At 36.0% G+C, this 57,671-nt stretch carries 41 protein-coding genes and 1 pseudogene (2 of these 42 running past the window's edge); 22 read left to right on the top strand and 20 right to left on the bottom strand.

Annotated elements, in window-relative coordinates; all coding sequences use genetic code 11:
* The 3 genes from BMW63_RS00915 to BMW63_RS00905 form a co-directional block, all read left to right on the top strand.
* On the top strand, positions 1–156 hold the final stretch of the coding sequence (locus BMW63_RS00915; RefSeq protein ID WP_175460248.1) for an energy transducer TonB. Its footprint begins 285 nt before the window's first position; the window shows 156 of its 441 coding nt (coding positions 286–441); the start codon falls outside the window, past its left edge; it ends in the stop codon at positions 154–156.
* A gap of 226 nt (positions 157–382) precedes the next feature.
* The gene (locus tag BMW63_RS00910) at positions 383–787 is read left to right on the top strand and encodes an OsmC family protein (protein WP_074720305.1); all 405 of its coding nucleotides are present in this window, start codon (positions 383–385) and stop codon (positions 785–787) included.
* 127 nt (positions 788–914) lie between these two features.
* On the top strand, positions 915–2,135 hold the full coding sequence (locus tag BMW63_RS00905) for a multidrug effflux MFS transporter (RefSeq protein WP_074720303.1): 1,221 nt from the start codon (positions 915–917) through the stop codon (positions 2,133–2,135).
* 193 nt (positions 2,136–2,328) lie between these two features.
* Here the strand turns inward: BMW63_RS00905 and BMW63_RS00900 are convergent, their stop codons facing one another.
* The gene (locus tag BMW63_RS00900) at positions 2,329–2,961 is read right to left on the bottom strand and encodes an SDR family oxidoreductase (RefSeq protein WP_074720301.1); all 633 of its coding nucleotides are present in this window, start codon (positions 2,959–2,961) and stop codon (positions 2,329–2,331) included.
* Between the two features lie 198 nt (positions 2,962–3,159).
* Between BMW63_RS00900 and BMW63_RS00895 the strand changes: the two genes are divergently transcribed.
* The 4 genes from BMW63_RS00895 (at position 3,160) to BMW63_RS00880 (ending at position 5,702) form a co-directional block, all read left to right on the top strand.
* On the top strand, positions 3,160–3,723 hold the full coding sequence (locus BMW63_RS00895; protein WP_074720299.1) for a TetR/AcrR family transcriptional regulator: 564 nt from the start codon (positions 3,160–3,162) through the stop codon (positions 3,721–3,723).
* 76 nt (positions 3,724–3,799) lie between these two features.
* Positions 3,800–4,348, top strand: coding sequence for a carboxymuconolactone decarboxylase family protein (locus BMW63_RS00890; protein ID WP_074720297.1), 549 nt, complete (start codon positions 3,800–3,802; stop codon positions 4,346–4,348).
* Positions 4,349–4,541: 193 nt separating this feature from the next.
* On the top strand, positions 4,542–4,850 hold the full coding sequence (locus BMW63_RS00885) for an EthD family reductase (protein WP_074720295.1): 309 nt from the start codon (positions 4,542–4,544) through the stop codon (positions 4,848–4,850).
* A gap of 321 nt (positions 4,851–5,171) precedes the next feature.
* A complete protein-coding gene (locus BMW63_RS00880; RefSeq protein ID WP_074720293.1) occupies positions 5,172–5,702 on the top strand; it encodes a DUF1572 family protein in 531 nt (176 codons plus the stop codon).
* A 275-nt stretch (positions 5,703–5,977) separates the two neighbouring features.
* Here BMW63_RS00880 and BMW63_RS18060 read toward each other — a convergent pair whose 3' ends face one another.
* Positions 5,978–6,133 (bottom strand): hypothetical protein, encoded by a 156-nt coding sequence (locus BMW63_RS18060; protein ID WP_175460247.1) that lies wholly within the window; start codon positions 6,131–6,133, stop codon positions 5,978–5,980.
* 111 nt (positions 6,134–6,244) lie between these two features.
* Positions 6,245–7,180, bottom strand: coding sequence for an HU domain-containing protein (locus BMW63_RS00875; RefSeq protein ID WP_074720291.1), 936 nt, complete (start codon positions 7,178–7,180; stop codon positions 6,245–6,247).
* A 103-nt stretch (positions 7,181–7,283) separates the two neighbouring features.
* On the opposite strand from BMW63_RS00875, the gene dprA reads away from it, so the two are divergent.
* Complete coding sequence (gene dprA / locus BMW63_RS00870; protein ID WP_074720289.1) at positions 7,284–8,384, top strand: DNA-processing protein DprA; 1,101 nt, start codon at positions 7,284–7,286, stop codon at positions 8,382–8,384.
* 569 nt (positions 8,385–8,953) lie between these two features.
* Here dprA and BMW63_RS00865 read toward each other — a convergent pair.
* The 11 genes and pseudogenes from BMW63_RS00865 to BMW63_RS18510 form a co-directional block, all read right to left on the bottom strand.
* Positions 8,954–9,544, bottom strand: a complete 591-nt coding sequence (locus BMW63_RS00865; protein WP_074720287.1) for a hypothetical protein — start codon at positions 9,542–9,544, stop codon at positions 8,954–8,956.
* 97 nt (positions 9,545–9,641) lie between these two features.
* Positions 9,642–10,136, bottom strand: a pseudogene (locus tag BMW63_RS00860) (transposase).
* Positions 10,137–10,387: 251 nt separating this feature from the next.
* Positions 10,388–10,780: a hypothetical protein gene (locus tag BMW63_RS00855; RefSeq protein ID WP_074720284.1), complete on the bottom strand. Its 393-nt coding sequence runs from the start codon at positions 10,778–10,780 to the stop codon at positions 10,388–10,390.
* Positions 10,781–11,074: 294 nt separating this feature from the next.
* Positions 11,075–11,875 (bottom strand): hypothetical protein, encoded by an 801-nt coding sequence (locus tag BMW63_RS00850; RefSeq protein ID WP_074720282.1) that lies wholly within the window; start codon positions 11,873–11,875, stop codon positions 11,075–11,077.
* A gap of 352 nt (positions 11,876–12,227) precedes the next feature.
* On the bottom strand, positions 12,228–13,205 hold the full coding sequence (locus BMW63_RS00845) for a DUF6438 domain-containing protein (RefSeq protein WP_074720280.1): 978 nt from the start codon (positions 13,203–13,205) through the stop codon (positions 12,228–12,230).
* A gap of 2 nt (positions 13,206–13,207) precedes the next feature.
* Positions 13,208–13,432, bottom strand: coding sequence for a hypothetical protein (locus tag BMW63_RS00840; RefSeq protein ID WP_074720278.1), 225 nt, complete (start codon positions 13,430–13,432; stop codon positions 13,208–13,210).
* Positions 13,429–14,100, bottom strand: a complete 672-nt coding sequence (locus BMW63_RS00835) for a hypothetical protein (protein WP_139174180.1) — start codon at positions 14,098–14,100, stop codon at positions 13,429–13,431. Before BMW63_RS00835 ends, BMW63_RS00840 begins: the two co-directional genes overlap by 4 nt.
* A 10-nt stretch (positions 14,101–14,110) precedes the next feature.
* On the bottom strand, positions 14,111–15,550 hold the full coding sequence (locus BMW63_RS00830) for a hypothetical protein (protein WP_074720274.1): 1,440 nt from the start codon (positions 15,548–15,550) through the stop codon (positions 14,111–14,113).
* 325 nt (positions 15,551–15,875) lie between these two features.
* On the bottom strand, positions 15,876–16,853 hold the full coding sequence (gene trpS, locus BMW63_RS00825; RefSeq protein WP_074720272.1) for a tryptophan--tRNA ligase: 978 nt from the start codon (positions 16,851–16,853) through the stop codon (positions 15,876–15,878).
* A gap of 145 nt (positions 16,854–16,998) precedes the next feature.
* On the bottom strand, positions 16,999–17,199 hold the full coding sequence (locus tag BMW63_RS18515; RefSeq protein WP_262488702.1) for a GxxExxY protein: 201 nt from the start codon (positions 17,197–17,199) through the stop codon (positions 16,999–17,001).
* Positions 17,183–17,350, bottom strand: coding sequence for a GxxExxY protein (locus tag BMW63_RS18510; protein ID WP_262488701.1), 168 nt, complete (start codon positions 17,348–17,350; stop codon positions 17,183–17,185). Before BMW63_RS18510 ends, BMW63_RS18515 begins: the two co-directional genes overlap by 17 nt.
* 89 nt (positions 17,351–17,439) lie before the next feature.
* On the opposite strand from BMW63_RS18510, the gene BMW63_RS00815 reads away from it, so the two are divergent.
* Positions 17,440–18,222: a lysophospholipid acyltransferase family protein gene (locus tag BMW63_RS00815; protein WP_074720270.1), complete on the top strand. Its 783-nt coding sequence runs from the start codon at positions 17,440–17,442 to the stop codon at positions 18,220–18,222.
* Positions 18,223–18,257: 35 nt separating this feature from the next.
* Here BMW63_RS00815 and recA read toward each other — a convergent pair whose 3' ends face one another.
* The 4 genes from recA to BMW63_RS00795 form a co-directional block, all read right to left on the bottom strand.
* Positions 18,258–19,265 carry a recombinase RecA gene (gene recA, locus BMW63_RS00810; protein ID WP_139174183.1) on the bottom strand — a complete coding sequence of 336 codons (1,008 nt, stop codon included), beginning with the start codon at positions 19,263–19,265 and terminating at the stop codon, positions 18,258–18,260.
* A gap of 214 nt (positions 19,266–19,479) precedes the next feature.
* Complete coding sequence (locus BMW63_RS00805) at positions 19,480–19,989, bottom strand: acyl-CoA thioesterase (protein ID WP_074720266.1); 510 nt, start codon at positions 19,987–19,989, stop codon at positions 19,480–19,482.
* Positions 19,990–20,034: 45 nt separating this feature from the next.
* Entirely contained in the window at positions 20,035–20,418 is a 384-nt protein-coding gene (locus BMW63_RS00800; RefSeq protein WP_074720264.1) for a DoxX family membrane protein, read from the bottom strand.
* Positions 20,419–20,422: 4 nt separating this feature from the next.
* The gene (locus tag BMW63_RS00795) at positions 20,423–21,571 is read right to left on the bottom strand and encodes a DNA polymerase III subunit (protein ID WP_074720262.1); all 1,149 of its coding nucleotides are present in this window, start codon (positions 21,569–21,571) and stop codon (positions 20,423–20,425) included.
* 351 nt (positions 21,572–21,922) lie between these two features.
* Here BMW63_RS00795 and BMW63_RS00790 point away from each other — a divergent pair, with 351 nt between their 5' ends.
* From BMW63_RS00790 to BMW63_RS00745, 10 genes are all read left to right on the top strand, one after another.
* Positions 21,923–22,366, top strand: a complete 444-nt coding sequence (locus tag BMW63_RS00790) for a hypothetical protein (protein WP_074720260.1) — start codon at positions 21,923–21,925, stop codon at positions 22,364–22,366.
* Positions 22,367–22,518: 152 nt separating this feature from the next.
* Complete coding sequence (locus BMW63_RS00785; RefSeq protein WP_074720258.1) at positions 22,519–23,808, top strand: hypothetical protein; 1,290 nt, start codon at positions 22,519–22,521, stop codon at positions 23,806–23,808.
* A gap of 131 nt (positions 23,809–23,939) precedes the next feature.
* The gene (locus BMW63_RS00780; RefSeq protein WP_245744827.1) at positions 23,940–25,370 is read left to right on the top strand and encodes a T9SS type B sorting domain-containing protein; all 1,431 of its coding nucleotides are present in this window, start codon (positions 23,940–23,942) and stop codon (positions 25,368–25,370) included.
* A 1-nt stretch (position 25,371) separates the two neighbouring features.
* A complete protein-coding gene (locus BMW63_RS00775) occupies positions 25,372–29,013 on the top strand; it encodes a PorP/SprF family type IX secretion system membrane protein (protein WP_074720254.1) in 3,642 nt (1,213 codons plus the stop codon).
* Between the two features lie 265 nt (positions 29,014–29,278).
* Positions 29,279–46,945, top strand: coding sequence for a T9SS type B sorting domain-containing protein (locus BMW63_RS00770; protein WP_074720252.1), 17,667 nt, complete (start codon positions 29,279–29,281; stop codon positions 46,943–46,945).
* A 44-nt stretch (positions 46,946–46,989) separates the two neighbouring features.
* Entirely contained in the window at positions 46,990–47,952 is a 963-nt protein-coding gene (locus BMW63_RS00765; protein ID WP_074720250.1) for a PorP/SprF family type IX secretion system membrane protein, read from the top strand.
* Between the two features lie 224 nt (positions 47,953–48,176).
* On the top strand, positions 48,177–49,364 hold the full coding sequence (locus BMW63_RS00760; protein WP_074721111.1) for a phosphoglycerate kinase: 1,188 nt from the start codon (positions 48,177–48,179) through the stop codon (positions 49,362–49,364).
* A 108-nt stretch (positions 49,365–49,472) separates the two neighbouring features.
* Positions 49,473–51,503 carry a LysM peptidoglycan-binding domain-containing protein gene (locus BMW63_RS00755; protein ID WP_074720248.1) on the top strand — a complete coding sequence of 677 codons (2,031 nt, stop codon included), beginning with the start codon at positions 49,473–49,475 and terminating at the stop codon, positions 51,501–51,503.
* Between the two features lie 301 nt (positions 51,504–51,804).
* Positions 51,805–52,788 carry a DUF4837 family protein gene (locus BMW63_RS00750; RefSeq protein WP_074720246.1) on the top strand — a complete coding sequence of 328 codons (984 nt, stop codon included), beginning with the start codon at positions 51,805–51,807 and terminating at the stop codon, positions 52,786–52,788.
* 49 nt (positions 52,789–52,837) lie between these two features.
* Positions 52,838–53,284: a GNAT family N-acetyltransferase gene (locus BMW63_RS00745; RefSeq protein ID WP_074720244.1), complete on the top strand. Its 447-nt coding sequence runs from the start codon at positions 52,838–52,840 to the stop codon at positions 53,282–53,284.
* A 125-nt stretch (positions 53,285–53,409) separates the two neighbouring features.
* Here BMW63_RS00745 and BMW63_RS00740 read toward each other — a convergent pair whose 3' ends face one another.
* Both BMW63_RS00740 and BMW63_RS00735 read right to left on the bottom strand, forming a co-directional pair.
* Positions 53,410–55,047 (bottom strand): S41 family peptidase, encoded by a 1,638-nt coding sequence (locus BMW63_RS00740; RefSeq protein WP_074720242.1) that lies wholly within the window; start codon positions 55,045–55,047, stop codon positions 53,410–53,412.
* 96 nt (positions 55,048–55,143) lie between these two features.
* Positions 55,144–55,557 carry a ribonuclease P protein component gene (locus tag BMW63_RS00735; protein WP_074720240.1) on the bottom strand — a complete coding sequence of 138 codons (414 nt, stop codon included), beginning with the start codon at positions 55,555–55,557 and terminating at the stop codon, positions 55,144–55,146.
* A 121-nt stretch (positions 55,558–55,678) separates the two neighbouring features.
* Here BMW63_RS00735 and BMW63_RS00730 point away from each other — a divergent pair, with 121 nt between their 5' ends.
* The 3 genes from BMW63_RS00730 to BMW63_RS00720 all read left to right on the top strand — a co-directional run.
* The gene (locus BMW63_RS00730) at positions 55,679–56,413 is read left to right on the top strand and encodes a lysophospholipid acyltransferase family protein (RefSeq protein WP_074720238.1); all 735 of its coding nucleotides are present in this window, start codon (positions 55,679–55,681) and stop codon (positions 56,411–56,413) included.
* A gap of 10 nt (positions 56,414–56,423) precedes the next feature.
* Entirely contained in the window at positions 56,424–57,416 is a 993-nt protein-coding gene (locus BMW63_RS00725; RefSeq protein WP_074720236.1) for an acyl-ACP desaturase, read from the top strand.
* Positions 57,417–57,534: 118 nt separating this feature from the next.
* A protein-coding gene (locus BMW63_RS00720; protein WP_074720234.1) for an HD domain-containing protein crosses the window boundary here: on the top strand, positions 57,535–57,671 show its 5' portion. 517 nt of this gene lie beyond the right edge of the window; only the first 137 of its 654 coding nucleotides appear in the window; the start codon lies at positions 57,535–57,537; its stop codon lies off the right edge, out of view.

Here is a 57,671-nt window from a genome sequence, read left to right as displayed (position 1 = left end):
GGCAATATTTCTAATATTTCGATAATAAAAGATTTGGGCTACGGTAGTGGAAAAGAAGCAGAGAGAGTTTTAATGATGATGCCCAAGTGGACACCTGCAATGGTAAATGGTAAGCCCGTTAGATGTTTATATGCAATCCCAGTTCAGCTGCCCTAGTAACTTTATACACAGCCGAGCCCGCAGACATTTACCTAACTGGATTGTTAATGCGGATGTGCGATCCAAATGATTTTATGGTTTATTTTAAAACACGAATTTGTATCTAAATTTTTTGGATGCAGCAGTTGAGATTATATTCAACAATCTAGTTCATATATTCTAGTGACCATTCATCATGTAATAATCGTATATTTGAAATAACAATTTCAAATCCATTCACCCTATGAACTATTCTGTCAAAGCCAGTATTTCCTCTAATACAAATGCAGCTGTACATATCAAGGAATCCGAGATTAGTTTTGGGATTTCTCCTGATACAGAAGCGAGTTTACCCAATCCAGCAGAGTTGTTTTTAGGATCCTTTTCGGCTTGTATTCTTAAAAATGTGGCTCGGTTTTCGGTGATGATGAATTTTGAATATTCAAAAGCCGAATTAACCGTAAATGCGGTCCGACTAGAAAAGCCACCAAGAATGGATGAAATACAATATGAATTGCTCATCTACAGTCAAGACGAAAGCTTAAATATTGATTTGTTGCAAAAGAATATTGAAAAATTTGGAACCATCTTCAACACGGTTAAAGCCTGCTGTTCAGTCAGCGGTACTGTTAAAAAAACAGCTGAGTAAAAAGAGGAACCGAACTACTATAAATTCAGTTTTCAACTAACTATTAGCTACTAAAAAGGCAAAACTTAAAAGTCTTAGAATTCCATAAAACAGTGGCGAAACCAATTCAATACTGTATTTTTGCCTGATGCAAAAAAATATCCAGACTTCTCAATTTGAATTTGTTGCACTTATGGCGTCCTTGATGTCGGTGGTGGCATTAGCAATCGATGCCTTATTGCCGGCTTTGGAGATTATTGGAATTAGCATTGGTACTACTGCAGTCGTGGATAATCAATTGCTTATCACAATGATTTTTCTGGGTCTTGGATTCGGCCCTTTAATTTTTGGTCCGCTTTCAGATAGTTTAGGGAGAAAACCAGTTGTTTACATGGGTTTTGCCTTGTTCATTTGTGCTAGTTTCATTTGTGTAAACGCCACAAGTTTAGAAATGATGGTGGTGGGTAGAATACTGCAAGGAATAGGCTTATCTGCTCCTAGAACGATTAGTATTGCTATTATTCGCGATATGTACAGCGGAGATTATATGGCGCGTATTATGTCGTTTGTAACGGTTGTTTTTATATTGGTTCCTGTAATTGCGCCGGCTTTGGGTAAATTCGTGCTGGATTATTACAACTGGCATGGAATTTTTTATATTCAAGTAGTGATTAGCCTTTTGGTTTCTTTCTGGTTTTGGAAACGACAACCGGAGACATTATCCCTAGAGAACAAAAAAGGTTTTTCTGCCACCGGTTTTATAGGCGAATTTAAGGAGCTATTCAAATTTAAAAAAACCGTTGGTTTCACGATTATCTCGGGATTTATTACCGGATCTTTTATGGTGTATCTTAGTAGTTCCCAGCAAATATTCCAGAATCAATACCATCTTGAGGAAGAGTTTCCATATATTTTTGCCGGATTAGCGATTGCAATTGGTGCCGCTGTTTTTTCTAATGGCGTTCTAGTAATAAAATACGGAATGGAGAAATTAATTACTGTTGCATTAGTTTCTTTCTTCGTGGTTTCGGCAACTTACGTTGCTTTATTTTATAACTCGCCAAATCCAGATGTGCGCATTTTGATACTGTTTTTCGGCTTGCAATTTTTTAGTATTGGTTTCCTTTTCGGAAACATACGCGCCATGGCAATGGAGCCAGTAGGGCATATTGCTGGGACAGCCGCAGCGGTTACGGGTTGTATTTCTACAATTATGGCGGTACCCATCAGTATCTTCATTGGCCGATTTATTGCTGACACGGCTTTGCCACTGTTTGTTGGGTTTTCAATATGCGCCGCATTAGCAATTGGTTTGCTTATTTATCTAAAAAACAACGAAAAACGAACAGTTAAAGCCCTTTCTGATTAGCGTGCTACTGACAAAGAGTGTAGTGGCTTACTTAGAATTAGCAATTGTTAAATTTTTATTAGAAGTAATACATTTTCATAGTACAAATAAAAAAACCGAAACGACTTTAATCAATAAAGTTCTTTCGGTTTTTTTGGGTTGAATCAATAATTGTATTCTATTATAAAGCTAAACTGCGTAATAGATATTCTTATTAACTGATTTTATTCAATGCATTCTGAATCGAAGTAGCTCCTTTGATAATTTCGAAAGTTGCATTAGGAGCCGTTTTATCTTCTAAACTTTGCACTAATGTTTGCGCAACATCGGCTCTACTAATTTCGCCATGTTTATTCAAATTTTGCGCTAGCTCAATCATTTCTACTTGCGATTCATTTGTCAAAGTCCCTGGTCTAATAATGCTATAATTTAAACCGCTGCTTTTTAAGTATTCGTCAGCGTTATGCTTTGCTTTCAAATACTCTTGTAGTTGGGTAGCTTCTTCTGGTTTGTCGGCTCCCATAGAACTCAACATTACAAATTTTTTGACATTTGCTTTTTTAGCCGCATCTATTAATTTTTTTGCTCCTTCTTGATCGACACCTAAAACATTTTTTCCACCAGAACCTGCTGCAAATATTACCCTATCTATTGGATTAGTAAAAACGGAAGTAACATCAGCTTCTAAATCTCCCAAGACAGTTTGAATATTTTGGTTTTTAAAGTAGGCTTGTTGCTCTTCTTTTCTAACCATAGCGATTGGGTTAAAATGTTGTGATTTATTTAAGAGGGCTATTATTTTTTTTCCGGTAGTGCCATTAGCACCAGCTACTAATATATTTTCCATATCTAAAAGTACAAAAATTAGTTGCACTAAAGGCTACTGAAAGAAGTGTTTAACATCAGTTTAATACTTTTTAACGCTCTTTTTAGAAATTGCATTCACAATTTATTAAGCAGCTTAGTAGTAGCAAAAGTTAAAAATTGTCTAATAATTTTTTTATTTCAAAGCAAGTGCTTAGTTTTGTGTCGTATTAAAATAGAGATGGCAAGAAGTAAACAATATAACGAACAAGAAGTAATAGAAAAAGCAATGTCTTTGTTCTGGCGCAATGGGTATGAAAATACCTCGGTTCGTATGTTAGAGAAAGAAATGGGCATCAACCAGTTTTCTATTTATGCTGCTTTTGGTAACAAACAGGGACTCTTTTTAGAAAGTTTAAAATGCTACAAAAGGAAAGTAAACAGTATGTTCGAAAAGTTTAAAAACGGAACTAACGGAATTAACGACATCAAAGAATTTTTCTATGATTCGGTTCAAACCCCCATAGAGGTTGGCAATTATAAAGGATGCTTTCTAACCAATACCTACAATGAATTTGCCGAAGCGGAAGATCAGATTATCAATGTGCAAATGACTGAATTTATGGAAGGGATCAAGCAACTATTCATAGAAAAATTACGAACAGATCAATCCAAAGGCGAACAAACAGTATTAAAGCAGGCTAACTATTTGTTGTTGGCAAAACATGGTCTTGCCGCAGCATCAAGAGTAAACAGTAAGCAAGAAATTGAAGATTATATAGAGCTAACGTTCAAAAACATCTAGCTTTTTTTTGATCTAAAACTAAGCAGTTGCTTAGATATATATTAATACAAATAATAATAAATTAAAATTCATAATTATGACAACATTAAAAGTGCACAATATCGAATCAGCACCTCAAGAAAGCAAAGCATTATTAGAAAACTCACAAAAGGCATACGGAATGATTCCGGGGCTTCACGGCGTTTTAGCAGGTGCTCCTGGGATACTTAAAGCATATCAAACATTACACGAATTATTTGTTGACTCGTCTTTCAACGAAGAAGAATTGACTGTAGTATGGCAAACCATCAACGTAGAGCATGAGTGTCATTACTGTGTTCCGGCACATACGGGCATCGCTGCAATGATGAAGGTTGACGACACAATTACGCAGGCTTTACGTGACCGCACGCCACTTGCAAATTCTAAATTAGAAGCGTTGCGTGACATGACCTTAGTTATTGTTCGCAATAGGGGTCAGGTTTCTTCAGCGGAATTGCAGACATTTTATGAAGCAAGTTATGGTGAAAGACAAGTTTTAGAGATCATTTTAGGGTTGTCTCAAAAAGTGATTAGTAACTACTCAAACCATATCGCTAATACCCCAGTTGATGCGGCTTTTCAAAAATTTACTTGGAAAAAATAACTAAAAAATTACTGGAGTCACCAGCAGTATTTTGTATATTTGGGCAGCTTTTCCGCCCTCCGTTCCCGCTTTTTTTGTTTCGCTACGCTGCACAAAAAAGAGCTCCACTCAGCTCGGGCTGCGGGCTTGTAGAAATGGCACGATCCGTATACAAAATACGGGTAGTTACTAATTAATAATTAAAACGAATATCATGATAAAAGTAAGCGTAATGTATCCAAACGGTCCAGAGACCACTTTTGATGTCGATTATTATAAAAATTCTCATCTTCCCATGATAGCAGCGGCTGTAGGAGATGCCTTAAAAGGGATAGAATTAAACATAGGTCTAGGCGGCAGAATACCAGGCGAACTAGCACCTTATGTAGCTATTGCACATTTAACATTTGATTCAGTGGCGTCTTTTCAATCTTCTTTTGGGCCTCATGCGGCAACATTTGCGGAAGATATTCCTAATTACACTAATGTAGTTGGGGAACTTCAAATTAGTGAGATTGTTTAATAATCAAATTTAAACACCACCAAAAACAGAATTGCAATACAGTTCTTAAAATATAGCAACTCGTAAAAGAGTTGCTTTTTTTATGCAGATGTATTACGAAAATAAGATGCTTGATATAAGTTTGTGGTGCTCGATTGAACCGCGGTTACCTTAAACAGGTAATTTATAAGGGTTGTAGGCGCTGCTGAGTCCGTTTCTTTTATAATCGACAGTAGTAATATTATAAGACATTTATTATACTTATATAATAATTAATGCGTGATTTTGTTTTACCTTTAAACATATTTATTGCAATCAAAATCTAAAGTAACCAAAGTACATATGACAAAAGGATATCTTGAAAGTGCTAAAGCACAATTCAAACATTATAAATCAATTGGAGAAAAGACATTCGATCAACTTAAAGACGACGATTTTTTTTGGCAGTATAATGAAGAATCAAATAGTGTTGCGATAATAGTAAACCATATTTGGGGGAACATGATGTCTAGATGGACTGATTTCCTTACTACTGATGGAGAAAAAGAATGGAGAAAGCGAGATGAAGAATTTGAAATAGCTATTACTACAAAAGAAGAATTGTTAACTAAATGGAATCAAGGTTGGGACTGTCTTTTTATCGCATTAGATTCAATAACCGAAGAAGACTTAAACACAACAACAGTTTATATTAGAAATGAAGGGCATTCTATACTAGAAGCAATTAACAGACAATTAGCACATTATCCTTATCACATTGGACAAATTGTTTTTATTGGCAAAATGGCAAGCATGAATTGGAGTGCTTTAACAATCCCAAAAGGAAATTCTATGGCACATAATACAGAAATGTTTACTAAACCAAAACAATAGCAGGACGTAAACGGTGATTTTAAAGAACAATTCAACTTTTGCCAGCTCGTATGTGTTTAAATAAGAGTTTGCGCGGCTAATCATGTAAAAACAGCGTTAATTGACGCGTTTTACTTTGTGAAGGCGCAACGAAGAGTAAAAAGACGTTCTGAGCATTCAAATTTTGCAGCATTTGCAGGCTGACAAGTAATACGGCTGATTGTGAACTAATACCCATTATCTACAAAACAGCCCAATTGTCACATCTAGCGGAGTCGAGAACCACTATGTCATGTCTACTCCGTACGATGTGATAATAATTTGTTAGTACTATTCTGTACTTGTGTTTGATATAAACCACTTTGGGCTATAAATTTAAGATTTGGAAGGATATTCGTGTCGTTAATCAAATGCTTAGCCCAGATAGAAGCGGCATCCTCTTGTGGTCTCATTTTTTTGAGACCACAAGAGATATAGCGAATAGCTGGAAATTGCTCCTAAAAAAATACCCCCAAATAGCGTACTGCTTTTTGGGGGTAATCTAAACCGTAGTGGTTTTTAGATTATAGGGACTCAATCAAAAGCCAGGCTTCTGGATTGTCGTTTTTCTGAATTTCTTTCTTGGCTTTATCAGCTTCGGCAAATGTGGCATAACTACCATAAAGGACAGGGTAAAGACCGTATTTATTAATACCAATGCGTCTGGCTTTGTATCCTTGGTTAGAAAGACGTTTGAATATTTTATCAGCATTTGCTTCTTCTCTGAAAGCACCTGCCATAATATGATAGGACATCTTACTTTCTTTTATCGAAAGGGTTACCGCTGGCATTGGGCTTTTTATAAAGAAAGTCGCTTCTTGAATTTTAGTGTTTACTTGTTTCTGAACCGCTGTTTCAACTAAAACTGTTTCGGAATTGATTTGGTTTTGATAGACAGAATAACCAACAGTTGCCGTTAATCCTAATCCTAAAACAAAAATCGCGGCATATTGTAAATACGAACGACCGCTTCTTTCTTCTGTATCTAAAGTGATTACGGTATTTTCTTCTAGGGCTTCGATTTTTTGTTCGAAGATTTCTCTTTTTACAACCGGAGAAACAAAGGCGCTTAAACCAAATGAACTAGTCAAATAATTAGTTTGGTCTAAAGGTTTGAAAACAATATTGTTATCTGCATTAAGGCTGATATCTCCAATATTTTTTATCGAAAAACTACCGTTTGTCTCCAATGCTTTTTTCCAGTTCACTACTTGATACTGAATAGCACTCACGGCATAATCATAAGAAGTTTTTTCTGCTTGGGCAATATGGTTGGCTAACAGGCCATCGTTATTTTTCAGATTGGCATTGAAAGAAATCATTTTTTTTGGAGGAAAAAATGAATTTGCGCTTTCAACCCACTTAGCCGATTGGATTTCAGTCAAAAATGCACCGAATCCAGGAACGGTAACACATTGATAACGATATAAAAGCTGAGTGATGTAAGGTTCGATGTTCATACATACAAAGTTATACAAGGAAAATAGTTATCAAAATTTTATTCACAATTTTTATTAACAATCTGCGTAATTTTTTTATACATTTCAACTACAAATAATTAGCATGACAGAACAAGATTTATTTTATCTATTGGCCTTGCAAAGAGTGGAGGGTGTAGGCGATATTATGGCCAAAAAGTTGCTCACTCATTGCGGCAGTGCTGAGGCCGTTTTTAAAACGAAGGCCAGCCAACTTGGCGCTATTGATGGTGTGGGTTCGATGTTACTTAGAAACCTAAAGAACCAGACTGTTTTTGACAAAGCCAATGCAGAACTAGAATTCATACGAACGAACGCAATCAATGTGGCTCATTTTCAAGGTGATAATTATCCGGAGCGGTTAAAACATTGTATCGACGGCCCATTGTTATTATTTATCTCAGGTGCTATTGATTTAAAGAACCGCAAAATAATTAGTATTGTAGGGACGCGGCAAATCACGTCTTACGGTACGGAATTCTGTCGGAAACTGATTGAGGATTTGGCTCCGCTAGATCCTGTGATCGTTAGTGGTTTTGCCTATGGTGTTGATATTGTGGCGCATCAGCTAGCGATGGAACACAACTTACAGACGATAGGCGTGGTGGCGCATGGTTTAAACCAAATTTATCCCAAAACTCATAAAAAGTATGTCGCCAAGGTCGAGCAGAACGGCGGATTCATGACGGAGTTCTGGAGTTCATCGAATCCCGACAAGGAAAACTTTGTGCGTAGAAATAGAATCGTAGCGGGAATGAGTGAAGCTACCATTGTTATAGAGTCTGCAGATCGTGGCGGTTCATTGATCACGGCTAACATAGCCAACGATTACAACCGAGATGTTTTTGCAGTTCCCGGTCGCGTAACAGACAAATACTCTCAAGGCTGCAACAACCTTATCAAAACTCAAAAAGCAAACGTACTCACCAGCGCCGCTGATCTGGTTTATATCCTGAACTGGGATATCCAAAAGGAATCGAAGCCAGTACAAAAACAATTGTTTGTCACGCTAGACGACGACGAGCAAAAAGTATATGATTACCTATTAAAAACAGGAAAAGAAGTGATGGATATCATTGCATTGCGATGTGATTTTCCTATTTACAGGATTTCAGGTATGCTGTTGAATATGGAATTGAAGGGCGTGATTAGGCCCTTGCCGGGGAAATTGTTTGAGGCGATATAGAATGATTGATTATTTTAATATTTAATATTTAAAGCTTCCAGCCTTTTGAAGGCTGGAAGCTTTAAATAAGTATTAATGTTAATTATGGGACAGACTTCCTCTGGTGCTCGTTTGCAACGAGTACTGCTTTTAGAAACAACAACAATTTTACAGCTTATTTTGTTTTAATGAACCGCGTTACATAAATTTAGTCTATTTAATTACAAGGTTTTCCTTTTGAGTTTAAAACCCAGAAGGTCTGAAATGAGCATGAATTAATTCATGTTTCTGATCGCGCGGATTTGCAATCCGTGCGTACTACTAAATGTAACTCAAATAATTCTAAAACACTTCATTTAAAATAACTTGAAAGTTTCAAAAAATGAATCTTCTTTTTTTATAAAAAGCTACAATTTCTTAAATAATAAAACTCAATGACATGTTATGTTTGCTCTACTTTGTGGGCACGGAATGCAATTCCGCGCGATCGCACTTAGAGATATATCCACACGTATAGGTAGTCCACTCATAACTAAATCAGTATAAACTTGAGTTGCCAATCCTGGTGCAACTGGTTTTCTCGCTGTAGCTTAATTATAAATCCCATCAAAATATTCATTGGTGATCACCCATTTACCCTCTTTTTTCTTCAAAATATATACCCCGCTATCAGATGAGCCTCCAAGAATAAGAGAATAGGAATAAAAAGATAAAAGTGCATATTTATTATTTGAAGACAATAAAGGGCGTGTAATCTTGTATCCTTGACTATGATCCATTAAATATTTATCAATTTCAATTTCTTGAAATTTTTTATTGTATTCCATAATGGGAATATTCAAAGAATCGAAATCTGTTTTTTTCCAATAATAAGTAATAGTGTCATTTTTATATTTAGCTTTCAAATTGAATATACCTTTTTCATTAATTGGCCAATGATTCTTTTCTTTTAAATGATTATTTAAGTAATATTCTATATTCTTTTCGTTATATGCTTTTTCATAAATAGTTATAGCTTCATTTTTAGGAAGTGATTTGTCAATTAAAAAAATCATTTTTACGTCTTTTTCATTCTTATATTTCTCGTTTACGAAATCTTTAACGATTTCGTTCTCTAGTTTAATAGTAGAACATGATATTAATATAAAACTGAGTAGTGAAAGTGAAAGGTAAGTTTTCATAATTGTATTATTTATTTACAAGGTCCCGATCGCTCGGATATGTATTTCATGAAGCTGATAGCGCAGAATTGTATTCTGTGCCCACTCCAATTGGCAACTAAAACAAATCTAACAAAACAATTTCTAATTCATATTCTAATCCTGCGTAATTTCTCGCGGAACTAAAATAATAATCTTCTGGAAGAGTTACAATTTTGTCTTTTACAGGATTGGTACGAATGTAATTTACTTTTTGCTTAATAAACCAATTGCTTTCCACAATTTCTGCGTGATAACCATCTTGCCATACTTTGTTTTTTTGCTCTTTTTTGAGGTGTTCGCATGATTTTTGAAAATAATCCAACATCCATTCTCTACGACTCTCTGACTCTTCTTGTATCGTTTTTACGATTTGTTTGGAGATGAATTTCTTAAAATCACGCATAATATCAGACAGAACAAAGCCATCCGTTCCTTTACACAACAAAAGCAAATGACTTGACATTAAACAATAAGCATAAATTTCTAAACCTTTCTATGCTTTACAATGTTTTAATGCGTTGGTGATAACATATTTTTGATTCAATCTTGTAAAAACGTCTATCGACCCCACAGTTGTTATGCTTATAAAATAGGCTTTGTTTGTAGTTGTGGCTTTGTATTTTGTTGACCTGTTTTTGTTTTAAAAATACTAAAAAAAAGCTACAACTTTTTACAGAATGTAGCTCTTTGACTTGTTTTGTTTGCTCAACTTTGTGGGCACAGAATGCAATTCTGCGCTATCGGGTCATACATTTCATGTTCGTCAATATCTTTTTGTAAATCCATTTATCGATAAGGAGCATCCTTTAGATTGGTGTGGTTTTATTCAATTCTAACAGCTGCCACAACTTGAATATATTCTGATTTATTTCTTTTTGTCAAAAAAATAATATAATTGTTTAAAAAAAAGGCTAGTTTATAATCGTCTAACTGTGGTTCCTTATTTTTATCATAGTATTTAGAGGATCGTATAAATTTTTTAAGACATAGGTTTTTTTTTGGTTTTAGATTATTTAGGACTTTTACTTCTTTAAAGAAAAAATTACCGTAACTAGCGCCACTTCCATCTTTTATATAAAACTCGTTTGGCATTTCAACAAGTGTTCTAATGTATTTATTGTTATAATTAAAAAAGAGTGTGTCTTTTTGTTTTTCTTGAGCCTGTAAATTAGGGCCTATAAATAGAAATAGTAAAAGGAGAATTGCTGTTTTCATATTTAAAGTTTTAAAATTTTATAATCTAAACTAGGTAAGGAAATTTCAATACCTAGTTTGGATTTTTTTTACTATTTAGTTGGAGGAGGTAGGGCAAGGTACTGTTTTACTTAAATTAGGAACTCTATTAGCGAGTGCTTCTATAGCAGCTTTTTTTTCTGCAGGTAAACCTACCCAGGCTTTAACATTGTTGTTCTTTAGGCCTGATTTTTATTAATTTTTGTTTTTATGAACACTTCGCAGAGCTGGGGAACACTTCGTAAAACGAAGTGTCTCTATGATACTGTTACTATTTTATTCAATTGCAAAACTTGGATAAACTTTAATGTATTCGTTCTTTGTGGGAGTGTTTTTTACCAAAAACAAAACATAATTAGATAAAAAATCTGATAAGTTTTGATCTTGTAATTTTTGGGTCTTACTTTTATCGTAAAACCTTGAATTGTGAACAAATTCTTCAAAGTCAGAGATTTGAATTGTATTATCTGTTTCTTCTTGTTTTGTAACTATCTTTTTAAGAAAAAAAGTACCGTAACTAGAACCACTACTATCTTTAGTAATGTATTCACCAGGATAGTATTCTGACTCATACAAGTAGCTATTATCTAATTTAAAATAAAGCGTATCTTTTATAGGGTTGTTAATAATTTTTTCATCTTGACGTATTGGATAGTAAGATTGATACTGTAGATGTCTAGGTTGAATAAATTCATCCCCATTAACAAAGAAAATCACAAACTTGTCTGTTAAACTATCCTTTAGTTTCCATTTATCAATTATTTTATTGTGATTTCCATCACAATAAAATTTTCTATTCTCAATATATTCTTTTATCGAAAGAATTTTTCTAGGCTTTAAGCCTTTTGTTAAATGACCATTGCCTACAAAATAAATATACCCATTTGTTTTAGTTTGTAATTTTTGTTGTCGGGCTACTTTGACGTATTCGGTATAAGTACGATTGCTTAGATTGGGAGTAATGGTAGGCGAAATAGTATACTGCTTATCTATTTTAAAAAACAGGGTGTCTTTTGCTTGCGCATAAGAACTTATAGATGCTATCGTCAAAATTATTGTTATTATAGGTAGTTTCATGTTTATTATTTTTTATTAGTCAGAACATGGAGCTGGTTTTGAAAGTTTTATCTCTCTATCGGCGAGTTGGTTTATCGCTGACTTTTGTTCAGAGGACAAGGCTGTCCAAGCAGGCACGTTTGCATCTTTTAGACCTCCCCAAGCAAAAGCTTTATAAAAGTCATCACTCGGTTCTTCTCCATAGTAATCGCTGTGCTTTTTGTTTATATGTTATTGTTTGCTCATTGTTGTGGGTACGAAGTCAGAGACATTCGCACAGCAGCCCTTAGATTTTTAAGAACACTTCTCAGAGCTGGGGCTTTGCCTGCAATCGTGCTATTTGGAACATTACGTAGAGCGAGTTGACTATTATTTATTTCCAATTAGTTTCAGTTGCAATTTTTATTAATTTTGAATACGTAGCATTTAATCCATACGAACCGTCAGAACCGTAATCCGTAATTTCTTTTATCGAACCATCTTTAAATTTAATTGTTAAAATAGTAGTAATATAATCTGTGTGATCTATTTCATACATATTAGATAAATTTTTAACATCAATATATTTCAACAATTTTTCTAGTTCATTAAATTTTTTTATTGGAATTTTTTTACTTGATTTACCTACATAGATATTTTCATAAAGTGGGTTCATAAAAATTTTTTCTGGACAATTGTAATAAGCATTTTCTTGACTGTCAATTTCTAATGTGAAATAGTATCTCATATTAAATTTTATGGACTCGATGTCATAATCCCTTTTTTTAATTGGATTTTTTTCTACAAAAGAGTCAAATCTATAGGTCAAAGTATCAATAAAATGAATCGTACTATCGTTTTTAGTTCTTTCTATCTGTGTTCTAAAATCGTATAGTAATAATTCAGTTTTTTTGTCAATTTTTATAGGTTTAACCAATTTGCAATAATTAAGTTCGTTAGAAATAAGTACAAGATCAAAATTTGAGTTTCCTTTATCAACTATAGCATATTGTGAATATTGATAAGGCCAATAGGCTATAAAAATCAAATCAGTTTTCCCATCATTATTTAAATCAGTTTTTTCCCAATTTTGAATATTCCAGCCTTTAATTACTTCACATCTGATTAAATCTTTAGTAACGGTATCTATCGATTTAATTTGCAATTGCCCGAATGTTTTTTTATTTAATTCTAGATTTAATGATTTTACATATGCAACCACTTCTTTAGTGGTCTTTAGATCATCTATATTATTCTTAAATCGATTTGTGTTTATACTTGTTTTTTCTGTAATAGCATCGTTGGTCTGTTTTAAACGAATGCAGTTTGTAAAACAGAGTAAAAGCAAATTATAAATTAGAATTTTTCTCATAACTAATTACATGGATTACCAATTGGGTTTTGTACACTAGGAGTTCCTTGTCCAACAGCACGATTAAGAGATTCTGCTTGGTATCTATTTTCTATTCTTGCCCTTTCAGCACTACCTAGAGGAATTTTTTTGTTATAAATAGGAGTTTTAACCAGACCACCCCAAGCCATATCGGTATAAACACCGTGGTTAGAGGTTTTTTTCTCGAATACTAAAGCTATTTTCAATTATACCAATCAGGATAGCCTACATGAGTTTGAACCCATTTACCCGCTTTGTTTTTTTTCAATATTACAATGTATGAACTACCTCCTAAACCACCAAACAGACTGGCTTCAGCAACAGTAAAAATGAGATATTCTTTATTTTGATAATAGATAGGCTCTGAAAAATAATAACAGTCATAAAGCGGATGTGAGATATACTTGTTAATAAATGCAGTTGAACCTTGACGTAATTTTTCGAATATTATGTTTTTGTAATTAAAATCATCAGGTTCCCAGCAACATTTACCTCCATCTGATGTAGCTTTTTCTATTTCTCCAATAGTCTTCTTACTATACTTTTTTTTTGCTTTTTCCCATTCATCTTCTTTATAAAATGTCTTGTCTTCTTTTACACCTGTTTTAGTTATTGAGTCGGTAGACACAATTTGATTAATTCGGATCATTCTTAAGGTCATATCAGTATTGATTTTACTACTCATAACCATAATTTTTTTAGAATAATCCTTAATTTTTGTGTCAAAAAAATCATTTAAGGCATCATATTTATCTCTAATGGTGTCATTAATCGCAGTAATTGGATTGTTCTTTTCGACTATATTTTTGTTATGTATAGAGGTGCAACTTATCATAAGAATCGTAATAATGACGGAATACTTTAAGTGTTTCATTTATTTTTATTTAATTACACGGTTTTCCAGTAACATTTGTCCCATAATAGCTAGTTCCAATCTGTTCGGCAATAATTGTATTTTCCAATCTTTTTCTGTCTGTGCTTCCTCCAGGATATTTTTTATTATACGCATCGGTACCCTGCAATCCACTCCACGCCAAATCTATAAATACTTGCTTATCTGAGATAAAAATTGGGAAGTTAATTTTTTTTTGGTATTCTTCTAATGCGGATGCTATTGCGTTAACATATCTGTTTGCCATATCTTCATGTTGTGAAACAACAGGATCAATATTTAGCTTTTCTACATAAAGTTTAAATAATTCTGTAAAATCATTAAAGGGAGCATTAGTTGGGTAGGTGTCATAATCATCTACTACGCTTAGCATTTGAGCGTGTATCATTTCGTGTAATAAAGCTGTTGCTTTATACAGCTGCGTAGCGTTAGAATAAGAATCTTGTGTAACTGTAATTAAATAGTTGTTTTTCGAAATTTTTTTTGTTTCCGCAAAATCCTGTGCATATTGCATAACTCCCATTTTCATATTAACAGTATAAACACTGTTTGCTCCTAGTTTCTTTAAAATAACTGCAATATCATTGTTTGTAGTAGTTTTTAATTTTTCCATGATTGCTTTTGGGCAAGGATCAAGTTCAGTATCGTCAATATTATCTTCGATTGCATTTGCTATGTCTTCAGCTGTTGGTGCTGCGATGCCACCACCGTCTCCATTATGGTAACTATAAAATTCTAATCTTTGAGTAAGTGTATCATCATTATTATAATTACCATCACAAGGGAAAGGCATAATAGTAGTGGTACTTGTTGTGGTAGTACTCACATAATTAATCAATATAATTTCACCCCCAACTGTCCAAACTTCATAACGATCAATAATTTGATGAGTAGTTACTGCATAATTTTCAGAGCACTGAGGCATTTTACTGGTAGCATCAGATTTGGTCAGAAAGGCATTAATACTTTCCGCCAAAACATTCAGATTGTTATTCTCTGTAATATTTCTGGCTTTCCCTTTATAGATCGACATTGATCCTAAATTTTCACCGTTTAACCGAAATACATTTAATGTTCCCGTAAAATCACTAAGTTTTGTAATGGTTTCGGGATAAATAGTACTGCCTTTATTAGTATACACTTCTAGAAAATACGAATGCAAATTTCCTTGCGACTCAATTGCAACCAACTGATATTTTAATGTGCTCTGTAGAAAATTAGATTTCAGTGTACTTGCTGTTTTCTCGTGAGCTGCAATCTCTGAAATTTTAAAACCACCCTTCTCTGTGTCATTTATACTTTCCCAGTTTATTGTTACATTTTCGGCTATATTTACGTTAGAAAATTTATTTAATTCTAACTCTTTTTTTAATTGACTTAGATCGACACTTGTTTTTTTATTTGCAAGCTCTTCATTATTACAGGAAAGCATAAATAGTGACAATAAAAAACAAACAAGATATTTTAAATTTGCTAATGTAGCTTTGTGGTTTGTGGTTTGTGGTTTGTGGTTTGTTTCATAGTTTGGTTTATAAAGTTAGTACTATTCATTCAAATAGACTTTACCAAATGTATAGAAAAAAAGTAATAAATAAAATACCCACATTTAGTGATATTTTAAAAAAAATCTTCTTCAGGGTCTTAAACCCTGAAGGGGATGAGTGGAATGAATGGTGACTAAAAAGGCATAGCTTATTATTGGGGATTTTAATAATTTGCGAATCTGCGGTTCATTTTTACAAGTCTAGAATTAAATGTTATTGTACTTCAAATCCTAATTTTGCTCTTACTCTCGCCAGAACACCATTGGCAACAGCCGTAGCTTTTCCGGCACCTATTTTAAGTAAAGCGTCTACTTCAGGAAGGTTGTTTATATAGTAATTGTATTTTTCTCTTTCGGTTTTGAATTTTTCGCATATCAGTTCAAACAAAGCTTGTTTGGCGTGACCATAACCATAGTTTCCACCTTCATAATTAGCACGCATCGCAGCTAGTTGCTCGGCAGTGGCTAACAACGAATAAATGGCAAACGCATTACAAGTCTCTGGATTTTTCGGATCCTCTAGTGGTGTGCTGTCGGTTTCGATGCTCATTACTTGTTTGCGCAACGCCTTGTCGTCTAAGAATATATTAATGATATTGTTAGCCGATTTACTCATTTTTCCGCCATTTGTTCCAGGAATCAGCATGCTGTCTTTCTGAATTTTAGCTTCCGGAATTACGAAGGTTTCGCCCATCTGGTGGTTGAATCTTGAAGCTACATCACGGGTGATTTCTACATGTTGTAATTGATCTTTCCCTACGGGAACTAGTTCAGCGTCATATAATAAAATATCGGCAGCCATTAACATTGGATACGAAAACAATCCTGCGTTTACATCTTCTAATCTATCGGCTTTATCTTTAAACGAATGCGCTAGGGTCAAACGTTGAAAAGGAAAAAAACAACTCAGATACCAAGATAACTCCGCTGTTTGCGGCACATCTGATTGTCTGTAAAAAACTACTTTATTGACGTCTAATCCACAAGCTAGCCAAGCTGCTGCCGTGCTGTAGGTATTCGTTCTTAGTAATTTTCCGTTTTTTATTTGCGTAATCGAATGCAAGTCGGCAATGAAAAGAAACGATTCGTTTTTAGGATCATTTGATAATTGTATTGCCGGTATAATTGCGCCCAGTAAGTTTCCTAAATGTGGAGTTCCTGTACTTTGAACGCCTGTAAGTATTTTTGCCATTGTAATTTTTTCTTGATTGCAAAGTTCGTGAAGTTTTTCTCAATGTTAACAACGATTATTCTTTTTTTACCGCAAAGTCAGCAAAGGTTTTCGCAAAGTTAAAAGTTAGTTGTTTTTTTATAAATTATTAACAACTCTTCTTATTCTATTTTTTTAAAAGCACTTCATTAAAGCTAATTAGTAGTCCAAGTTTATAATTTCCTAATTTTAAATAAGTCAAAGTTTGAGCTAAATGGATATCATTTAAAGATTCTACACTTTTAAGTTCGATATTTAATTTCTTTTCTACTAATAAATCAACTCTATAACCACAATCTAATATTACTTCCTCAAATTTTATTGGCATGGAGTTCTCTTTTTTCAATATAAAGTCCGAACTGATTTATTTTGTAAAACAAACATTCTTTAGTTGCATTTTCTAGAAGTCCAGGGCCTAGCGCTTTAAGAACATCGATTGCTAAACCAATTACAATTTTTGAAATTTCATTTTCGGTCATCTTTAAAACTTTGCATTCTTTGCGGTTAATAACACACTAACTTTAATTCTTTTATCAAAAGTAACATTCGATTCATTACTTTTGACGCCATGAAAGGAATAAAAATAATTTTCTGGACTTTATGGCGGATGTGGTTTTATGTTTTATTTACTATCCCAATAGTGATAATGTTGCCGTTTTTATTAGTGTCTATCGTTTCTGAAAAAGGCTATCCGTACTATTTTAAAATGTCTCGAATTTGGGCCAAATTCATACTCTTCGGAATGGGGTTTTACTATAAAATTGAAAAAAACCAAACCTTAGAACCGAATAAAAGTTATATGATTGTGGCTAATCACACTTCTATGACCGATATTATGCTGATGCTCGCCACGGTTAAAAACCCTTTTGTTTTTGTTGGAAAAGTAGAGTTGGGCAAGATTCCGTTATTTGGATTTTTCTACAAACGAACTTGTATTTTAGTAGACAGAGGTTGCTCTAAAAGCCGTTTGACTGTTTTTAATGAGGCTCAGAAAAGATTAGACCGCGGTTTAAGTGTTTGTATTTTTCCTGAAGGCGGCGTTCCTGATGATGAATCTCTACTTTTGGATACTTTTAAAGACGGTGCATTCCGACTCGCAATTGAACATCAAATCCCAATAGTTCCTATTACTTTTGCCGATAATAAAAAGAGACTTTCTTATACTTTTTTTAGCGGTGGCCCAGGATTAATGCGCGTTAAAATACACGAACAAATTGAAACCTCTGGAAAAACAGGTTCAGACAGAAGACATATCAGAGAGGAAGTTCGGGATGTCATTTATAATCAGTTAGTGCAGTTTGAGAAAGAATCAAAAGAGAAGAAACCGATTTTTGCAAAAAGTAAAGTATAAAAAAAGAGTTGGCCATGGCCAACTCTTTTTTAGTTTTATGCGTCTGCTAATTCTTTTATTCTGGCTTTAATCTTTAATTCAAGTTCATCTGCTAATTCCGGATTGTCTTTTATTAACGATTTTACAGCATCACGTCCTTGTCCTAATTTGGTTTCACCATAACTGAACCAAGAACCTGCTTTTTTGATAATTTCAAACTCTACAGCAAGATCTAAAATCTCCCCTGTTTTTGAAATTCCTTCGCCATACATGATGTCAAATTCGGCAATTTTAAAAGGGGGTGCTACTTTGTTCTTCACCACTTTTACTTTGGTTCTGTTACCCAGAACGCTGTCTCCGTCTTTAATTTGTGTAGAACGACGGATATCTAAACGTACCGAAGCGTAGAATTTCAATGCATTTCCACCAGTAGTCGTTTCCGGATTTCCAAACATTACTCCAATTTTCTCTCTCAATTGATTGATAAAGAATACAGTACAATTAGTTTTACTGATTGTTCCAGTTAATTTTCTTAATGCTTGAGACATCAAACGAGCATGAAGTCCCATTTTAGAATCTCCCATTTCACCTTCGATCTCACTTTTTGGAGTCAAAGCAGCAACAGAGTCAATAACAACAATATCAATTGCTCCTGAACGAATCAGATTTTCAGCTATTTCTAATGCTTGTTCTCCATTATCGGGTTGAGAAATAATCAGATTTTCAATATCTACGCCTAATTTCTCAGCATAATTTCTGTCGAATGCATGCTCTGCATCAATAAATGCCGCAATTCCACCCGCTTTTTGAGCTTCTGCAATGGCATGAAGTGTCAAAGTAGTCTTTCCAGAAGATTCTGGGCCGTATATTTCGATTATTCTTCCTCTTGGATATCCACCAACTCCTAATGCTAAATCGATACCTAAAGACCCTGAAGAAATAGTTTCTACTTCTACAATGGCTTTATCGCCCATTTTCATTACAGTTCCTTTTCCGTAGGTTTTATCCAGTTTGTCAAGCGTAAGTTGTAGCGCTTTTAATTTTGCTTCTTTCTCTGTACTCATCTTCTCTTTCTCTTTTACCTTTTCTTTCATCTATTTGTATTGTTTTTCTATCTGTAACAAACTAACAGGATGTATTATTATCCTGAAAATTTCATTTAAAAGTAATTGTATGTTTTCGTAAAAATACTTCTTTTTATGATGCGAATTTTCTCTTTCAACATTTTTTTTAAACTCTTGATTTTGCCAAAAAATTAGAGCGTTAATTTCTCTTTTTTTACATGAACAAGGCCTTCAATTCTGTAGCTTCCTCTGGTTTCATTTTTCCGGCCAAAACTAAACTGAGTTGTTTGCGTCTTAGCGCGGCATCAAAACGTTCTTTTTCTAGTTCCGTTTCTGGGATTATTTGAGGTACTTCTACCGGTCTTCCCGTATCATCTACTGCAACAAAAGTGTAAATGGCCTCATTGGCTTTCGTTTTATTACCAGACTCTCTGTCTTCTACCCAGATGTCGATAAAAATCTCCATCGAACTTTTGAAAGCTCTTGAAACTTTAGCCTCAACAGTAACTACACTTCCTAACGGAATGGCTCTATTGAAAGCCACGCTATTTACAGATGCTGTCACTACGATTCTTCTTGAATGTCTTCTTGCTGCAATACTCGCAGCACGATCCATACGTGCTAGTAATTCACCGCCAAAAAGATTATTCAAAGGATTTGTTTCGCTCGGTAACACTAAATCGGTTAATGTTGTCAAGGATTCGGAAGGATGTTTTGGTGTCATTTTATTTGTCAATGTAATTACTGTTTTCTTTTTTTTTTATGTATTCTAATTTAACCAGTACACGGCCATTACTGCCGGTATAAAATAGATAACAATGGTTCTTGCTCCATCGTAATCTTTTGCCAATCGTTGCCCAAAAAGCAACATAAGTAAAGTTATGCAAGAAAATACTGCGCCGTAAAAACCAAACTCTCTACCGTTGTTTATCAATAACTCGATACAACCTACAATGCACAAAATACCAGATATTAATTCTAAGACTAGCACATTGGCTAAAGCCAAAGGCACTTGATTTCGTAAAGGTGTTTTAGCAAAATGACCTTTTAACCAGTCGACATTGTCTTTCCAATAAAACAGTTTATCGTAACCAGATTGAAGAAAAGAGATCGCTAAAAAAACTAAAATTAAAATAGAGGCAACGTTGTTCATAAGGTTATTTTTTGTGGATTAGACGTGTTAGTTTGATTGATAAATCAGTTAAAATAATTTTTGCATTTCCGTTGCGTTCCACGTGATACATGGCGTCGGATAGTTCTTTGAAAATATCGTGAATGTTATTGCCGTTTACAAAAGGAGCAAAATTTTCTAGTTTGAATTTATCGACTTTAGGTTCAAAATAAACTAACGACTTGGTCTCATAATTCAGCATTAGCGCCTGACGGAACATTTCGATACAAAATTGAAGAAATTTCTTTTGGGTTTCTCGTCCCAAGCCGGCAATTTTTTCACTCCAAAGAATCAAATCTTGAATCGCCGCAGCATTTCCTTTTGCTTTAAATGCTGCCCGAACCCAGGTAACAAACCATTGCTCAAAGGGGTGCTCTTCATCATCAGCATGGAGTAAATGCAAGGCAATGTTGTAGTTTCCTTGTGCCTGATGTGCGATTTTCGCCGCCAGTTTTGGGTCGGCTTGTTCTTTTGCTATCAAGGCTTCGGCAATAATAGGCTCGCTTAAACCGTTAAAATGTAAAATCTGGCAACGAGAACGTATCGTTTGAATTAAATCTTCTTCGTTTTCAGTGATTAAAATAAAAACGGTCTTTTCTGGCGGTTCTTCCAGCAGCTTTAATAATTTATTGGAAGCAGAAATGTTTAGTTTGTCTGCCATCCAGATGATCATAATTTTATAACCGCCTTCATATGATTTTAACGACAATGCTTTTAGAATTTCCTGTGCATCATCTACTCTTATTTCGCCTTGCTTGTTTTGAACACCTAATATGGCATACCAGTCAAATAAACCGCCGTAGGGGTTTTTAGTTATGAACTGTCGCCAATCAGTAATGAAATCAATACTTTTAGGATTTTTCTTTACTTCTTCGGTCGTTACGGTAGGATAGGCAAAGTGTAAATCAGGATGCGATATTTTTTGAAACTTTAAATTACATGCTTGATTGGCACCATTATTCTCTCCGTTTTGATTGCCGCATAAAATGTACTGTGCGTAGGCAATGGCCATGGGTAAAGTGCCGCTCCCTTCAGGACCGACAAACAATTGTGCATGTGGGATTCTACCCAAATCGGCACTTCGTGTCAGATGATTTTTTATGTGTACTTGCCCTAAAATTTCAGAAAATTGCATTAAGCAAAGATATAAGAAAATGGGATAGTCAAAAATTTTCATAAAGAAACTTTAAAATGTTGTTAGCTCATTTTTTATCGCAATTTCATTTTGCAAAGTCCATACAATTTTTTTGTTAAAAAGCTGTAATACAAGTAGCTATTATTGTAACAATAAATTTTTAAACGCAACTAATATAATTTAATGTTAAAAAACGATTAAATCCTTTGAAATGTGCGTTTTACAAGTTTAAAAACTTTTTTTAAGGAATTTTCGTTAAACAAAAATTTTACAAAACATAATAATAAAGTTGCAAATTAACTTAATTTGTATATTTTTGTTTTTCTTAACTAATGTTTAAATTATTTAATTATGAAAAGGAAGATTGTTTTTTTAAGTTTATTTTTAATTTTATCGATAAGCGGTGTATCTGCTCAAAGCAAAGATTTGCCTCAAAGTATTATTAGTAAGACAGCGGTAATAAGAGGTTATCACGTTCAGCAAGAGTTAAAAGAAATGAATAAAGGAGAATTATTAGAATTATATATTGAACGTATAAAAGTTTTGGTTAAAATACTGCCTCACATTGCTTTAGCTACTAAGCCAGGAGTAACTCTAACGGACTTAGGAATACCTAATAACGCAGACAATAAAAAAGCACTAGCTAGTCAGGATGAAAGCTGCACGAAGTTTCTTGAATCTACAGTTGAGTTTCAAAGAACAATGGTACCTTATTCTGATACAAGAAATTTAATAAATGCTATTCTGTTTTATGAAAATATAATGAAATCATTACATGAGTTTGACTCTAACTAATGATTAAAATTCGGTTTCATTAAATAATTGGTTTTTATAAGAGTAGCGTGCTGATTTCGAATAATAGTTAAAAACACATATTTAATTTATGCTGAAATAAGCCGCAAAAGCTGGAAAGAGTTTTTGGATTATTAATTTTATCTTTTAATGCCATGAAAAAATTACCCCAAATTTTAGTGATTTTCCTTTTAGGAGTTTGCAGTGTGAACGCACAGCAAGAAAAAGGAATTATAGGTTCTAGTAACTGGTTAAATTACTGGACAGAATTTAGACCCAATAAAGTTGAGTATAGCGAAGCCAATCAGATATTGGCAGGTTCTATTTCTGTAAATACAAAGCTGTACAAGAAGAATGTTTATGTGTTACAAGGAAGCGTATTCGTAACTAATAATGCTGTTCTTACCATTGAACCAGGAACTGTAATACTAGGAGACTATGATTCTAAAGCATCGCTCACCATCACAAGAGGTGCTAGCATTATTGCAGAAGGTTTAGAGACAGACCCGATCGTTTTTACCTCTAATAGAGGAGTAAGAAAAGCGGGAGATTGGGGAGGAATAATCATATTAGGAGATGCTCCTATTAATAAATTTGGAAATGTTTCGTCTGTAAATTTTGATTTGGATAATTCCTTGACTTCTTATGGAGGTACAAATCCAAGTAGCAATTCAGGTATTTTGAAATATGTAAGAATTGAATTTGCTGGGAAAAGTATAAAAGACGCAGGTGTTTTTAATGGGTTGCTATTAGGTGGTGTAGGGAACAAAACAGTGTTCGAAAACATAATGGTAAGTTATTGTGCCGGTGATTCTTTTGAAGTATTTGGAGGAGAAGTTGTTCTGAATAAGTTAGTTTCTTTTAAATCAAGTAGTATTGATTATAAGTTTAATTATGGAACTCAATGTCGCATTGATAACTCCATTGCAATACGAAACTCATACATATCAAGTAATACGGGTTCCAGATGTATGGATATTGCCTCTTATGATAAAAAATCAGAAGTTGATTTTACTAAAAAACAAACCTTGGTTACAGCAACTAATCTAACATTCGTTAATGATAGTGATAATTTAAGCGTTGATATTCAAAAGGGTTTAGTGAAAGAAGCGGTACATATAGGAGACAACGCCTCTATTGTTTTCAAGAGAAGTGTTATTTCTGGGTTTAATCCTGCGGTTTTGTTAGACAATAATATCGTTATTAATAACGCAAATTTGATTAAGATTAAATTTGAAGATATGTATTTCAATTTTTGTAATGGAAATATCTTTACGGAATTCAACTCTAATAATGATGATTTAGAGAGTTGGTATGGTAGTAGCGCATTTTTTAATGTGTTTGCCAAAAGCGATAATAAGGAAACTTTTATCGATTTCGCTAATGAGAAAAAACCAGATTTTAGATTACAACTTTCTAAAATTACGGCCTCTAATAATCATTAATTGAAAACCCTACTGTAAAATTATTTGATTTATGACGTGGAGGTTTATACTAATGACATATAATATGTTTTTAATTAGACCAAATAATGTATAGAAAAACACCCCTTTTCTTTAAAAAATTTTTTTGTTTTTTGTTTTTGGTTTTACCTTTAACAGCCAGTTTATATGCTCAAATGACTATTGGAAAACCTACTTTCCTTAGTTATATTTGTGCAAATTCTGGATTTAATAGTTTTGAAGTTCAATTTACTTTTAATGCCGCAGGAGTAACTCCTACTAATCAATTTATAGTGGAGTTATCAGATCCGGTGGGTAATTTCTCTGCGACGCCTACAGTACTTTACACTTCTGTTGCGGGAGCAGTTAGCAGCTCTCCAGCAACTCTTGCGTTTGCGGTGCCTACCACTACAGCGGGTGAAGGTTATAAACTTAGAATACGAAGTACTTCAGCAGCTTTTACAAGTCCTGTATCTAATTCTTTTGCAGCCTATTATAAAATACAAGACACTCCGTTTTCGATTAATAACTTTGTAGGAAACGCCACCTATTGTATTGGGGGAAGTTACGTTTTAACGATTGATAATCCAGGAACCGGAACTAATGATTCCCCATTAAAGTATCCCTCTTTAACCTATAATTGGTTTAAAGATAACGGATCGACACTACCACCAACTAAACTCGCTTCCGCAGCAGCCGGTAGCTATACGGTTAGTACCCCAGGAATTTATTATGTAGAAACGAATTATGGTACTTGTACATCAAATTCATATTCAAATCGAGTTACTGTTTCGGCATCTTCAACCTCTGGTACAGCTACGATTATATCAAGTAAAGGAAATCCTTTTTGTGCGGCACAAGGCGCAACAATATTAAGCGCTACTGCAGGTAACAATTACCAATGGTCAAATGAAAATGGCGTTATGGCGGGTGCTAATAGCCAAACTTTTAGTGCTACTGTTGCTGGAAAATATGCTGTAAAGGTTGATTTTGGAGGTTGTCAGGCGAATGCTTCGATTGATTTGCAAAATGTTAAATTTGCGAGTAGTATCAACGTTAGCGATGTGAATACAATTGCGCCTGGAGAATCTTTAGAGACAGTCGTGACAACTGATGCACTCAATCCTACGTTTGCATGGTATTTAAATGATGTTGTTATTCCTGGTGCAATAGGAAACACCTATAGCGTTACTAGTAAAGGAAGTTACAAGGTGGTGATTACTCAAACCTCGGGATGTGTTAGTTCTAGTGAGTTGCCATTTATAGTGAACTTATCTTTTGATCCCAATCCGTTTCCAGACGTAGCAGATATACCTAACATAGTAAGCCCTAATAACGACGGTGTAAATGATACTTGGGTTTTACCGCAAGAATATGTGAGTGGCACAAATACCGAAATAATGGTAATCAGTGCTCAAGGAGAAATTGTATTTCAAACCAATGATTATCAAAATAATTGGCCTGATAATCAGGTTGATTTTAAAAATGTAACCCCAGTTTTTTATTATATTATTACAACACAAGATAAAAAAGTAAAAAAAGGCTCAATAACCGTGTTTAAATAAAATGAGAAAAATTCTACTTTTCATAGCCCTTTTTTATGGCACAACTCAATTACTCTATTCTCAAGACCAAGAGAATGGAGTTGTTTCGTTTTCATTACCCATAAGGAATTCCTTGAAGTTTAATAAATTTTTAATCAACCCTACTTTTAGTTTTGTTAGGGAACAAAACACCTATGTTAGTTTTTATAATAAAAGACAATGGATTCAATTTGATAATGCACCTTTAACTTATTTGGCTAGTTATTCTGGGAGGTTTGGTGAGAATGAAGGAATGGCTATTGGTTTGTTTCAGCAAAATTATGGTGTTTTAACTACTTTTGGAGCTGTTGGAAATTTTGCTCACAATGTTGTTCTTCAAGAAGACAGTAACCTGACTTTCGGTGTGAATGTGGGTTTTTATAAAAGCGGCCTAAATAGCGGTAAGGTAATATCGAATTACCCTGATCCAGCTTTAGACAACGTACCCTCTAATTCTTTATTAACGGTTAACCCAGGTATAAATTACGGAACCGCTTTTCTAGATTTTGGTATTTCTGCAAATAACCTTTTTTTATATAATCTTAAAACGTCCAAATTAGTTGAAGAGGATCCCGAAAAAAGCATTGAAGGGCACATTATGTATACGGGATATTTAGATACGTATGGTTTTTTTGACAAGAGTAAATTTTCAAGTTTAGTTAAAAGCGAATTTAAAAAAGACAAAACTGTTATTTCGGGCTTAGTGATGTTTACTGTTCCCAAAGGAATTTGGGCACAGGCAGGTTATAATACCTTGTACGGAATGTCTGCTGGGGTAGGGATGAACATAACTTCAAGAATAGCGGTTGAGTATAATTTTGAAAAAGGAACTGGAAATTTTTCTAATTTTGGATCTTCACATGAAATCGTATTTGCATATAAATTCAAAAGTAATAATTTCTACTATGGCGATGATGAAGAAGAAGGTTCGCTTATTGCTGCAGCGGAGAGAAAACCAGTTAATGTAAAACCAAAAGAATCTACAATTCTTTCTCCGATTGATGCTCAAAAATTAAAAGAACTCAAAGAGGCTTTAATTGTTCAAAAGGAAGAAAGACGATTATTCAAATTGCAAGAAATTGCAGATGCGAAGGCGAAAGCAGATGCGGCAGCACAGGCTAAATTGGCGGCAGATGCCAAAGCAAAAGCAGATGCGCAAGCGCAAGCTAAATTACAGCCCAATGCATCGGCGCAAGCTAAATTAGCAGCTGATGCCAAAGCAAAAGCAGATGCAGCAGCTCAGACTAAACTAGCAGCAGATGCCAAGGCAAAAGCTGATGCAGCAGCACAGGTTAAATTAGCAGCAGATGCCAAAGCGAAAGCCGATGCCACAACACAAGCTAAATTAGCAGCAGATGCCAAAGCGAAAGCCGATGCCGCAACACAAGCTAAATTAGCAGCAGATGCCAAAGCGAAAGCCGATGCCACAACACAAGCTAAATTAGCAGCTGATAGCAAAGCAAAAGCCGATGCCGCAACACAAGCGAAATTAGCAGCAGATGCCAAGGCAAAAGCCGATGCAGCAGCACAGGTTAAATTAGCGGCAGATGCCAAAGCGAAAGCCGATGCAGAAACACAGACCAAACTTATTGATGACGCCAAAGCGAAAGCTGATGCAGCAGCACAAGCTAAACTAGCAGCTGATGCCAAAGCAAAAGCCGATGCAGAAGCATTGACGAAACTTATTGATGACGCCAAAGCAAAAGCAGATGCAGCAGCACAAGAGAAACTAGCAGCTGATGCCAAAGCAAAAGCCGATGCAGCAGCACAAGATAAATTAGCAGCAGATGCTAAAGCAAAAGCCGATGCAGCAGCACAAGATAAATTAGCGGCAGACGCCAAAGCAAAAGACGATGCAGCAGCACAGACGAAACTTATTGATGACGCCAAAGCAAAAGCCGATGCAGCAGCGCAAGCCAAATTAGCGGCAGATGCCAAAGCGAAAGCAGATGCAGAAGCACAGACGAAACTTATTGATGACGCCAAAGCAAAAGCGGAGTCAGAAGCACAAGCGAAATTAGCAGCAGACGCAAAAGCAAAAGCAGATGCCGATGCTAAACTTGCAGATGCCAAAGCGAAAGCGGATGCAGCAGCACAAGCGAAATTAGCGGCGGATGCAAAAGCAAAAGCAGATGCAGAAGCTAAACTTGCCGATGCTAAAGCGAAAGCGGATGCAGCAGCACAAGTGAAATTAGCGGCGGATGCAAAAGCAAAAGCAGATGCTGAAGCTAAACTTGCAGATACCAAAGCGAAAGCGGATGCAGCAGCACAAGCGAAATTAGCGGCGGATGCAAAAGCAAAAGCAGATGCTGAAGCTAAACTTGCAGATGCCAAAGCGAAAGCGGATGCAGCAGCACAAGCGAAATTAGTGGCGGATGCAAAAGCAAAAGCAGATGCTGAAGCTAAACTTGCAGATACCAAAGCGAAAGCGGATGCAGCAGCACAAGCGAAATTAGCGGCGGATGCCAAAGCAAAAGCAGATGCGGACGCTAAACTTGCAGATGCCAAAGCAAAAGCGGATGCAGCAGCACAAGCGAAATTAGCGGCGGATGCAAAAGCAAAAGCAGATGCGGACGCTAAACTTGCAGATGCCAAAGCGAAAGCGGATGCAGCAGCACAAGCGAAATTAGCAGCAGACGCCAAAGCGAAAGCAGATGTTGAAGCTAAACTAGCGGATGCAGCGGCACAAGCAAAATTAGAAGCGGATGCCAAAGCAAAAGCCGACGCAGAAGCGCAGGCTAAAGCAAGCATAGTTCCGAAAGACACCAATGCGAAAGCGATGGATAATTTGGCTCAAATAATGGAGAATTCAAATGAGATGCAAAAACAATTGTTGTCTCAGTTGAATGAAAAGGTAGCTAATAAAGAAAAAGAGCTTAAGGATCTAAAAAAGGAGAATGATTTAAGTGAACAAGGAATCGTCAGTGCTCCAAAAGAATTCAAAAGCACTGCAGGCGAGAATGATGCACTGGAATCTCTAAAAATACAAATTGCTGATGCAAATAAAAGTCAGAATGACCTCTTAAATAAGTTCAAAGTCTTGTATGACGAACGAGTTAAGAAAGTATCCGATAAAAATGATGCGCTTACACAAAGTTATTTGAGTACTATTACATCTTTAAAAAGTGCACAATTAAAAGCAGAGCAGACAAATGTAAATTTAATTGCCTCTTTAGAAAAGATTAAAGTGGAAGCAGAAATTGAGAGGAAACGTAGAATAAAACGTGCTGCTTTTGTGAATGATGACGGAAGGTATTTAGAAGACGTTGCTGCTTTAAAACGTATTAAAGAAACAACAAAAGTAAGTGCAGTGCCGGTCAAATCAGAAGATTTTGATTATGGAGAGGAGCAAGCCAATATGCAAATTAAGAAGAATATTAAAAATGTTGAAGGAGGCTATTATTTAATACTTGCTGCACATAAAGAGGTAGCAAAAAGAGATGCTTTCTTAACAAAAGCCGTGTCAGCGGGACTATCAAATGTTAATTTCTTTTATGACGTAAATTCAGGCAACTATTTTATTTATGGCGATAAATATGATAATTTGCAGGAAGCGCAGAACGCCCTAGGATCAAAAGGCAAGAAGCCGTATAATGGTAAAATGGTAATTATTAAGGTAGAATAGGAATAGATAAAGCATCGTGGAATTAAATCCCACGATGCTTAGGTCTTTATGGGTCAGGATTAAAATGATGCTCATCCGTTCGTCGTGAAGAACTTGATTTGACCAAAAGAAACAATGAAGATAGTTGTCGGGAGTGGAAAGGAAATTACAGCCCACAGGCAAACAGGAAATTTGATTTCCCAAACAAGTTTAAAGTACAACCCTGTTGGGTTATCGCAATATATATAATTTTAAAGCCGTAAGGTTTGATTAAAATGCCACATTTATGAAAGCAAAAAACTACCTAATTATACTGATAGTATTTATATTAAATACTACTGCTGTTTTTGCACAGTTAAAAACTCCTTTTACACCTAGATTGACTGGTGGAAATATCAAAGTAAAAGGTGATGTATTATTAATTGGTAATAGTATTATTAAAGGAAAAGGGTTGGCATCTCCTTACAATGGCACTGGAAATAACAACAATCAGGTAGGAGAGTACATCGATGTAGATTCGGATGCATCAACATTTAGTTCGAGTACTGCCAAGTTAGAAATTAATAATAGTTGCAAACGGATCGTGTTTGCGGGCTTATATTGGGCATCAATCTATCCTAATGAAGTCGGAACAGATGGAGGTAAGGACTTTGTTGGTACGCCACGGTTGAACGACTGGAATCAGGTTAAATTTAAACTACCAAATGGGACTAATCTTGATTTAACAGCGAGTAAAACAAACCCGAAAGAAGTTATTTATGATGGTTACAATTACACTGATATAAATAATTCTTTCAAAGACTCTCCTATCATATGTTTCAAAGACATTACGAGCGATATAGCCGCTTTGGCAGATGCGGATGGTACATATACCTTAGCTAATTTAAGAGCTACAAGAGGGAGTCGAAATGGAGGATGCGCAGCAGGTTGGACTTTAGTGGTTATTTATGAGAGTCCTACTTTACCAAGTAAGTTTATTTCTATTTTTGATGGCTATGCTGGAGTACAAGGATCGAATCAATTAAATATTCCGATCTCGGGTTTTAAAACATTACCGGCACCATTTCCTGTGAGTGCAAAAATTGGGGTTTCTGCTTTAGAAGGAGATCTTGGTATTTCAGGCGATACGTTTCAATTTAAGGCAGCATCAAAAGCTACTTTTACTAATATAAGTGATGCTGTAAGTCCAGCCAGCAATTTTTTTAATTCTACTAACTCTAATAACGGAGTTCAAGTAACATCAGGAAATCCAGCAAGTAAAAACTTACTTGGCTATGATATCAAAAATGTTATAATTCCAAATGCTTTAAATAAGGTTTTGCCAAATAATGAAACCGCTGGAGATTTAAAATTGACTACTTCTGGCGATGGATATGGTGCTTTTGTGACTACTTTTGCTGTTGACATTATAGAACCTGCTATTTTACTTACCAAAGAAGTCAAAGACAATGCGGGTGCTGATGCCAGCAATACAGACGTTACCCTTGGTCAGCAATTAAATTATGTTATTGGTTTTGAAAATCAGGGAAATGATAATGCTACTGGTTTTACAATTAAAGATATTTTACCGATCAATATTAAATTTAATTATCCTGCGGATATTGATCTTGCCACATTACCATCAGGGGTCACGCATAGTTATAATGCAGCTACTCGTACGATTATTTTTAACATTCCGGACAATTTGGTTAAAGCTAATCTTACGCCTGGACCGCCTTTTGTACATTATAGTATTAAACTTAAAGTGAAGGTGGTTGATACTTGTAATGAGTTGAGTGACGCTTGTCAAAATATAATTCAGAACACAGCCTATGCTACCTATAAAGGAAGTGTTAATCCTACTCAAATAACAGACGACCCTAGTTTATCTGCTTTTACCGCCTGTAATTTAGGAACGCCGCAAGCGACCAATTTCTTGGTTGGAGTAAAGGATTGTTTGTTTACCAAAAATGCAGTTTTATGCGGTGCAAGTTCTGTAATAACGGCTTCAAACGGTTACGCTAGTTATACGTGGTCGGGTCCTTTTGGATTTACAGCGACAGGACAAACCGTTACCGTAACCCAACCCGGTGTTTACAAAGTATTTGGTGTTGGTAATAAGCCTTGTACTGATTATAATGAGGAAATTACGGTGGCTACTTTTGGAGGGACAACTACGAATCCCGTGACTGCTTATGCAGATAATAAAACGAGTCCAGTTTGTCCTAATAATGGGGTGTTTTTGCCTAAAATTTTCCTTTGTGGAGCATCAGCATCTAGGGAAATAGATACAGGTATTTCGGGTGCGTCAAGTATCGTTTGGGAAACAACTACTTGCGCAGCTCCTGCGGCATTATCTACGGATTGTGCGAACGAAAGTGCTTCTTGTGTATGGACATCTGCAGGTCCTAATGGTGCCAAATTTACTGCTGATACGGCAGGACAATATCGATTAACCATAAATTATGCTGGTGGTTGTTTTAACCGCTACTATTTTAATGTTTATAAAAATCTATTAAATCCAAATGTCAATAAAACTGATATTTTTTGTAGCACTCCAGGTTCTATTAGCGTAGGAGGTGTCCCTGCAGGATATGAATATAGTTTGGATGGCACTAACTATCAATCTTCTAATGTTTTTCCGATTACTACACCTAATACTTATAAAGTATATATAAAACAAACAGGCGTTGCTAGTAATCCTTGTATTTTTGAGGTTAAAAACATATCGATTAGCAAAAACGATTTAACTGTTACTCTTAATGCAACTCAGCCTGCCTGTTTTGGAGATAAAGCCACTATTTTAGCTGTAGCAAATAACGTACGACCACAGTATAGATTTGATCTTTATATTAAAGGAACTACTACTCTAGTTAATACCTCGGGACTACTTTCTAGTACTAACCAGTTTCTTTTTGAAAACGTAAATCCTGGAGATTATGATGTCAAGACTGTAACCATAACGGGAGCTGGCACCATCGAGTGTAGTAACACGCAACCAATATCAATAATTGAACCAGCAAAATTAACGGCCAATGCCGCTTTAACAAAAGCCTTGACTTGCGAAGATGGCGAAATAACTGTCACCCCAAGTGGAGGTACTTCTCCTTATTATTATTCAGTAAATGGAGGTGCTTATGTCACTAGTGAGATAATAACGGTGCCAACAGCAGGCACTTATACTATAAATGTTGCCGACAAAAATAATTGTGTTTATCCTATTCCTGGATTAGTAGTGGACGCCATTCCTAAACCAGTTTGGGAAGTTAAAGGGACAGATATAAAATGCTATGGAGATAATTCAGGGCAAATTATCTTTAATGTGTCTAATACCAATGGCTATACAGTAACCTATAGTATCGATGGTGGTTTGACGCCTTATGTATCAAGCAATACCTTTTCTAACCTTATCGCAGGGACGACCTATTCTCCAAAAATTAAATATTCTTTGAATGGGGTAGACTGTTTTGATACTAAACCAGATATAACCCTTACACAACCCTTTGCAGCCTTAACCGCTTCTGCGGGAGTTTCTGAACTGGCAGGTTGCGGACCGGCAGGTGAAGGAAAAATAAGAATTACCAACCCACAGGGGGGTGTCGCGCCTTACGAATATAATTTTAATAATCCATCAAATCCGTCCGATTGGTCTACGGTTAATGATGCATTCAAAGCTCCGGGAACTTATACAGTGTACATCAAAGATGCAAATGGTTGTATTTATGCCATGCCTAACATCACAATTGATCCAGAACCAGTTGCGCCAACGATAAGCGTAGACAGCCCGGTATTTAATTGTAACGGTTCAGCAACAAGTACCGTTACGGTAACTAATCCCGGAGGAGTAAATTATAGTTATGAGTACTTAAGAGATGGAATCCCTAATACGCCAGCGACTAATAACGTTTTCACTAATGTACCTTCAGGACCTCATACCATAACCGTAAATTATAAATTGCAGAGCGTTACTACCTATAGTAATTTATTGTTTGAAAGCTTTGGATATGGAGATGATACTACATCTCCAGGAATTAACACCACTTTTTATTGCTTTGAAAGACAAGTTGCAGCAACACAATGTCAAAATAGTATTGTAATCCAAGATGGAGATTATTCTGTTACAGCAAAAATTGTTAGTCCTTATGGTCCATGGATTCAGCCTGGAGATCATACTCCTCAAACGGTTCCTGCAACTCCAAAAGGACGATGCTTAGTTATTAACTTAGGAGATAAAATTGCGAAGACTGATATCATATATCAAAAAGTAATTAGTGATATTATTCCTAACCAGCCCATTAATTTTGAGTTGTATGCTAAGAATCTACTTAAAACAGGTAATACACAAATAAATGCAGATTTATTAGTAGCACTTGTAGATGCTTCGGGAACCGAAATTTCTTCATTTTCAACAGGTGATATTCCGAAAACACAATTATGGGAAAAATACCCTAAAACTCCGATAACTCTTAACCCAGGAGCAAATACCACTTTAAGATTTATTGTTCGTTCGATTAAAAGCGATACTAATGGTAATGATGTTGCCATAGATGATATTAGAGTATACCAATTACCAAAAGCTTGCATTACCAAAAAAGATTTCCCTATTACAATTGATTCAGGAAAAGCTTTTACGGCTGCAATAACTGGACATACCGAAGTAAGCTGTAATGGACTTGCTAATGGTACTATTACTATAGCAGCGCAAAATTTTGCCTCTGGAGGATTCTATTATTCTCTAGACGGGGCGCCTTTTGTATTGCGTGCTACCTCTCCATTGACAATTAGTGGTTTGCCAGCAGGAGGCCACAGTGTAAGGGTACAATATGATTTATCAGCTAGCCCTTGTTTATTTACCTTACCCCAAAGTATTACTGCACCGGCATTATTGACCCTTACAGCAAGCGTTAGAAAACTAGCGACTTGTGCAACGGGAGCTACGATTACAGCTGTTGGTGGTGGTGGAACGCCAGCATACTATTACGAGTTACGTGCAGCCGATGGTGTTGCTGTAATTCGTGCTTTTCAAACCAATGCACAGTTTCTTGATGTAGCTGCAGGAAGTTATACCGTATTTGTAAAAGATGCCAATTTATGTGTTATTGCTGATGGAGTAGCAGTACCAGTAGACGCAGCTCCAGCAGTTACCGCAACTTTGAATGCTTCCTCAAATTTATGTTATACGGCTGCCACAGGAGCCACACTTATCGTGACCGCTAACGGAATAGGAACATTAACCTATAGTTTAGACGGTCTAGCAGCGCAAAACAGTAATACATTTACTAATGTTGGAGTTGGTACACATAGTATAGTAGTAACAGATAGTAATAACTGTACCGCTACTATAAATAATATTGTTATAGCACCAGAGCTTAAAGCACTAGCTTCGATCACCAAAGAACTAACTTGTGACGCACCCAAAGATGCAACCATAAAAGTGGATATTACAGGTGGAAATGCGCCATTTACTTATAAAGTAAAAACAGTAACGGGTAGTTATGGAGCTGTCAGCCCATCGATAGCGGGCCCAAGCCCAACTTCGTTTAGCTATACTGCGGTTACTGCAGATATTTATACTTTTGAAATTACGGATAATATAGGTTGTAAAACAACAGCTACGGCTACGGTAAATGCAATCAGTAATCCAACAGCAACCAACAACCAGACAGATCCAAGTTGTTTTAATGGAACAAACGGACAAATACAAATTATACCAGCTGGAGGTTCCGGAGGATATACCTATAGTTTTGATGGAAATACTACTTTTAGCTCTCCTAGCTTAAATAGTGGTTTGTCAGCAGGAGCACATACGTACCAAGTAAAAGACAGTAAAGGATGTGTTTCTCCTATTTATCCGGTTACACTAAACAATCCAACTCAAGTGGTTGCTTCAGCAACTATACCTGTAAATTCAACGTGTAGTACCACTACACTTATTACTTCTGCAGGAGCAGGTGGAACAGGAACTTATACGTATAGCTTTAAAGGAAGTTCAACTTATACGGCAATCAATACGCTAACTGTTACCAATACGGTTGCACCTCAAACTATTACTTTTTCGGTTAAAGATGGTAAAGGTTGTATAGATACTAATACAATAGATATTCCAGCATATAACCCACCAACAGGAATTACGTTTTCAGGAATGAATGTCATTACTTGTTTGTCAACAGGAACAACAACTTCAATAACACTTACACCAGTTGCGGGGGTTAGCCCATTTAATTTTGAAATTACGGCTCCTGCTGCTTCAGTGGGAAGTGTTTCGGGAGCTTCCTCAGGAACGTTCACCAATTTAGCGCCAGGAACCTATACCTTCAAAGTTACGGATGCTAATGGATGTTCGGTGAGTGCTTCACAAACTATTGCTCCAGCGGCTATCATAGCGGTTTCGGGAGTTAAAACAGATGAAAAATGTAACGGAGCCAATGATGGTACTGCAACATTTACAGTAACAGGTGCAAGTGCATCGGGTAACTATACGTACACGATAACACCAGGAACAGTTCCAGCGGCTCAAATCACTAAATCTGGAGATGTGGTAACAGTTACAGGATTAGGAGCAGGAACTTATACCTTAGTAGTTAAAGATGTTACTACAGAATGTGATTCTAATACTGCTTCGGTAACGATCACTGCTGCAACAGCAATTAACTTTACATTAGACGCGACTAAAACAAGTTGTAACAATAAACTATCAACGATAAGTTTCCCAACATTATCTGGTGGAACTCCAGGATATACCTACGCTTATGCAGCAAGTCTTTCGACAGTGCCAAGTACTGTTTATGGATCTACGACAACGGTAGATACCGCTGTTTTAACAAGTAACATTGATGTTTATGTAAAAGACAATAATGGTTGTATTCAGAAAAACACCATTGTAGTTGGTGCTGAAACCGCTCCAGTTATTAATACACCAGCGACACAATGTTATACCGGAACCGCAATTTCAGTGACTATTACAGGAAGTGCAACAGGAACAACTACATATAGTATTGATGGAACAAGTTACGTATCGACTGCCACTTTCAACTTAAATCCAGGAAGCTATACCTTATATCTAAAAGACGGTTTTGGTTGTATCGCTTCTACTCCTTATGTGGTTGCGCAACAATTAGCAATCGCAACGGCTGTAGTTCCAGATGCAACTTGTACACCAAACACAACGATAAATTTAACTGCCACTGGCGGAACAGGAGTACATACTTTTGCAGTTTCATCTGATGGAGGTGTTACTTACACAACGACCACAAGTCCTTATGTAACTGCTATTGCAGGAACATATAGATTTAGAGTGACTGACTCAGCGACACCAGCTTGTACTGCTGTATCTGCGGATGTAATAGTAGTAACCAAAGCGACTGTTTTAACATTAACCACTACACAAACTGATGTAAAATGTAAAGGGGATGCAACAGGAAGTATCGTTATTACTCCTACTTCTGGAAAAGCGCCATATACGTATAGCACTACAAAAAGAACGGCTCCGTTTACAAATTACACAACCAATAATCCTTCTGGATTAGTAGCAGGAATATACGATATCATAATCACAGATGCTTTGGGCTGTACATCAGCTTCCACTGCGGTTACTATTGCAGAACCAGCAATTGCGTTATCAGCTACGGCAGCTTACACACCAACAACAACTTGTAGTACTACAGCAACGGTAACGGTGACAGGACATGACGGTACAGGACTTTATACCTATAGTTTCAACGGAGGTGCATTTACTAGTACTAATACTTTAGTAGTAAATGACAACGGAACAGATCAAGTTATAGCGTACCAAGTAAAAGACGCTAATGGATGTATTACGGTTTCGCAAAATATTACGGTATTCAAATTAAACCCACCAACGGATTTAACATTTACGCCATCAGGTGCTATTACTTGTAGTGCAACTACAACAACTATTACTTTAGGATCTACAGGAGGAGCGGGAATATTGCAATACGAGACTATTGCTCCTTCTCCAATAATTAGAGCTAAACAAACCTCAAATTCATTTACAGGATTAACTGCAGGAACTTATCTTTTCAAAGTTACTGATGCAAATGGTTGTACCTATACTAAATCCTATAAGGTCGATCCAGTTATACCTATAAACATTACAGGTCAAACTATCTCTAATGTTTTATGTAATTCAGGGAATACCGGAATAGCGCGATATACAGTAACTGGATTCAGTGCTACAGGAAATTATGCTGTAGTAGTAACACCAGTAACGGCATACACTACTGTAGGCGATGTTATTACATTATCTAACCTTACGGCAGGAACATACAACGTAAAAGTGACCGATAACACTACAGGATGTACCAAAGACACTGATGTTCTTATCTCAGAACCAGCAGTAGCATTGAGTCTTTCGCTTGCATCTAATGTAAATGCCAATTGTAATATAGCGACTTCAAAAGTTACAGTTACTCCTGCTGGCGGAACACCAGGATTTACGTATGCTTACATGCAAGATTTAGTAGCACCAGTAGCTGCTGATTATATAGCTAGTAATGTGGCTAATTTAGATCCTTTGACAAATGCTAACTGGGATGTATGGGTAAAAGATGCTAATGGTTGTACATTTAAATTAGATGTTGCTATTGCCAAAGATCCATCTCCAACCGTTACGGCTGTAGTAACGAATCAATGTACTTCTAATGGAAGTTCATACACTATTACTGCTACTGGTACTGGTGGAGTAGGAACCTTAACTTATAGTATAGGCGGTGGTTTTCAATCAAGTCCTGTATTTACGGTAAGTACCGCAGGAACCTACACGGTTACTCTAAAAGATGCTAATAACTGTACAGGAACAACCACAGTAGAAGTATTTAATGTGATGACTGCCACGGCGGTTTTGACCAAAGATTTAGATTGTACCGTAACTCCTGATGCTACGATTACTATTAATGCCACGGGAGGAAAACCTGGATATACTTATCAAGTTTCATCTGATGGAGGAACTACTTATTCTACAACAGGCCTAGTTGGAAATGTATTCACTACGGCTGTTGCAGGAACTTTTCAGTTTGAAGTGAAAGATTCTAATATTCCAGCTTGTCCTAAAGTGACTAATAGCGTAACGGTAAACCCAATTGTTTATCCTTTTATTACGGGTATAACACAAACGAATATTAAATGTTTTGGTGATAATACGGGGGTAATTACAGTCGCTATTGATGCTACAAAAGGGATTGGTCCTTTTACCTATAATATAAATGGAGGTACATACCAATCATCTAATACTTTTACGGGTCTTATTGCAGGATCTTATACTGTTACTGTTAAAGACAGCAAAGGCTGTATATATACGGAACCAACTACTATCGTAATTACGCAAAACGCTGCTATTATAGTGGCTCATCATGAAGTGCCAATCACATGCGGTGCTGGTGGAATTTCTAAAGGTTCAGTAATTATTGATTCTGTAACTGGAGGAGTGGGTCCTTATAATTATTTTGTTACAAGCGCTAATGGGTATAGTGCTTCAGAAAATAATGCTATTGGAAATACTTCAGTAACTTTTGATGTTGTGGATTTTGGTTTATACGAAATCAAAGTTGTAGATGTGAACGGTTGTTCTGTATTAATTCAAGATTTATTAGTGGCATCACCACCTGATGATTTAGATATAACTGTTACATCGCCTCCATCAGATTGTTCTACTGGCGGTTCTGCTGTGGTAAGTCTTAATTCGGGTACTTTTACAGGAAGTGGTCCGTTTTTCTTCGCAATTTATACAGGTCCTGGTATGGTTTATAGTCCTCTACCAGCGGGTGTTTGGTTACCTGAAGATGCAGGATTTCCTAAACAAGCCACTTTTACCAATTTGATTCCAGGGGTTAAATACACTTTTATTGTGTATGACCAACCACCTCCATCAGGAACTGGAACAGGATGTTATTACTATGAAGCAGCTACTATACCGGTGCCAACAAATTCAACCTTAACGACAAGTAACGTTGTTCCAAAAAACATTACTTGTACCGGAAGTACTGATGGTAAAGTGAGTTTTGATATAACCAATTCGTATGGAGTTGCAACACCAATTACGTATCAATTATATGATTCATTTACTATTGCGCCTATTGGAGCTGCTGTATCAATTACGATTCCAACTGGGACAACTACTATAAGCAATTTTGGTGCCCTTCCGGTGGGTAATTATTTTGTTCTAATAAAAGAAGATGTTGGAGCGATTAATGCTGGTTGTAGCCAGGTAACAGCTAATTTCAGTATTACTCAATCTGCTTTTATTTTGAGTGTTACTGCTTCGATAGTTAATAATGAAAACTGTAATAATTTAGGAATTATTAATGCAGTGGCTAAGGACGGAACTGGCCCTTATACATTCATGATTTCAACATCGGCAACTTTACCAGCGGCAAATGATCCAGCATGGGCTTCAACTAGTTCATTTAGTGTTGCTGCAGGAAGCTATTATGTGTTTGTTAAAGATTCCTACGACTGTATTCAGTCGTCTACAGTCGTTAATTTAGTAAAAGACCCAACACCAGTAATCGCTTTAACAGTGGCTGATGTTTGTGCACTAGAAGGAGCTTTTTCTGTCGATGTTGATTTGCCAACAGCTGGGATGTCACCGTATACAATAAGTGTTAACGGAAGTGCGCCTCAAAACGTGGCTTCTTTCCCTTATACAATTTCGGGATTAAGTTCAGGACTTCAAACAGTAGTAGTGACTGACGTCAATGGATGTTCAGATACTAAAACAGTTACGCTTATCAAAAAATTATCAGTAAACGCAGTATTGACCAAAGAGTTGGATTGTACAGTAAGTCCTGACGCAATCGTTACTTTGACTGTAACAGATGGTTTGTTTACTAGTGCGGATGTACTATCTGATTTCACGTATGAGGTTTCTACAGATAATGGGGTTACTTATGGCGCCATTGTACCTTTTGCTGTGGATACTAGAACAGCTACTTATACTGCAACAGCCGCAGGAACGTACAAATTTAGAATCACAGATTTGAATGGTTGTACAGTTTTGAGTACTGTAGTAACTATTGATGCAAAGGTTGACCCAGCAGCAACGCACACTTTTACGAATCCTTCTTGTCCGACAATACTAGATGGAACGCTTACCATTACTGCTACATTAGGAGTGACTCCTTATGAATATAGTATTGATGCTGGTGGTACTTGGCAGTCTTCGAATACCTTTACAGGTTTAGGCGCAGGACCAGTTACTTATATTGTAAGAGATGCAAAACAATGTACTTTTACAGATACTGAAACATTAGTAGATCCAGTTTTACTTGCTGCCACTCCCGCGGTAACTGATTTTGCTTGTAACGCAAGTAACATTCCTCAACCTGCAATAGTAACCGTAAATGTTACTGCTGGAACAGGAACGGGACCTTATAAATATAATTTTGATGGTTCGACGACGTATTTAGATTCTAATACTTTTGTAGTAGGGAATTTAGCGGGACAGACGGTAAATTACTCTGTAAAAGATTTTAACGGATGTATCTTCAATGGTTCAGTCGATGTAAATCCGTACCAAGCTATTACTGATATTACTTTTGCAGGAACAGATCCAACGTGTCCAGTACCAACTTCAGATGTAACCTTGACAGTGGTTGGTGGGTACACGCCAATAGCAAAATATGAGATCGTTTCTCCAGTGGCTTTTGATAATGGAACTTCAAATACATTTAACTTGTTAGCGCCAGACACTTATTTATTTAAAGTTACGGATGCTAATGGTTGTTCATTTGAAAAATCATATACGGTAGTTCCAGTTACACCAATTGCCATAGTTGGAGTATTGGTTAATGATATTTCATGTAATGTTGCAAATGGAACTACTAATAACGGTTCTGCACAATACACAGTAACAGGATTTAGTTCAACTTTAAACTACGCAGTTGTAGTTACACCAGCAGTACTTCCAGCTCAAATTTCAAATGTTGGTGATGTTATCACTTTAACAGGGCTTTCAGCAGGAACTTACAATGTGGCTGTTACCGATAACACCACAGGTTGTACAGAAAATGCAGATGTTATAATTGTATTACCAGATCCGATTGCATTTACTCCAGTAGCTAGTAAGGTATTCTGTTCTAAGGAAGATTCTCAAATTACCGTTAGCGCGGTAACTGGAGGAACTGGCGTTTATACGTATGCTGTATTAATAACAGGAAGTGTTGCAGTCCCAACCTATACTAACTCAAACGTACTTACTTTAGATACTAATAATTTTGCGGATTTATCTTGGGATGTATATGTAAAAGATGCGAATGGTTGTGTTGCTGTGCAAACAGTAGCCGTTCCTTATGAAACAGCGCCAACATTTGCGGGACCAATACCGACACAGTGTTTTGTAGGATCGCCATTAACGGTTGATCTTTCTACTGCAGGTTATTTCACAGTTCCTGCAGGAGTAGCTTCTTATACTGTAAACGGATCAGACATAGTGGGATCTATTGCAACATTAAACGCTGCAACTACTTATACTTTTGGAGTAAGAGATGTTAATGGATGTGAAATTACTACTAGTTATGTAGTGAATCCACAAGTTCAAATTACCGCTACATTAGACAACGATTTGACTTGTCTTGTTGATGCTACTATAAGTTTTGTAGCCACAAACGGAAGCGGAGTGTACACTACTTATGAAGTTTCTTATAATGGTGCCCCATATATTGCAGCAGTAACACCAGATACTTATGCATTAGCGGGTACTTATAAATTTAGAGTTACAGACAATCAAGGTTGTCAAGCGGAGTCTAATGAGATTATAGTAACGCCAAAAACAGTTCCAACCTTTACTACAACACAAGTAAACGTGAGTTGTAACGGTGGAAACGACGGAAGTATTTTAGTAACTCCGGCAGACGGGATTGCTCCTTATACTTTTGCACTTAGCGGCCCAGTTGTAAATACAACGGGTGATGCATCAGGAGCCTATACTGGTTTAATTGCGGGATCTTATACAATTGTTGTAACAGATGCAAAAGGTTGTACATCACTTGCTGCGGCAGCGATTGATATTACAGAGCCATCTATTTTAACAGCATCAGCTACGCCTTCGATTAATACTACTTGTAGTGTGGCTACTGTAATCACGGTAGTTGGAGCCGGAGGAACACCTCTAGCAACATTGCCAGGGTACTATTATAATTTCAATGGAATTGGGTACACTACTACAGATACCTTTACGGTAAATGATAATGGAGCGATTCAAATCATTACGTACACGGTTAAAGATGCGAATGGTTGTGAAACAGCTCCTCAAACAGTAACGATTAATCCATTAAACAAACCAACTGATATGGATATTTCGGGTACTGTTCTTTATTGTGCTCCTCTAGCCAATACTACAAGTACAGTTTCTATTAATACAACAACAGGTGGAGTTCTTCCATTGCTATTTGAAACAATTGCTCCATCACCAATTGTTGTTGGTCAACAAGTTTCTAATTCTTTTTCTGGTTTAATCGCTGGTGATTATACTTTTAAAGTTACTGACAAGAATGGTTGTTCGTACCAAGAATTATACACGGTGCAACCACTTAAAAACATTGCGGTAACGGGTCAATTAGTTGCTGATATGACTTGTAATACTGGAAATGATGGTAAAGTAACCTTTGATGTTTCTATATTCACAGGAACTTATGATTATAGTATAGCGAAAGATGGTTTTGCTTTTGTGGCAAATACAACTAGTTTCGCTAACACGATTCCTTTAACAGGATTGGCTTTTGGGGTTTATAAAATAGATGTAACAGATAATACTACATTATGTACTTCAACAGCAACAATAACGGTTGCACAGCCAACTGCGGTAACGGTTACTGAAGTTTCTAATGTCAATGCCAATTGTAAAACTGGAGCACTTGTACAAGTTGCAGGCGCAGGCGGTACACCTGATTATACTTATACGTATGTAGTGTCAGGGGCAGGATTAGTAGGAGCCATTTTTACTACTAGTGATTCAGCTGTACTTGATCCAGCTACAAGTCTTATTTGGGATTTTTATGCCAAGGATGCTAATGGTTGTACTTCTGCACCAGTATTAGTAACGATTGTAACAGATCCATTACCTGGAGGTATCACCGCTGTGATTCCATCGCAATGTCCAAGCGTAACTGGAACGTATGATTTTACGATTAATGTTGCTACAGGAATGGCACCTTATGAATACAGTATTGGTAGCGGTTTCCAACCTAGCGCAATATTTACTGTAAATGCTCCAGGCACTTATGATGTAACGGTGAAAGATAAATTTGGTTGTCCAACAACGGTACTGGCTTTGGTAACTATTTTACCTGCTTTAACCTTGCAAGCTGAGATTACGGCTTTACCAAGCTGTGTAGATGGCGATGGTACTGTTACTCTTGTTGCATCAGGGGGGTCAAATAATCCTGCCAACTATGTTTATAATATTGATGGTTTAGGTTTTGTTTCAGGAAATGTATTTAATACGGTTTCTTCTGGGACACATACTTTTGGAGTTCGAGATAATGATCCAACTAGCACTACGTGTACTAAGTTTGTAACGGTAAATTTAGTTGCCGCTACGCCAATCACAGGTTTTGCTGTTTCAAGAACAGCAGTAACTTGTAATGGAGGTAGTGATGGTACTATTACGGCTACCATGGCTACACCGGCTGCTACACCAGCACCAGGAATCAATAACAACCCAGTTTACAGCTATAGTTTAGCAGGAGTTCCGTTAGTTGGAGCGGCTTTTAATCGCCCAGCACAACCTTCTGATCAATTCGCTGGATTGCCAGCAGGAAGTTATACAATAACAGTAACTTCTGGAAGAGGTTGTCAGGATTCTAAATCTATTGTGATAGAGGAACCAGCAGTTATTACTGTCCCAGCTCCTACAGTGACGCAATATGGTTGTACCACAGGAAACGCTACAAACTTTGCCACTATTACGGTGACAGGAGTTACAGGTGGATCTAGTACGTATGCAAACTATGAGTTTATAAAATCAGGTATTGTAGTTTATTTTGGACCTAGCGATACGTATACCGAATCCGATTTATTAGGAGGAACTTATACCGTGAATGTCTATGATGATAAAGGATGCGTGGGAACAACCAGTGCTGTGATTAATGCCTTTGTAGGAATTGATAAAGCAACGGTTGCCGTCACTAGAGCAATTACTTGTACAAATGATGAGGAGATTTCAGTAACTGTTACTGTTACTGGATCGCCTGCACCAGTTTTAGATTATAAAGTAGAAGATGTTGTGGGTGCAGTAGTAGGCACTGTTTATAGCCGTTCTAATAATAATGGGGTTTTCAGTGGAGTAGATGCATTACCAATTGGTAATTATTTTATTACAGTGACTAATCCTGCTACAGGTTGTAGCACGCAAACGACGCATTATGTAAACAACCCAAATACTTTTGAACTTAAAGCTTCTAATGTTGTAGATCTTAAGTGTTTTGCAGATACGGACGGAAGCGCAACAATCACTTTCACTGACAGAGTAATTAGTGCTACAGATCTAGATCAAGCAGGAATATTTGATTATACGGTTAAAGACGCTATGGGTGCTACAATAGATGCTGGAACAAGTACAGGAGTAACAGCAAATATTACAGGTTTAAAATCTGGTGTGTATACAGTTGATGCTATATTGGTTGATTCTCCTTATTGTACAGTGTCTACTAGTTTTACCATTAATGGACCAACGGAAGTTTTAGATATTACCGAAACGCATACTCAAATTACTTGTATCTCAGGTAACAACGATGGTTCGATTTCAGTGACGGCTACCGGTGGATGGCCTGGAGGTTATGAATACCAATTAATTAAAGATGGTACACCAGTAGGTCCTTATTCTGATGTAACTGAGTATACAGGCTTAACGGCTGGTGGGTACACGATAAATGTAAAAGACAGCAAAGGTTGTGTAGATCCAGTAAATGTTCCATTGGCAAACCCAACGCTTATTACTTTCACGACAACAACGGGTCCACTGCTTGTAAGTTGCTACGGAGATACTAGCGAAATAATTACAGTGGGTACACCAACAGGGGGTTCAGGTGATTATTTATATACTTTGATCACTACTTTGGCTGATGGCACCGTAACGAGTAACGGACCACAAGCAGCCAATACATTCCCTAATCTGGGTGCTGGAAGTTATCAAGTGAAAGTATCTGATTCTTGGACTTGTTCTACAGTATCAGCGCCTATTAAAATTGATGAGCCAACTGTCGTTAAAGCGAGTTTAGTAGTTGCAACTACCCAAACGTGTTTAACTCAATCGACACTAACCTTAACGGCAACTGGAGGAACAGCGCCCTATACATACAGTGTAGATGCCGCATTTACTAGTCCTTCGGCACCATTTAATCCATCAGTACTAATTTCGGTACCTGTGGGAACGTATCGTTACTATGTAAAAGATGCTAATGATTGTGTAAGCTATGTTTCTAATGATATTAAAATTGATCCATTGCCTACATTGGTAATTAATCTAGATGTAAGAAATGCAGTGGTCAATTGTACTGATGGTTTGACAGGTGTGATTGTGGCTACAGCGCAAGGAGGTCTTGGGAACTATGTGTACACATTATTTAAATCGGGTGTTGATATAACTACAACCGCTACTCAAACCACGCCAGGAAACTTCACGAAATTAGCGGCAGGTTTTTATGAAGTGGAGGTAACTAGTGGTGTAGATTGTGGCCCTGTGAGGTCTACTATGATTGAAATTAAAGAACCAGCAACAGCTCTTACTGCAGTGCCTACCACCGTTAATGTTTCATGTGCCGGAGAGGGTAATGGTAAAATTATTGTAACGGCTGCTGGTGGAACAGGAATTATAAAATATGCTATTTCACCTAATTTAAATCAGTTTTTTGATGTTAATATTTTTGAAAATCTGAAACCTGATTTATATGATTTAATTGCACAAGATGAAAATGGTTGTTATGTTTATATGACTGGAGTCGAAATTTTTGAACCAAATTCATTAAGTGTTGTTACAGTACCGGGTTCTGTAGCTGACGAAATTTGTTTTGGAGATAAAGACGGTGCTTTTGATATTGATATTTCTGAAGGAACCGCTCCATATAGTGTAAGTTTAGATGATGTGAATGGAACTTATACTACTGGGACTTCAACGCAAACTATATTTTCGTTTTCTGGATTAGTAGGAGGAGAACATACCGTTTATATCAAAGATGCCAATGATTGTACTATAGAATGGCTTGTAACAATGGCTCCATCAGTGAAACTAGCACCAGTTGCGACAGTAGAGTATGGTTGCTTTAATAACGCAGCTAGTAATACGGTAACGGTGACTGTCGATGCAAGTATTACCGATCCTGCGGATGTTGATTACGCATTAGTTTTAGACGGAATTGCACCAAGTCCTTTAGTTTATAAAATGAGTCCGGTATTTTCTGATGTACCACCAGGAAATCACTTTATTAGAGCGAGACATAGTAATGGTTGTGAAAAAGATTCTAACTATTTCCAGATTGATGTTGTTCAGCCTTTAGCAGTTTCAATTGCTGATGGTGGATTGAATGAGATTGTTGCTACGGCTACTGGAGGTTCTGGAGGATATCAATATACTTTTAACGGTGAATCTACTGGAGGTTCCAATACATATATTTACTATCGTTCTGGTGATTATACGGTCACGGTCACGGATGTGTATGGTTGTGTGGCTTCGGCAACGAGACCGTTTGAATTTATTGATATCAAGATCCCGAATGTGTTTACGCCTAACGGGGATGGTTCTAATGAAACATGGACTCCTACTAATACCGAAAATTACAAGGACTTGTCCTTCTATGTTTATGATCGTTACGGACGAAAACTGGGTACTTTCAGACAAGGACAGTCTTGGGATGGTAAATACAACGGAAACGAACTACCTTCGGGAGATTATTGGTATGTTTTAAAACTTAAAAATGAGAAGGATGCACGCGAATTTGTAGGTCACTTTACGCTTTATAGATAAGCAGCAAAGTAATAACCCTATTCTCACGATATAAAATTAGTACAATGAAAAAAATTATAATATCATTTTTTCTTTTGGCTGTTACCTCAGGGTACGGCCAAGAGCTAAATTTGCCCGTAGCTACTCAATACTTGGCCGATAACCCATTTGTTATTTCGCCTACGTTTGCTGGTATCGGTGACAACCTTAGAATTAGAGCCAATGGTATGACTCAATGGGTAGGCATAAAAGACGCTCCTGAAAATCAATCTCTGTATGCTGATTTTAGGATAGCAGATCAGTCCGGAATTGGTTTTTCAGTGTATAATGATAAAAATGGATTCACCAGACAAACAGGGGCCAAAGTCTCCTTTGCACACCATATTATCTTAGATTATTATTCTAAGCAATACTTATCCTTTGGTATGTCTTATAACATTAATACCTTTAAAATTGACATAGGTGCCTTTGATCCAACTGATCCAGACCCTTATATTACTAACAACAGATACAATGCTAACAACAATTTTGACGTGGGTTTATTGTATAGAAACAAGGATTTTTATTTGAGTTTCAATGCCAGTAATATCTTAGATAAAAACATCGATAAGTCAAATAAAATTGAGCCTAGTCTACTTATAAATTATCAAATTTACTCTGGATATGTTTTCTCGAATAGCAATTACAACAGGGCAGAAATTGAACCATCGGTTTACTATCAATTGTTTGCCAGTGATGGAAGATCTAGTACGGATCTTAATGTAAAGTATCGAAAGTACAATCGCGATGATGATTATTATTGGGCCGGAGTTTCATATCGTTTTCTTAACGATCAGATAGGAAAGCCATTAAATCTTGGGCCAATGGCTGGTTTCAAGAAGTCTGGTTTTTATTTTGGATATTCGTATCAAATGACACTTAATGAGATTGCGGGATACAATACCGGAACACATGTAGTTACTGTAGGATTTGATTTCCTTCAAGGAGTCAGTAATTGTCCTTGTACACAAAGTCCAGTGCACGATTAATACAATTTGTCTCATGGATATTGCAAACTCGATCTATTTTAAAATAGGTCGAGTTTGTCATTTTTAGGAATTCCATACAATTGATGTATGGGAAAAGAAAGGCTGATAATGAATTCAATTACAACGATTTCGTTGATGTAAAACCGTTTTTTTTGTTTTTTTCGAATTTAGAAATACGCTAAATGCGTTATATTTGTGATTCTTTTAAACTAAAAACAGACCTGATGAAGACTTTAAACGATTTTGATTTCAAAAATAAAAAAGCAATAATACGTGTTGATTTTAACGTGCCTTTAGACGAAAATTTTAACGTGACTGATGCTACGCGTATAGAAGCAGCAAAACCAACTATAGACGCTATCTTAGCGCAAGGAGGAAGCGTAATTTTGATGTCACACCTAGGAAGACCAAAAGGAGTAGAAGAAAAGTACTCATTGAAGCATATTTTGAAAATAACTTCTGAAGTTCTTGGAGTACCAGTGCATTTCGTTTCTGATTGCGTGGGTGACCAAGCTACTGCTGCAGCTGCAAAATTACAGCCAGGCGACGTTTTATTATTGGAAAACTTACGTTTCCATAGTGAAGAGGAAGCGGGAGATGTTGCTTTTGCAAAACAATTAGCAGCACTAGGAGATATTTATGTGAATGATGCCTTTGGAACAGCGCACAGAGCACACGCTTCGACTACGATCATTGCCCAGTTTTTTGAAAATAAAAAATGTTTCGGATTGTTATTGGCCAAAGAAATAGAGAGTTTAAACAAAGTATTGAAAAATAGTGAAAAACCGGTAACGGCTGTTCTTGGTGGGTCAAAAGTGTCTTCTAAAATTACGGTAATTGAAAACATCTTGGATAAAGTAGACCACATGATTATTGGTGGCGGTATGACCTTTACTTTTGTAAAAGCCTTAGGTGGAAAAATTGGTAATTCGATTTGTGAAGATGACAAACAAGAATTGGCACTAGAAATCTTAAGATTGGCTAAAGAGAAAGGAGTGCAAATTCATATTCCAGTAGATGTGGTTGCCGCAAATGCATTTTCAAATGATGCCGAAACTAAGATTGTTGACGTAAATGAAATTCCTGATGGATGGCAAGGTTTGGACGCTGGCCCAAAATCATTAGCCAATTTCGAAAAGGTAATAATGGAATCTAAAACCATACTTTGGAACGGACCATTAGGCGTTTTTGAAATGGAAAATTTCGCTAATGGTACTATTGAACTTGGTAAATATATAGCAGCTGCTACTGCAAAAGGAGCTTTTTCTCTTGTAGGTGGTGGTGATTCTGTAGCGGCAGTAAAACAATTTGGTCTTGAGGACAAAATGAGTTACGTTTCGACAGGTGGAGGTGCAATGCTCGAAATGCTGGAGGGTAAAGTATTGCCAGGAATAGCAGCGATTTTAGAGTAGATACTCAGTTTTAACAATTTTTATAGAAGTTTGTAGTTATAACATATTATGTTTGTAAAAATAACGGTTCCTTAATCGTTTAGAATTAAGGATGTTGACAACATTAATATGACTATAAAAAATATATCACTATCCTTCATTTTATTAACATCAATTCCTTCGTTTTCGCAACAATTTGTAGAAAACAAAGGAATTGTTAGTATAGAAACAAATCTATCGTACCTAGATTCCATTAAAAAAACCTTCGTAAAAGACGATATGGCTGCTTGCGTAGACAGTTTGTGGATGAAGGAATTGACCAATCTAGAGTTGTACAATGACATCACCTCTGATATTGAAAATATCAATATGGATGCGAAGGTAGATTATGAATTGCCTACAGCGTTGTTAAAATCAAGATTGGAAGCCATGAACGCAAAATCACCTTTCAAGATTGAATACAATCAGAGTCTGGAAAACGTGATTAAATCCTTCCTGAAGTACCGTAAACATTCATTTGAACGATTAATGGCAATTTCAGAATATTATTTCCCCATGTTCGAAGAGGCTTTCGCCAAAGGAAATGTGCCATTAGAGATAAAATACCTTGCCGTTGTTGAATCAGCATTAAACCCGAAGGCAGTTTCTAGAATGGGAGCCACCGGATTGTGGCAGTTTATGTATCAAACGGGGAAGCAATACAACCTAAAGATCGATTCATATGTTGATGAGCGAAGTGATCCCTTAAATGCGACCGCTGCTGCTGCAAAGTATATGTCTAATATGTATTCCATATTTGGAGATTGGGAGTTGGTATTGGCATCGTATAATTCAGGACCCGGAAATGTGTCTAAAGCAATCAGACGATCTGGAGGAAAACAAAGCTATTGGGACATTAGAAAGTATTTGCCTAAAGAAACACAAGGCTATGTTCCTGCTTTTTTAGCAACGATGTACTTATATGAATACCACAACGAGCACGGAATAAAAGCAGATAGAGCAGTGGTACAGCACTTTGCCACGGATACAATAATGATCAAAAAGCAAATGTCATTCAAGCAAGTTGCTGATTTATTAGATGTTCCCGTTTCGCAATTGCAACTACTAAATCCGTCTTATAAATTAAATATCATTCCTTTTTATACAGACGAGAATCATTATTTAAGATTACCAACCGAAAAAATAGCAGCGTTTGTTTCGAATGAAGATAAAATGTATGCGTATGTACAACATGAAATAGACGTTAAGGAAAACCCTTTTAGAAATTCAAGAGCTATAGCAAAAAGTGATGAAAGCAGTACTGAAACAAAAACAGTTACCCAAACCAAAACAAAATATTACAAAGTAAGGCGAGGGGATAATCTTGGAGTGATTGCTAACAAGTATGAAGTCTCTGTTTCCGAAATTAAGAAATGGAACGGACTGAGAAGCAACTCCATTGCATACGGAAAAAGTTTAAAAATCATTACTACAGAAAGCGTTGTTCAAACCGTTAAAAAAGAGCCAAGGACGGAGATTGCTTCTGTAGACCTAAAAAAAGTAGCGAAGGAAGTTAAAGCTATAAAAGAAGTTAAGACTGATACAGTTGCTACTAGTAGTACCAATTATTATAGTGTTCAAAAAGGAGATAATTTAAATAGCATTGCTGAAAAAAATAACGTTAGCGTAGCACAATTAAAAGATTGGAATCACCTTAGTAACGCTTCAATTCAACTAGGAAGTTCTTTACTAGTTAAGGGTACTGAAAGTGACACTAAAGAAGTTGTTGCTTCTACACCAGAGTTGAAAAACATTGAATATACAGTTGAAAAGGGAGACAACCTTGGAAATATAGCAAAGAAATTTGGTACTTCTTTAGCAGATTTAAAAGAATGGAATCAGTTGTCAGATCATACTATCGTTTTAGGTAAGGTTTTGATTGTGTCCAAAAATGAAATTGCTATTAATACGGCGCAAGCCTCGGTTGATTCATTCAAAAAGAAAGACAAAACCGCTGCAGTCACTAAAAAAATAGCAAAGGATTATTTTGTTCAAAAGGGCGATTCTTTATATAGCATAGCCAAAAAATATCCGGGGATAACGATTTCAGATATTAAAAAATGGAACGGTATTCGAGATGAAAAAATCACACCAGGAATGAAATTAAAAATCAGCGGGTAGTAGGTATAGGGGGTTGATTGGGTTCTGGTTTTCTCATTTAAAGATTAAGTTAAAGCAACATGTAGGAGTGTTGCTTTTTTAGTTTTACTAAAAAGAGGAAATTTATTATAATAGTCAGTATTGAAAAATTTTTGTTTTGGATAAAACCCTTTTTTAATTCTAATTATTTGAATTGTGTTAAATGTATAAAAAGTGGAACGATATTCGCGATGAAATAATTAAACCCAGAATGAAGTTAAAAATTAGCGGATAACTCGTTTAACTTCTATAAATTTGGATTTTATTACAAAATGCAATTCGAATGAATAAATCCCTTTTTTTAATACTCTCGATCTCTGTTCTAGTTTTTTCTTGTAAAAAGGAGAATAGGGACGGTATTCGTAAAGCTACAGGAAAGGTCAACAACATTTCTGTTATAATTGATGATCAAGAGTGGAACGGCGAGATAGGAGACAGCATTAGAAATAAGTTTGCTTCTCCGGTAATTGGATTGCCACAGGAAGAACCTCGTTTTACTATAAATCAATATCCGGTTAAACTTATGGAAGGATTTATGGTGGACAGCCGAAACATTATTATAATAAAAAAGGAAAAAAATAATAATTTTGTCATAAAGAAAGATCAATACGCCGCACCTCAAAATGTGTTTCATATTTCAGGAAAAACTAGCGCTGATATTTTAGATATTATTGAAAAAAACACGCCTAAAATAATTCAAATTATAAGGCAGACAGAAATTGTGGAAAGCCAGAGAATTAATAAAAAATCGCTTCTTAACCCAAGAGTTGTTAGCAGTAAATTCAACATCAGCTTAGACATTCCGTCTGACTATGAATATATGGTTCAGGATTCTAATTTTATTTGGCTAAAGAAAGAATTAGTGAGTGGGAACACTAGCGTATTAATTTATCAAGTACCACTTAATGCTATACAAAACAAGGGTAATTTGATTTCAAATATTATTAAAACCAGGGATTCTATTGGTGCTTTATACATTCACGGAAAAGAGCCCGATACGGATATGATTACTGAAGAAGCGTATGCACCCTATTTTTTTAAGATTAAACTGGACGGAAAAGTAACGTATGAAATTAAGGGAACCTGGGAATTGAGGAATGATTTCATGTCAGGGCCTTTTATTAATTATGCCGTTTTTGACACAGAAAATAATAGAGTGTTGTTTCTGGAAGGATTCTGTTATTCACCATCAAAAGAAAAACGCGATTCGATGCATGAATTAGAATCCATTATAAAATCAGTTACCGTTTTTAAAAAGGAATTGTAAATTTGTGCCGCTTCCCAAACCTAAATTTTAAAATAAAAACAAACTATCCATGACAATACAATGGAAAATAAAGCCTTTTGAGGCACTTTCAGTAAACGAACTTTATGATTTACTTAAACTACGAAGTGAGATCTTTGTAGTGGAGCAAAATTGCGTCTATCTTGATCTTGATGGTAAGGATAAGCTGGCGTTACATCTTTTTGCAGAGTTTGAAGGAAAAGTGGTGGCTCATGCCCGACTTATCAAACCCGGAATCAGTTTTGATAACGCTTCGATAGGAAGAGTGGTTGTTGATGCTCATTACCGTGACCGAAAATGGGGACATGATTTGATGCGGGAAGCGATCGCTGGGATAGCGCAACATTACGGGGAAAGTAAAATAACCATAGGTGCTCAATTATACCTCAAGAAATTCTATGAAAGCCACGGATTTGTGCAAACTAGCGATATGTATCTTGAAGATGATATTCCACACATTGATATGAAAAGGGAGTAGAGCTATATTTGTACTAAGAAACGCAACGTTGCTTTCAAAATTATTCTCGTTTTCCAGAAAGGAATTTAGTTTCAACACCCTTATTAGCAAACTTTTTGACTAATAGACGTAACTATAGAAAAGCATTACATTTTCAATATGCTTTTATAGTCAGCGGTATTGTTTAAAATACCGATAGATTTTTTTATCTCAGAATTGGTTTTTACATAATATTGATAAAAACCTTCCTGATATTGATATCGTTTAATAATTTCATCAACAAGCAGACCTTTGATCTCTTCTTGGTTTTTATCCAATAGCATTTCTTCGCTTTTTTGTAGTGTTGCAAGGAGTTGTTGGTATTCTGTAATAATGGCGGCGTCTATCTTTTCTTTTTTGGCTACAGCCAAAGTATTTTTTAATGCCTGTTCTGTTTCCGTGTTGAAAGAGATTTTTTCAGTTTTTAAAAACTGTTTGAAATCTAAAAAGTCTGTATTCGAAAAAGAAGGTATCTGAATTCCTAAATTTGGATTTTTATAGTAGTAAGCAGTTGCAAAATTGAAAATTCCGTCATTTTTCAGCAATGCATTAGCAATGGTACTTGTTTTTGTTTCTTCCATTTGGATGTCTGGCAAAACACCGCCGCCGTCATATACGTTTCTTCCTTTTCTGGTTTTAAAGCTATTGTAATTTTTTTCATCCGTTCTGATGGCTGCTCCATTTTTGTCTTTATGGGCATAGTCTAAGGCTTGAATGCATCTTCCTGACGGAGTGTAATATCTGGAAATGGTTACTTTTAATTGGGTATCGTATGTTAATTCTATTTGTTTTTGTACTAACCCTTTTCCAAAACTACGACTTCCCACGATTACGGCACGGTCTAAATCCTGTAACGCCCCTGCAACAATCTCTGATGCCGATGCACTTCTATCATTTATGATAATAATCAATGGAATTTCCAGATCTACTGGTTCCATTGTCGTTTTATAAGTGTTGTTGTGTTTTTCGATTTTCGATTTTGTGGTTACGATAATTTCGTTTTTCGCGACAAACAAATTACAGATGTTAATTGCTTCATTTAGTAAACCTCCCGGATTTCCTCTTAGGTCTAGAATAATTCTTTCAGCGCCTTGTCTCTTTAGTTCTTCTAGCGCTTGTTTGGTTTCTAGGGATGCTTTTTTATTAAAATGAGACAAAACGATGTATCCTGTTTTTGCATCTATTTTCGAAAAAAACACGACTGATTTTATTTCGACTTCGTCCAGAATAATTTGTGCCGTATTTGTTTTTCCCTGGCGATTGTATTTTACGTCAATTTTAGTGTTTTTAGCTCCTTTGATCAATTGGGAGGCATCGTCTTTGAAGTCGGACAAAACAACATCTCCTATTTGTATGATTTCATCTCCGGGCTTTAAGCCAGCTTTGTCTGCAGGGAAATCTTTGTAGACTTCGCGAATTATTATTTTATCTTCTCTTCGGGTAATCAAAGCGCCAATTCCAGTATATTCTCCGGTATTGTTTATTTTAAACTTCACCACTTCTTGTTCATTAAAATAAACCGTATAGGGATCTAAGCTAGCTAACATACCTTTGATGGCATTGTTCATTAAATCGCCGGGATTTGTCTCATCAACATAATTAGTATTCAATTCCTTGAAAAGGGTCGTGAATATCTCTATTTGCTTTGCTATTTCAAAAAAGTCGTTTTTGAAACTGGCACCTAGAAATAATAATGCCGAAGCAACTACGGGAAGGATATATCTTTTTTTGAATATAGAAATCATGATTTTAATTTAAGATGTACTAAATTAGTAATAAATCATCAATAATGAAACTTGAAAAGGAGCAATCTCATATTCATAGGTTTAAAATAGTACGGATTATTCTTCTACAAGATCGTTATTTGTTTCTGACTGCTCTTTCTTACCGTGTTGTGCGATAAATTTTTCAAACAACTGGATCGTCTTGGTGTTGATCTCTTCATAAGACAAGCGGTCTTTGGTTTGGTAAAAAAACATGAAAGAATACGGCAAGTCTAAGTTGTCAGTAAGGATATGTTTGTTCAGGCGGTAGGTCTCGCGCAGGACACGTTTGAAATAATTTCTGTCTACTGCTTTTTTGAAGTTCCGCTTAGAAACAGAAACGCCCATTTTTATTTTCTCACCATCAATCGATGGTCCGCAATGGAACACGAGTCGTAACGGATATTTAGATATAGATTTTCCTTCAGAAAATAACAATCCTATTGTGATTTTACTTTTTAGTTTTTCTTTTTTGGGGTAAGTGAAATTCATTATTGTTAAAAACAGGGATTATAGGGTGCAAAGGTACAATTAAACCCTAAACGCTATTATTGTTTAGGAATTAAATAGCAGTAAAAATATATTTCCTACTTTTGTGGCTTAAATTTTTAGCATGGAAAAAATAATATCGTATCCCATATCTGTAATATATTATTTGTTATTTGGTCTTACGTTGGTCATTTTTCACCCTATTCAATGGGTTTGTTTCAATATTTTTGGATACCAAGCCCATAAAAAAAGTGTGGACTACATGAATTTTCTTTTCGTGAGATTCACGAACCTTTTGGGAACAACCTATAAATTTGAAAATATAGAAAGCGTGCCCAAAAATGCACCAATTATATTTGTTTCTAATCATCAAAGTATGTACGATATCATCGCAATGATTTGGTATCTACGTAGATTTCATTGTAAATTTGTAAGTAAGAAGGAATTAGGCAAAGGAATTCCAAGTATTTCCTTTAATTTGCGTCATGGAGGTTCTGTATTAATCGATAGAAAAGATCGTAAGCAAGCGATTCCTGCTATTAAAGGATTAGGGGAGTATATAGAAAAGTTCCACCGTTCGGCAGTTATTTTCCCAGAAGGAACTCGAAGTAGAACAGGGAAGCCAAAAGAGTTTGCGCAAACCGGTTTAAAGATATTATGTAAGAACACCCCTTCGGCTTATGTCGTTCCGATAAGTATAAACAATTCTTGGAAAATGGTTAAATTTGGATTTTTTCCATTAGGTTTGGGAAATCGCCTTACCTTTGTATTGCATAAGCCATTACTAGTCAGTGAATATGAGTTTGATGAATTAATGGAGAAGACAGAAAGCGAAGTAGTAAAAGGAATAAAATTTTAATTTATATAAAATGTCAATAAAAAACATTCGATTAGAAGTGATGCAGTTTTTGGAAAAAAATGTGGATACCTTCGTTGATCAGTACTTAATACCAGTTGAAAAAATTTGGCAACCATCTGATTTTTTACCTAATTCTGAAGGAGATAATTTTTTTGAAGAGGTTAAGGAATTAAGAGAAATTGCTAAAGATTTACCATATGATTTTTGGGTAACCTTAGTTGGTGACACGATCACTGAGGAAGCTTTGCCAACTTACGAATCGTGGTTGATGGATGTAGAAGGTATAGACCAAGTAGAAGGTGGAGGAAACGGATGGTCAAAATGGATCAGACAGTGGACTGGTGAAGAAAATCGCCATGGAGATATGTTGAATAAGTATTTGTACTTGTCAGGGCGTGTGAATATGCGTGAGATTGAAATGACAACACAACACCTTATCAATGATGGTTTCGATATTGGAACCGGAAGAGATCCGTACAAAAACTTTGTTTACACCAGTTTTCAAGAGCTTGCTACTTATGTTTCTCATAATAGAGTGGCACAAATGGCTAAGAAATATGGGGACAATAAATTGTCTAAAATGTGTAAAATGATTGCTGGCGACGAGATGCGTCATCATCATGCATACAGTGAATTTGTGAATAGAATTTTCCAAATAGATCCTAGCGAAATGATGCTTGCTTTTCAATACATGATGAAAGCTAAAATTGTTATGCCAGCGCATTTCTTGAGAGAATCAGGACAAAAAATTAGTACTGCTTTTGAGCAGTTTTCAGATTCTGCACAACGTATCGGAGTTTATACTGCAGCAGATTATGTTGATATCATGCAAAAGTTAATTGTAAAATGGGAAATAGACCAAATTACTGGATTAACAGATGAGGCAGAGAAAGCACGTGACTATCTAATGAAATTACCAGGGAGAATGGCTAGAATATCTGAGAGAATCGTTATTCCTCAAGAATCTCACATTTTCAAATGGGTAGAGCCTGCAAGATTGTAGGTTTTAGACAAGAGTACCGAATGTTGATTTTAGAATCAACCTTAAAATAAAATACAGATGTTGATTTTTAGAGTGTAGTAACTTTAGAAATCAACATTTTTTTATAAAATTATAAAAGATGGACAACACAGATATTATTAGCAAAACAATCATTTTTGTTAAAGAAAAATTGAAAAATGCCGAAGGTGGCCACGATTGGTTTCATATCGAAAGAGTCTATAAAAATGCCCTGCTGATTGCAAAGGATGAGGTTTG

Source organism: Flavobacterium frigoris (genome assembly GCF_900111075.1).
GTDB classification, from domain to species: Bacteria; Bacteroidota; Bacteroidia; order Flavobacteriales; family Flavobacteriaceae; genus Flavobacterium; species Flavobacterium frigoris.
Note: the sequence above shows the minus strand (reverse complement) of the source record. Positions and strands in the feature narration are given on the sequence as shown.

Coding starts and splice junctions, on each gene's coding strand:
- BMW63_RS00910 (WP_074720305.1), top strand. CDS start 383: ATGAACTATTCTGTCAAAGCCAGTATTTCCTCTAATACAAATGCAGCT.
- BMW63_RS00905 (WP_074720303.1), top strand. CDS start 915: ATGCAAAAAAATATCCAGACTTCTCAATTTGAATTTGTTGCACTTATG.
- BMW63_RS00900 (WP_074720301.1), bottom strand. CDS start 2,961: ATGGAAAATATATTAGTAGCTGGTGCTAATGGCACTACCGGAAAAAAA.
- BMW63_RS00895 (WP_074720299.1), top strand. CDS start 3,160: ATGGCAAGAAGTAAACAATATAACGAACAAGAAGTAATAGAAAAAGCA.
- BMW63_RS00890 (WP_074720297.1), top strand. CDS start 3,800: ATGACAACATTAAAAGTGCACAATATCGAATCAGCACCTCAAGAAAGC.
- BMW63_RS00885 (WP_074720295.1), top strand. CDS start 4,542: ATGATAAAAGTAAGCGTAATGTATCCAAACGGTCCAGAGACCACTTTT.
- BMW63_RS00880 (WP_074720293.1), top strand. CDS start 5,172: ATGACAAAAGGATATCTTGAAAGTGCTAAAGCACAATTCAAACATTAT.
- BMW63_RS18060 (WP_175460247.1), bottom strand. CDS start 6,133: ATGAGACCACAAGAGGATGCCGCTTCTATCTGGGCTAAGCATTTGATT.
- BMW63_RS00875 (WP_074720291.1), bottom strand. CDS start 7,180: ATGAACATCGAACCTTACATCACTCAGCTTTTATATCGTTATCAATGT.
- dprA (WP_074720289.1), top strand. CDS start 7,284: ATGACAGAACAAGATTTATTTTATCTATTGGCCTTGCAAAGAGTGGAG.
- BMW63_RS00865 (WP_074720287.1), bottom strand. CDS start 9,544: ATGAAAACTTACCTTTCACTTTCACTACTCAGTTTTATATTAATATCA.
- BMW63_RS00855 (WP_074720284.1), bottom strand. CDS start 10,780: ATGAAAACAGCAATTCTCCTTTTACTATTTCTATTTATAGGCCCTAAT.
- BMW63_RS00850 (WP_074720282.1), bottom strand. CDS start 11,875: ATGAAACTACCTATAATAACAATAATTTTGACGATAGCATCTATAAGT.
- BMW63_RS00845 (WP_074720280.1), bottom strand. CDS start 13,205: ATGAGAAAAATTCTAATTTATAATTTGCTTTTACTCTGTTTTACAAAC.
- BMW63_RS00835 (WP_139174180.1), bottom strand. CDS start 14,100: ATGAAACACTTAAAGTATTCCGTCATTATTACGATTCTTATGATAAGT.
- BMW63_RS00830 (WP_074720274.1), bottom strand. CDS start 15,550: ATGCTTTCCTGTAATAATGAAGAGCTTGCAAATAAAAAAACAAGTGTC.
- trpS (WP_074720272.1), bottom strand. CDS start 16,853: ATGGCAAAAATACTTACAGGCGTTCAAAGTACAGGAACTCCACATTTA.
- BMW63_RS18515 (WP_262488702.1), bottom strand. CDS start 17,199: ATGCCAATAAAATTTGAGGAAGTAATATTAGATTGTGGTTATAGAGTT.
- BMW63_RS18510 (WP_262488701.1), bottom strand. CDS start 17,350: ATGACCGAAAATGAAATTTCAAAAATTGTAATTGGTTTAGCAATCGAT.
- BMW63_RS00815 (WP_074720270.1), top strand. CDS start 17,440: ATGAAAGGAATAAAAATAATTTTCTGGACTTTATGGCGGATGTGGTTT.
- recA (WP_139174183.1), bottom strand. CDS start 19,265: ATGAGTACAGAGAAAGAAGCAAAATTAAAAGCGCTACAACTTACGCTT.
- BMW63_RS00805 (WP_074720266.1), bottom strand. CDS start 19,989: ATGACACCAAAACATCCTTCCGAATCCTTGACAACATTAACCGATTTA.
- BMW63_RS00800 (WP_074720264.1), bottom strand. CDS start 20,418: ATGAACAACGTTGCCTCTATTTTAATTTTAGTTTTTTTAGCGATCTCT.
- BMW63_RS00795 (WP_074720262.1), bottom strand. CDS start 21,571: ATGCAATTTTCTGAAATTTTAGGGCAAGTACACATAAAAAATCATCTG.
- BMW63_RS00790 (WP_074720260.1), top strand. CDS start 21,923: ATGAAAAGGAAGATTGTTTTTTTAAGTTTATTTTTAATTTTATCGATA.
- BMW63_RS00785 (WP_074720258.1), top strand. CDS start 22,519: ATGAAAAAATTACCCCAAATTTTAGTGATTTTCCTTTTAGGAGTTTGC.
- BMW63_RS00775 (WP_074720254.1), top strand. CDS start 25,372: ATGAGAAAAATTCTACTTTTCATAGCCCTTTTTTATGGCACAACTCAA.
- BMW63_RS00770 (WP_074720252.1), top strand. CDS start 29,279: ATGAAAGCAAAAAACTACCTAATTATACTGATAGTATTTATATTAAAT.
- BMW63_RS00765 (WP_074720250.1), top strand. CDS start 46,990: ATGAAAAAAATTATAATATCATTTTTTCTTTTGGCTGTTACCTCAGGG.
- BMW63_RS00760 (WP_074721111.1), top strand. CDS start 48,177: ATGAAGACTTTAAACGATTTTGATTTCAAAAATAAAAAAGCAATAATA.
- BMW63_RS00755 (WP_074720248.1), top strand. CDS start 49,473: ATGACTATAAAAAATATATCACTATCCTTCATTTTATTAACATCAATT.
- BMW63_RS00750 (WP_074720246.1), top strand. CDS start 51,805: ATGAATAAATCCCTTTTTTTAATACTCTCGATCTCTGTTCTAGTTTTT.
- BMW63_RS00745 (WP_074720244.1), top strand. CDS start 52,838: ATGACAATACAATGGAAAATAAAGCCTTTTGAGGCACTTTCAGTAAAC.
- BMW63_RS00740 (WP_074720242.1), bottom strand. CDS start 55,047: ATGATTTCTATATTCAAAAAAAGATATATCCTTCCCGTAGTTGCTTCG.
- BMW63_RS00735 (WP_074720240.1), bottom strand. CDS start 55,557: ATGAATTTCACTTACCCCAAAAAAGAAAAACTAAAAAGTAAAATCACA.
- BMW63_RS00730 (WP_074720238.1), top strand. CDS start 55,679: ATGGAAAAAATAATATCGTATCCCATATCTGTAATATATTATTTGTTA.
- BMW63_RS00725 (WP_074720236.1), top strand. CDS start 56,424: ATGTCAATAAAAAACATTCGATTAGAAGTGATGCAGTTTTTGGAAAAA.